General features: G+C 64.2%; 40 protein-coding genes and 1 pseudogene. 15 read left to right on the top strand and 26 right to left on the bottom strand.

Annotated features, from left to right (window positions below):
* Positions 1-359: 359 nt before the first annotated feature.
* Genes JHC57_RS06920 through alr form a run of 3 tightly spaced genes read right to left on the bottom strand, consistent with a single transcriptional unit; the run spans position 360 to position 3,124 of the window.
* Positions 360-704 carry a RidA family protein gene (locus tag JHC57_RS06920; RefSeq protein ID WP_294029274.1) on the bottom strand — a complete coding sequence of 115 codons (345 nt, stop codon included), beginning with the start codon at positions 702-704 and terminating at the stop codon, positions 360-362.
* A gap of 33 nt (positions 705-737) precedes the next feature.
* Positions 738-1,997: a D-amino acid dehydrogenase gene (locus JHC57_RS06915; RefSeq protein ID WP_294029273.1), complete on the bottom strand. Its 1,260-nt coding sequence runs from the start codon at positions 1,995-1,997 to the stop codon at positions 738-740.
* The gene (alr, locus tag JHC57_RS06910) at positions 1,994-3,124 is read right to left on the bottom strand and encodes an alanine racemase (protein WP_294029272.1); all 1,131 of its coding nucleotides are present in this window, start codon (positions 3,122-3,124) and stop codon (positions 1,994-1,996) included. The genes JHC57_RS06915 and alr overlap by 4 nt, the downstream gene beginning before the upstream one ends.
* A 141-nt stretch (positions 3,125-3,265) precedes the next feature.
* Here alr and JHC57_RS06905 point away from each other — a divergent pair, with 141 nt between their 5' ends.
* Positions 3,266-3,727: an Lrp/AsnC family transcriptional regulator gene (locus tag JHC57_RS06905; RefSeq protein ID WP_294029271.1), complete on the top strand. Its 462-nt coding sequence runs from the start codon at positions 3,266-3,268 to the stop codon at positions 3,725-3,727.
* A 57-nt stretch (positions 3,728-3,784) separates the two neighbouring features.
* Positions 3,785-4,072 (top strand): annotated as a pseudogene (locus JHC57_RS06900) (membrane dipeptidase); the annotation flags it as partial.
* 194 nt (positions 4,073-4,266) lie between these two features.
* On the opposite strand, the gene JHC57_RS06895 reads toward JHC57_RS06900, so the two are convergent.
* The 4 genes from JHC57_RS06895 to JHC57_RS06880 form a co-directional block, all read right to left on the bottom strand.
* Positions 4,267-5,781, bottom strand: coding sequence for a serine hydrolase (locus JHC57_RS06895; RefSeq protein ID WP_294029270.1), 1,515 nt, complete (start codon positions 5,779-5,781; stop codon positions 4,267-4,269).
* Positions 5,782-5,894: 113 nt separating this feature from the next.
* Positions 5,895-6,524 carry a hypothetical protein gene (locus tag JHC57_RS06890; RefSeq protein WP_294029269.1) on the bottom strand — a complete coding sequence of 210 codons (630 nt, stop codon included), beginning with the start codon at positions 6,522-6,524 and terminating at the stop codon, positions 5,895-5,897.
* On the bottom strand, positions 6,521-6,793 hold the full coding sequence (locus JHC57_RS06885; protein WP_294029268.1) for a helix-turn-helix transcriptional regulator: 273 nt from the start codon (positions 6,791-6,793) through the stop codon (positions 6,521-6,523). Before JHC57_RS06885 ends, JHC57_RS06890 begins: the two co-directional genes overlap by 4 nt.
* A gap of 188 nt (positions 6,794-6,981) precedes the next feature.
* Positions 6,982-7,638 carry an SRPBCC domain-containing protein gene (locus JHC57_RS06880; protein WP_294029267.1) on the bottom strand — a complete coding sequence of 219 codons (657 nt, stop codon included), beginning with the start codon at positions 7,636-7,638 and terminating at the stop codon, positions 6,982-6,984.
* A gap of 166 nt (positions 7,639-7,804) precedes the next feature.
* On the opposite strand from JHC57_RS06880, the gene JHC57_RS06875 reads away from it, so the two are divergent.
* On the top strand, positions 7,805-8,908 hold the full coding sequence (locus JHC57_RS06875) for a histidine kinase (RefSeq protein WP_294029266.1): 1,104 nt from the start codon (positions 7,805-7,807) through the stop codon (positions 8,906-8,908).
* Positions 8,909-8,913: 5 nt separating this feature from the next.
* Positions 8,914-9,708, top strand: coding sequence for a LytTR family DNA-binding domain-containing protein (locus JHC57_RS06870; RefSeq protein WP_294029265.1), 795 nt, complete (start codon positions 8,914-8,916; stop codon positions 9,706-9,708).
* Between the two features lie 935 nt (positions 9,709-10,643).
* Here the strand turns inward: JHC57_RS06870 and rtcA are convergent.
* The 4 genes from rtcA to JHC57_RS06855 all read right to left on the bottom strand — a co-directional run bounded on the left by rtcA (position 10,644) and on the right by JHC57_RS06855 (position 15,187).
* Positions 10,644-11,663: an RNA 3'-terminal phosphate cyclase gene (gene rtcA / locus JHC57_RS06865; protein WP_294029264.1), complete on the bottom strand. Its 1,020-nt coding sequence runs from the start codon at positions 11,661-11,663 to the stop codon at positions 10,644-10,646.
* 75 nt (positions 11,664-11,738) lie between these two features.
* Entirely contained in the window at positions 11,739-11,924 is a 186-nt protein-coding gene (locus JHC57_RS22495; RefSeq protein ID WP_366928531.1) for a CPCC family cysteine-rich protein, read from the bottom strand.
* A gap of 21 nt (positions 11,925-11,945) precedes the next feature.
* On the bottom strand, positions 11,946-13,172 hold the full coding sequence (locus JHC57_RS06860; RefSeq protein WP_294029263.1) for an RtcB family protein: 1,227 nt from the start codon (positions 13,170-13,172) through the stop codon (positions 11,946-11,948).
* Positions 13,173-13,639: 467 nt separating this feature from the next.
* Positions 13,640-15,187 carry an RNA-binding protein gene (locus tag JHC57_RS06855; protein ID WP_294029262.1) on the bottom strand — a complete coding sequence of 516 codons (1,548 nt, stop codon included), beginning with the start codon at positions 15,185-15,187 and terminating at the stop codon, positions 13,640-13,642.
* Between the two features lie 260 nt (positions 15,188-15,447).
* Here JHC57_RS06855 and rtcR point away from each other — a divergent pair, with 260 nt between their 5' ends.
* Complete coding sequence (gene rtcR, locus JHC57_RS06850) at positions 15,448-17,040, top strand: RNA repair transcriptional activator RtcR (RefSeq protein ID WP_294029261.1); 1,593 nt, start codon at positions 15,448-15,450, stop codon at positions 17,038-17,040.
* A gap of 122 nt (positions 17,041-17,162) precedes the next feature.
* Here the strand turns inward: rtcR and JHC57_RS06845 are convergent, their stop codons facing one another.
* From JHC57_RS06845 to JHC57_RS06825, 5 genes are all read right to left on the bottom strand, one after another.
* Positions 17,163-18,104, bottom strand: coding sequence for a cation diffusion facilitator family transporter (locus JHC57_RS06845; protein ID WP_294029260.1), 942 nt, complete (start codon positions 18,102-18,104; stop codon positions 17,163-17,165).
* Between the two features lie 27 nt (positions 18,105-18,131).
* Positions 18,132-20,531, bottom strand: a complete 2,400-nt coding sequence (locus JHC57_RS06840) for a membrane-bound PQQ-dependent dehydrogenase, glucose/quinate/shikimate family (RefSeq protein ID WP_294029259.1) — start codon at positions 20,529-20,531, stop codon at positions 18,132-18,134.
* 26 nt (positions 20,532-20,557) lie between these two features.
* Complete coding sequence (locus JHC57_RS06835) at positions 20,558-21,163, bottom strand: cytochrome b/b6 domain-containing protein (protein WP_294029258.1); 606 nt, start codon at positions 21,161-21,163, stop codon at positions 20,558-20,560.
* A gap of 276 nt (positions 21,164-21,439) precedes the next feature.
* Positions 21,440-21,748 (bottom strand): hypothetical protein, encoded by a 309-nt coding sequence (locus JHC57_RS06830; RefSeq protein WP_294029257.1) that lies wholly within the window; start codon positions 21,746-21,748, stop codon positions 21,440-21,442.
* 84 nt (positions 21,749-21,832) lie between these two features.
* Positions 21,833-23,554, bottom strand: coding sequence for a chloride channel protein (locus JHC57_RS06825; RefSeq protein WP_294029275.1), 1,722 nt, complete (start codon positions 23,552-23,554; stop codon positions 21,833-21,835).
* A 138-nt stretch (positions 23,555-23,692) separates the two neighbouring features.
* Between JHC57_RS06825 and JHC57_RS06820 the strand changes: the two genes are divergently transcribed.
* Positions 23,693-24,097 (top strand): MarR family transcriptional regulator, encoded by a 405-nt coding sequence (locus JHC57_RS06820; protein WP_294029256.1) that lies wholly within the window; start codon positions 23,693-23,695, stop codon positions 24,095-24,097.
* A gap of 112 nt (positions 24,098-24,209) precedes the next feature.
* On the opposite strand, the gene guaA is transcribed toward JHC57_RS06820, so the two are convergent.
* Positions 24,210-25,796, bottom strand: a complete 1,587-nt coding sequence (guaA, locus tag JHC57_RS06815; protein WP_294029255.1) for a glutamine-hydrolyzing GMP synthase — start codon at positions 25,794-25,796, stop codon at positions 24,210-24,212.
* A 192-nt stretch (positions 25,797-25,988) separates the two neighbouring features.
* Between guaA and JHC57_RS06810 the strand changes: the two genes are divergently transcribed.
* Positions 25,989-28,499 (top strand): ABC transporter ATP-binding protein, encoded by a 2,511-nt coding sequence (locus tag JHC57_RS06810; RefSeq protein ID WP_294029254.1) that lies wholly within the window; start codon positions 25,989-25,991, stop codon positions 28,497-28,499.
* Between the two features lie 52 nt (positions 28,500-28,551).
* Here JHC57_RS06810 and JHC57_RS06805 read toward each other — a convergent pair whose 3' ends face one another.
* From JHC57_RS06805 to cobT, 5 genes are all read right to left on the bottom strand, one after another.
* Positions 28,552-29,598 (bottom strand): glycosyltransferase family 1 protein, encoded by a 1,047-nt coding sequence (locus tag JHC57_RS06805; protein WP_294029253.1) that lies wholly within the window; start codon positions 29,596-29,598, stop codon positions 28,552-28,554.
* A complete protein-coding gene (locus tag JHC57_RS06800) occupies positions 29,595-30,467 on the bottom strand; it encodes a UDP-2,3-diacylglucosamine diphosphatase (RefSeq protein ID WP_294029252.1) in 873 nt (290 codons plus the stop codon). The genes JHC57_RS06805 and JHC57_RS06800 overlap by 4 nt, the downstream gene beginning before the upstream one ends.
* A gap of 151 nt (positions 30,468-30,618) precedes the next feature.
* Complete coding sequence (locus JHC57_RS06795) at positions 30,619-32,052, bottom strand: aldehyde dehydrogenase family protein (protein WP_294029251.1); 1,434 nt, start codon at positions 32,050-32,052, stop codon at positions 30,619-30,621.
* A 134-nt stretch (positions 32,053-32,186) separates the two neighbouring features.
* Entirely contained in the window at positions 32,187-33,833 is a 1,647-nt protein-coding gene (locus JHC57_RS06790; protein ID WP_294029250.1) for an acetolactate synthase large subunit, read from the bottom strand.
* Between the two features lie 172 nt (positions 33,834-34,005).
* Positions 34,006-35,829, bottom strand: coding sequence for a cobaltochelatase subunit CobT (cobT, locus tag JHC57_RS06785; RefSeq protein WP_294029249.1), 1,824 nt, complete (start codon positions 35,827-35,829; stop codon positions 34,006-34,008).
* 227 nt (positions 35,830-36,056) lie between these two features.
* Between cobT and JHC57_RS06780 the strand changes: the two genes are divergently transcribed.
* Entirely contained in the window at positions 36,057-37,250 is a 1,194-nt protein-coding gene (locus JHC57_RS06780; protein WP_294029248.1) for an MFS transporter, read from the top strand.
* On the top strand, positions 37,247-37,378 hold the full coding sequence (locus JHC57_RS06775) for a hypothetical protein (protein WP_294029247.1): 132 nt from the start codon (positions 37,247-37,249) through the stop codon (positions 37,376-37,378). The genes JHC57_RS06780 and JHC57_RS06775 overlap by 4 nt, the downstream gene beginning before the upstream one ends.
* Positions 37,379-37,382: 4 nt before the next feature.
* Here JHC57_RS06775 and JHC57_RS06770 read toward each other — a convergent pair whose 3' ends face one another.
* Positions 37,383-38,573 (bottom strand): alpha/beta hydrolase, encoded by a 1,191-nt coding sequence (locus tag JHC57_RS06770; RefSeq protein ID WP_294029246.1) that lies wholly within the window; start codon positions 38,571-38,573, stop codon positions 37,383-37,385.
* A gap of 166 nt (positions 38,574-38,739) precedes the next feature.
* On the opposite strand from JHC57_RS06770, the gene JHC57_RS06765 reads away from it, so the two are divergent.
* The gene (locus JHC57_RS06765) at positions 38,740-39,807 is read left to right on the top strand and encodes a DUF5694 domain-containing protein (protein ID WP_294029245.1); all 1,068 of its coding nucleotides are present in this window, start codon (positions 38,740-38,742) and stop codon (positions 39,805-39,807) included.
* 4 nt (positions 39,808-39,811) lie between these two features.
* Here the strand turns inward: JHC57_RS06765 and cobS are convergent, their stop codons facing one another.
* From cobS to JHC57_RS06750, 3 genes are all read right to left on the bottom strand, one after another.
* Positions 39,812-40,801: a cobaltochelatase subunit CobS gene (cobS, locus tag JHC57_RS06760; RefSeq protein WP_294029244.1), complete on the bottom strand. Its 990-nt coding sequence runs from the start codon at positions 40,799-40,801 to the stop codon at positions 39,812-39,814.
* 93 nt (positions 40,802-40,894) lie between these two features.
* Positions 40,895-41,332 (bottom strand): ester cyclase, encoded by a 438-nt coding sequence (locus JHC57_RS06755; RefSeq protein WP_294029243.1) that lies wholly within the window; start codon positions 41,330-41,332, stop codon positions 40,895-40,897.
* A 10-nt stretch (positions 41,333-41,342) separates the two neighbouring features.
* Positions 41,343-41,936: a DnaJ domain-containing protein gene (locus tag JHC57_RS06750; protein ID WP_294029242.1), complete on the bottom strand. Its 594-nt coding sequence runs from the start codon at positions 41,934-41,936 to the stop codon at positions 41,343-41,345.
* Between the two features lie 81 nt (positions 41,937-42,017).
* Here JHC57_RS06750 and JHC57_RS06745 point away from each other — a divergent pair, with 81 nt between their 5' ends.
* The 5 genes from JHC57_RS06745 to JHC57_RS06725 form a co-directional block, all read left to right on the top strand.
* A complete protein-coding gene (locus JHC57_RS06745) occupies positions 42,018-42,296 on the top strand; it encodes a BolA family transcriptional regulator (protein WP_294029241.1) in 279 nt (92 codons plus the stop codon).
* 2 nt (positions 42,297-42,298) lie between these two features.
* Positions 42,299-42,667, top strand: a complete 369-nt coding sequence (locus JHC57_RS06740; RefSeq protein WP_294029240.1) for a cupin domain-containing protein — start codon at positions 42,299-42,301, stop codon at positions 42,665-42,667.
* A complete protein-coding gene (locus JHC57_RS06735; RefSeq protein ID WP_294029239.1) occupies positions 42,667-43,551 on the top strand; it encodes a pirin family protein in 885 nt (294 codons plus the stop codon). The genes JHC57_RS06740 and JHC57_RS06735 overlap by 1 nt, the downstream gene beginning before the upstream one ends.
* 89 nt (positions 43,552-43,640) lie before the next feature.
* On the top strand, positions 43,641-44,564 hold the full coding sequence (locus JHC57_RS06730; protein ID WP_294029238.1) for an alpha/beta hydrolase: 924 nt from the start codon (positions 43,641-43,643) through the stop codon (positions 44,562-44,564).
* A gap of 231 nt (positions 44,565-44,795) precedes the next feature.
* A partial coding sequence (locus JHC57_RS06725; RefSeq protein WP_294029237.1) for an AraC family transcriptional regulator occupies positions 44,796-45,454 on the top strand: 659 nt, incomplete at its 3' end.

The following is a 45,454-nucleotide window of genomic DNA, read 5'->3' as shown; positions in this document are numbered from 1 at the left end:
GGCCGCTTTACGTCGAGGCTAGCACCAATCCGCGGAGCGGTTCGTGCACCGGCCAATAGGGAAGCCGGGCGCGAGTTGCCCAGCTTCCCCTCCCGTATTGGGAGTCCATCGCCGGCACCGGCACGCTATTCTCGGCCTCTGGCAGTTCGGCCGCAAGCGCCTCGGTGATGATCAGGAGCTAGGCGACCGACGCTGCGTCCTGAAGAGCGGTACGCACGATCTCCGCGGGGGTCGATCACACCGGCCTTGACGAAGTCCCGATATTCGCAGGTGGCGGCGTGAAGCCCCGGCTGTAATCGTCGCTCGATGAATATCATTCGCGGAGACCGGCTTCTGCCTGTCTCCGCTACCTGTTCCGATCAACGCGCTGCGATGACGATGATTTCGACCTTGTAGTCGGGCGTCGCGAGCCTGGCTTCGCCGGTCGCGCGGGCGGGGGCATCCTTTCCGTCGACCCATTTGTCCCAGACCGCGTTCATTTCGGCGAAGTCCGCCATGTCCGCGAGCCAGATCGTCGCCGACAGGATCTTCGCCTTTTCCGAGCCGGCTTCGGCCAGCAGCGTCTCGATCTGGCCGAGGATCGCCTGCGTCTGGTTCGTGACGCTTTCGCCGGGGGCGCCGACCTGGCCCGCGAGATAGACGGTGTCGCCGTGGACGACGGCCTGGCTCATGCGCGCGCCGGCCTGGATACGGGTGATGGTCATGTCTTTTCCTTTCGTCTGGGTGGAATGAGGGAACTAGGGGGCGCTGTAACGTGCGATCGACAGATCCGCAGCTTCGATATCGGTCGGGCGCCCGCTGACGAGATCGGCGATCAGCCGCCCCGACCCGCACGCCATGGTCCAGCCGAGCGTTCCATGCCCGGTATTGAGGAAGAGATTGTCATAGGGAGTCGCCCCGATGACGGGCGTACCGTCGGGTGTCATCGGCCGCAGTCCCGACCAATAGCTGGCGACTTCGATGTCGCCGGCGCCCGGAAACAGGTCGGTGAGCGAATGGACGAGCGTAGCCCTGCGGCGTTCGGGGAGCGCATTGTTGTAACCCGAGATCTCCGCCATCCCGCCGACGCGGATGCGATCGCCGAGCCGTGTGATCGCGATCTTGTAGCTTTCGTCCATCAGCGTCGATTCGGGCGCGCGCGCCGCGTCGACGATCGGCACGGTGATCGAATAGCCCTTCACCGGATAGACGGGGAGCCTGAGGCCCAGCGGCCCCAGCATCGCCGCCGAATGGCTGCCGAGCGCCAGGACATAGCGGTCGGCGGTGATCCGGCCGCTGTCGGTCTGGATCCCCGCGACACGTCCGCCCTCGACGACCAGCGACCGGATCGCCTCGCCATAATGGAACCGGACACCGCGCTCTGCCGCCATCGTTGCCAGCGCGCCGGTGAATTTGAAGCAGTCGCCCGTCTCGTCGCCGGGAAGACGGAGGCCGCCGACGATCTTCTCGCGCGCCGCAGCGAGGCCGGGCTCGGCCGCGATACACCCTTCGCGATCGAGCAGTTCGAACGGGACGCCGCCGGCCCGGAGAACGGTGATGTCCTTGGCGGTCCCGTCGAGCTGCTTCTGCGTCCGGAACAGTTGCAGCGTTCCCTGCATCCGTTCGTCATAGGCGATGCCGGTGTCGGCACGCAGCGCGATGAGCCGGTTGCGGCTATATTCGGCGAGACGCACCATCCGCGCCTTGTTCACCGCATAGCGGGCGCTCGTGCAGTTGCGCAGCATGGCGAACAGCCAGCCGAGCATTTCGCGATCGATCGCAGGCTGGAGGATCAGCGGCGCGTGCTGCATCATCAGCCACCGGATCGCCTTTTGCGGGATGCCGGGGGCAGCCCATGGCGAGGCATAGCCCGGCGAGATTTCGCCGGCATTGGCGAAGCTCGTCTCGAGCGCCGGGCCGGGCTGCCGGTCGATCACGACGACGTCGTGCCCCGCCTCGGCGAGATACCAGGCCGACGTCACGCCGATAACGCCGCTGCCAAGGACCGCGACTTTCATGCTGCTTTCTCCCTGTGGTATGCCGTGGCTGGCCCATAAGTGCGATCATATCGCGCGCCGAGGCTGGTCAGCATCTCATAGGAAATAGTGCCTGCATCGTCGGCGATGGCGTCGATGGACTGATGCGGGCCGATCAGTTCGACCCAGTCCCCGGCCTCGATGCGTCCGGGAGCGAGGGCGGTGACGTCGATGGTGATGCTGTCCATCGATACGCGTCCGACGATTGGCAACCGCTCACCGGCGTGCCATGCCGCCCCGCGATTCCCGAGCGAACGCGGCAATCCGTCGGCATAGCCGACTCCGATCGTGGCGATGCGGCTTTCGCGTTCGCAATAATGACTGTGTCCATAGCCGACCGCGCCACCTGCCGCGATCGTCCGGATCTGGATGACGCGGGCTTCAAGTTCGACGACTGGCTGCATCGGATTGGGGCTGGTCCGGTTCGGGGCGCCGCCGTAGAGCGCGACGCCGGCCCGGACGATATCGGCGTGAAAATCGGCGGGCAGGAAGGCTCCCCCCGAATTGGCGAGCGCGCGCCGTACGCCGGGAAACAGCGCGGCTGCGGTTTGGAAGCAGGCGAGCTGCGCGGCATTGGCGGAGTGCCCGGGCGTGTCCGCGCAGGCGAGATGGCTCATGATCATCACAAGATCGACCGCCGACCGGAACCGGGCGTCGGCGGCGAGCGACGCCAGATCCCCGGTCGCTATCCCGAGCCGTCCCATACCGCTGTCGAGCTGGAGCGCGGCGGGTAACCGCTTGCCGCTCTCCTGCGCGGCTTCCGCCCAGCGAGAGGCCTGCTCGGAGGAATTGAGGACAGGAGTGATACCGGCCTCGGCGCACAGCGCCTCGGCGCCGGGTGGCAGGCCGTTGAGCACGACCAGGCTGATATCGGCGGGCAGGGCGGGACGCAGCGCCAGCGCTTCGCCCAGATGGGCTACGAAGAAGAGCCGGCACCCCGCGCGGCGCAGTGCCTGTGCGACCTCGGCCGCGCCGAGCCCGTAAGCGTCGGCCTTGACGACCGCGCCGACCTCGGCGGGAGCGACACGCGCGGCGATCAGCCGATAGTTCGCCGCGATCGCGCCCAGGTCGATGTTCAGCCGGCCCCCGTTTATGCCCCCGACAACCATATCCTCGATCCCTGCCGGTGAATCCGGTTCCCGTCGCTTTTAGGTGAACATCATTCGAATGTTCAGGCGAGCTGTGGTTTATTTGGGCGAATGTCGATGATATATGCAATAATCAGCGAACGAACAGAATGATATTGCGCAATGGACTCGATCGACCGGAATATTGTGAGGCTGTTGCGCCTCAACGCCCGCATGCCGAATAGCCAACTGGCGGCCGAGGTGGGCTTGTCTCCCTCTGCATGCCTGCGGCGCGTGGGCAATCTCGAGGCAAGCGGGATTATCCGCGGTTATACGGCCATCGTCGCCGCGCCGGAGGAGGGGGGTGTTATCGCGATCGTTCGCATCACACTTGAGCGACAGACCGAGGCCTATCTCAACCGGTTCGAGGAGGCCGTGCGCCAGCATCCCGAGATCGAGGAATGTTTCCTGATGACCGGCGACGCCGATTATCTGCTCCGGGCATCAGCGGCCAGTGCTGCTGCTTATGAAGGGATTCACAAGAATATCCTCTCGCGCCTGCCCGGCGTGGCCCGCATCCACTCCAGTCTCGCAATGCGGAGCGTACTCAGCCACCTGCCGGGGCGCGGCAGGCGCGGGGCATAGCCGGGCCGTCCGGCCGCAGGGAGGTCGGCGGCGAAAGCGGCGAACCCCGACCCCAGGGCACAGGTGGGCAAGGTTGCCGATCATATCGATCATATCCGCAAGGCAATCGGCATCGACCATATCGGGCTTGGCGGCGATTATGACGGCATGCCTTCGGGTCCGGTCGGGATTGAGGATGTGTCGGGCTATCCGGCGCTGTTCGCCGAAATTGCGCGGCGTGGTTACACTCAGCCCGAACTGGAGAAGATCGTCAGCGGCAACATCTTGCGGGTGCTGAAAGCGGTCGAGACGGTTGCCGCGAGCCGGAAGGGATGGTCGCCGATCGAGACGCCAGTTGTGAAATAAGGGGATATCTTTTTCGGCATTGCATAGCGGAGGGGAGGGGCGAGTGTCTTATCCTCGATATCCACGCGCTCTCGTCGAAGCCCCTACCTGATAAACGTCCGCTTTCCGTCGTCTGCGCTTCGAAGCTGACGGGCCGCAGGCGACCGGTTGTGAAGGATTAGGGTGAACATTGGAGGTGAAGGGGGCCGAGCATTTCAGTTGCCTTCGTTCACCGGCGGCGCTGGCTTCGTGCGCACCACCTTCATTGGCGGGCCGCCATCGACGAAGGTGAAGCTCGAAAAGTCCGGTGCGAACCCGATCGTGATGCCCAATGATTCGGATCGAAAGCGCGTGGGCGAAAATGCGGTCAGGCGTTCGGCTGCGGCGGCTGGGGCACCAACGAACCTTGCGAACAGTCCCTCCGGGCGCGCTTCGATGTCGATGTTAAGCCCGCTCCCCTCGAAGCGTCCGGCGGCTCTGGAAAGCTCTGCGACCGACAAGCTCTTTTCCTCCGTCGCCGGTGCCGCGATGTCCGGCCAGCCATAATCGGCCGCAACGGCGCGAACGACTTCATTGATCAGTCGCCGGCCGTCGCCGCCATTGGTCAGGACGACGATACCGTCGCCCTTGTCGAGATAGGCGGCCATGAAGGATTCGAAACCCGGGTTCACGCCATCGTGGCCGAAGCGCGGGACGCCGTCCCTGTAAAGGGCAAGTCCGAGCCCCCAATTGTCCCTGACGGGCGTCATCATTGCGCGCGCCATGGCGGGCGACAGCCGGTGACCCTTCTCGCCCGCGCCCGACGCCTGAAGGTCGATCAGCAGGCGCGCGAGGTCGCCCGCACTGGCCCACAGCCCTCCCGCCGCGAGTTGGGGGACGACGACATAATTGCCCGGAATCGGTGCGCCATAAGCGGAGCCGAACGCCATGTCGGCGCGGATCGCCGCTGATGGCGGCATGGCAAAGGCGCTGCGCGTCATGCCGAGCGGGCCCAGCACCTCACGCTCGGCAAGGTCGGCAAAGGCCATTCTGCTGACGTCGGAAAGCGCGAGTTGCGTCACCATGTAACCGCCGCCCGAATATTGGAACTGCGCGCCTGCGGGCAATATGCTGCGAACCGGCTGGCTGTCGGCGGGCGGCAGACCATCGAGTATCTGGACGGTCGTGGGAAGCGGCGCATCGGGCGGGTAGCCGCGATCGAAACCATGAACGCCGAGCCCCGCCGTATGGCTCAGCAACTGGCGAAGCGTGACACCGCCCGGCGCCAGCTTCGGATCCTTCGGCAACTGCCACGAACGAAGTGCTTCGTTGATGTCCCGGTCGAGCCCGATCCTGCCCTGCTCGACCAGTCGCAGCGCGACCATCGCTGTTACGACCTTGCTGATCGATGCGGCCTGGAAGGCGGTGTCCGGTGTGACCGGTGCGCAGCTCGCAATGTCGCGAAAGCCCCACCCGCGCGCCCAGTCGAGCCTGCCATTGTGAATGACGGCGACGCTGAGCCCGGGGACATCATATTGGCGCATGCGCTCGGCCAGGCTGAACGGCCTTGCGCCCGGTTCGATGACGGCGGGCTGCAGATTGGCCTCGGCATAACGGGTATGCGCGTTGCTCGGCCCACCCACAGCCTCGGACGGGGCGGGGCAGCTGCCCGGCTGAGCCGCGGCGGTAATGGCCGACAGCGCGGCTATGACCGAGCCAAGCAACCCGAGCCGGTGGTTCTTTTCTCTCATCGGTTCGTTCCCTCGTCTCGACCGGCGACGGTCATCATTGTCTCGGGTTACAGGCGCGTCTCTCTATTCGCCGGCATGGGTCTGCGGCGGTCCGGTTCGTCGGTCATGCCCATCTATCCGGCCGCGAGGTCCGCCTCGCGGGGTTGCAGCAAATCCGCGTGCCACGATGCCAGCCCTCCAAGCACCGCAAGTTCAACCATGAGGATGGCGCATTGCAGGAGGGCTAGGCCGACCTCGAGGTTCAGCACCGACATGAATGTCACGATCGCTATCATGGTCGACAGCGTCAGCGCACCCGCTTTGACGACGCGCTGCCAGTCGCGATTCAGCAGCAACCACGCCATTCCCAGATGCCCGATCGCGAGCACCAGCATAAGCGCCACCAGCAACGGGATTGTGGCATGATACATGCCGCCCAGAAGGGCGTTCTGACCCGATGTCAGCGCGCTGCCGCGCGCCAGCGAGTGGGGAAAGCCGAATAACGCGAGGCCGGTCTGGAGCGCGGCGACGGGGATCAGCAATCCGAGCGCGAAGGCGTGCGCCGTCAAGCTGAAGCGCCCTTCATTATGCACCGGCATCCGGCGCAACGACGCGGCAAGGCAACCGACTGCGAAGCGCAGCGGTTTGCCGGCCGCGATCGCCTCTTCAAGCTCGGCCTGCATAGCGAGCCCCCATTCGCTGTGCTTTTCCTCCATGCATGCGCTTGCCAGCGTAACCATGGCTCGGGCGATCGACGTTTTCATGCGCGTGCAAACTCCTGGGCAATCCCGCCTGCCCGCTGGGCAACTTCCCCGGCGAGAGCCACGCCGGCCGCCGTCAGGCGATAGGCGTGGCGCGGTGGACGACCCGGCCGCTCCGGCTCACGCCATTCGGCCTCGACCAACGCTTGCTCGGACATGCGCATCAGCAGCGGATAGAGCGTCCCCGATTGAAGGCCGGTCTCCTTCATTAACTCATAGCCGTGCCGCCACTGCGGGGTGCGCACCGACAGGGCGTTCAGAAGGAGAAGCATCTGCTTCGACGGGCGTCGGGATCGGGTCATATGCAGAAAGTCACATATGTAGAATTATGAGTCAAGCCATATATGTAGAGTTATGAGGCGCTGGATGAGTTCACCGCGCGTCAAGCGTCGATCCGTGCTTCCGATCACCGTGTCGAGGACATGGACGAAAAGATGGTCGGCCGCCCGCCCCTGCGAGTTCAGGGCTTGTTCCAGTCGACCGGGCCGGTCAGGAAACGGCGCTGCAGGTTCTCCAAGGTCTTGGCATTGCCATTCCCGAAGAAGCCAACAAGCGCGTTTCCGGCGTCGGTATCGGGATAACCGAGCGACGTCAGCCGCACGCGCGTCTGGCGTCCTGCCGGCTCCAGCTCGAATACGCTCGTCACTCGGCGGTAGGTTTCCCAGTGCGGAAACCCTTCGGGAGCCTTGATCGTGCGAAATACCAGCAATCGACTAGGTATCCGCGCGATAAATCGCTGCTGGATCGTGCCTGGATCGCCCGGTCGCTCTGTACTGTCGTAGCTTGTCTCCAGCACATCGGCATCGACGGGGGATATCCACGCCCGCGGCACCGCCCAGGACATCCAGCCTTCGGGTGTCGAAATCGCCGTCCAGACATCGGCGATCGCGCCATCCACGATGGCTTCGTGGACCATCGTTTGCGATCTGTCGGCTTCGACGTGAGTGGTAACACGAACAGGCTCGGCGGTGCCGGGCGAAGCGAGCGCGGCGGCCAGAGTGGCGAAAGCGGCGGTGTAGTGGTTCACAAAATGCAGTCTATCACGACGACCGGCTTGCGCAATCGCGAGCGATAATGGCGGTCCGTCGCAGTATCGATCGGATGTCCGGTTTTGCATTCTCCCGTCGAAAAGCGGTCTGGCCGAAAGCTGCCATTCCGCTTTCGGCTGCGGGCTGAATCGTCGCCAGACATCGCGTCGGTGCGGCGAACGTCACGCAGCATGCGCCGGCTGCTCTTACGGCCCCGTTGGCTTGGGCGATAGACTGCTTTAGCTAGCGACCGCTTTGAAGCTCTCAAATGATCTCGACGTTCCGACCGCTCTTTGGGCCGGTCAGGAGGTGAAACGCTCCCGACGCCGTTCGGCCCTCATCCTGATTGGCGCATTCTGGTTCTTCGCTTTTTTCATGTTGGCTATCAGGGCTTCGTTCATGACCCCATGGTCATTCGACGTTCTCGCCCCGCGCCGGCTCGCCGCCGCGTTGTTCGGAACCGCGCTTTGTCTGATCATGGCCTACATCCTGGACAGGCTGCGGACCCTGTCCTTTTCGATGCGCGTAATCTGCGGACTGCTCGGTGCGTTCGCGATGTCGATCCTGATAGCCCTTTTCAGCCTGACGCTGAACAGGGTGATCGCGCCGCTTCCCAATATCGCGGGGATCACGGCATCGGAAGCGGTACACTGGATTGTGATCTGGTTCGGCTATACGCTGGCGTGGACGGGTACCCATCTGGCACTTGTCTATCATTGGGAAGCCGAGGATCAGCTGAGGTGCTCGCACGTCCTGCAGGAACTGGCCCAGAAGTCGAAGGCCGCGGCGCTTCAATATCAGATCAATCCCCACTTCCTGTTCAACACCCTGAATTCCATCTCCGCGCTGGTTCTGGAACGCCGCACCCGGCAGGCCGAGGCCATGCTGCTCAATCTGTCGACATTCATCCGCGCCGCGCCGGCGGACGAAGCGGGTGGCATGATCCGCCTGGGCGAAGAGATAAAGATGCTGCGGCTCTATCTGACGATCGAAGAGGCACGCTTCAGTAACCGGATGCGTGTGGTGATTGAGGTTCCCGACGCGCTTTGCCCGGCGATGGTGCCCTCGCTGATATTGCAGCCCTTGGTCGAAAATGCCGTGCGCTATGGCGTCGGCCAATCCGAGGCGATGACCACGATCAGGATCGTGGCCGAGCAACAGGGCCGGCAATTGCGCCTGACGGTGGAGGATGACGGTGTACTGACAGAGGCGCCGGAAGGGGGAAGCGGGCTCGGCCTCGCCAACGTCAGGAGCCGGCTTGAAGCTCATTTCGGTAATAGTGGCAGCTTGGCGGCGGGGCCCCGCACCGAAGGCGGCTATCGCGCGACCATCAGCCTCCCGCTTTCGACACCGCTATGAGAGCCTTGCGCACCCTAATCGTCGACGACGAACCCTTGGCGCTGCGCCGCCTGGCCACTTCGCTGCGGGGCATCGAGGACATTCAGGTTATCGGGTCGACCACCAGCGCCCGTCGGGCGCTGGCATTGATCGGCGAATTGAAGCCCGATCTTGTGTTGCTCGATGTCACCATGCCCGGTCTCGACGGCTTCAATCTTCTCGAACAGCTTCCGGATGCGGACCGACCTGCGATCGTCTTTGTGACGGCTCACGCCGGATACGCCGCCAAGGCGTTTGAGGTCGAGGCGGTCGACTATTTGCTGAAACCCGTCTCGCACGATCGGCTGCGCGGCGCGATCCGCCGAGCGCTGTACTGGCTTGGCCGTGAGGAGGAGAGCTTCGCCCGGCGTAGCGATATGCAAGCGATGCCGGCATTGGATGCCGCTGGTGAGGACAGCCTCTGGGTGCATCGCCATCAGGCGTTCGATCGCGTGGCGATCGACGACATCGTCTGGATCGAAGCACAGGGGGACTATGTCCGGATTCACACGAGAAACGGCGGCGGCATGGCGCGGGCGACGCTGTACGAATTGGAAGGCCTCCTGAATTCCCAACATTTCATCCGCATTCATCGTTCGGCTATCTGCCGGAGGAGTGCGATCGTCCGGGTCCAGCGAAAGGCGACCGGCGCGGTCACCGCGACGCTCGTCAATGGCGACGAAGCACCCGTCGGGCGGACCTACAGCGGCGGTCTGCGGACCTTCCTCGATCGCATCCGGACCGATGAGAAGGATCGGTCGCGTCGGTCGCGCTCCGACTGAACTTGCCGGATTCCGCTCGTAGATGTGACGTTCGTCGTCCGGTGATGATGCTGGACGCAGGGCGGATTGGCGCTGTTCCAAAGCAAACATAGCTCCCGCCGGGCGGGAAGCGTCCGTTCGCGTCCGGATGACGACGACGCTTTTCGCACCCCGACCTACCGCCGGAGACACGCTTCCCGTCTCTGAAATTCAGGAGTAAACCATATGCGTCGCAATCTTGGACTAACCCTTGTCGGCTTGGCCGCGATCGGCCTGATCTCCCCGGCACAGGCTCAGGACGCGCCGGCTCAAGCGCCCCAGACCCAGCAAGAGGCTCCGGCCCAAGAGCAGACCGCCACTCCCGAAACTCCGGCCGAGGCGCCCGCTGCTTCCGACACGGGTTCGCAGCCGCCGGCTCCAGCGACCACCTCTGCTCCGACCGCTGCAGACCAGAGCCCGGCCGCCGATGATCAAGCAGCACAGCAGCCGGCACCGACCGATGCTGCCGCGCCGGCTGGCGAAGCGCCGCAGCAGTAAGTTTCGATACTCGATGGCTGCGCGGCAGGGGCCGCCGCGGCCATCGATCCTTTACAGAAAACTCTTGCAGAGTCCGCGAAACACTCAGGAAACGGCCACTGAATGCGGGGATGATAACCTGCCGACGCCTCCTTTGTTGGCCAAGCCTTCGCTCAACAGCTTGGCGACGGCGCCGGCTGATCTCGAATCCAGCTCCTCATGCTGAATTTCCGAGCTGAATAGGATGAGCGTAAGGGGATTGGCGCCCCGGATATCCACGACCGGTCGCGAAGCTCGGCGTCCATTCTTTGCCAAAGCAGACTGACGGTTAGCGACCAAAAGGCGCGATTCTATTTCCCATGAAGCGGCTCACTGAACGCAAACCGATTCAGACCTGAACCCGCTTGGCTAGCGAGCGGCCTCACGGAATGGAGATCTCTCTAGCGGGCGATCTCCACCAGGTTGGCGCCTCCCTCGCGTTCGGTTATCCTGAGACCGGCGTCAAGGAAGCGTTCGATCAGGCGGGCAGCAGTTCGCGTGTGCTCACTGATCTTCACCGCCGTGAATGCGCCGCCACGGGCCAAGGCCATCGGCAACAAGAGCTGGTCCTGAAGATATGGGCCAGCGAAGGCGCCTGACGCGAGATAGCCAGCCATGCGTTTCGCCGCCGTCTTCGCAAGACGTTCGGCGGGAACACCGAGCTTGCCAAATCCAGACATCAGCTCAGTCACATGTTCAAAGCTGGCCTCGAGCAGGAGCGCGTTACCCGGCCCCTGATCGGCAGGGAGTTGTCGCGTCACAAAGGCCTCCCCGGGCCATTCTACGAGTATCTTCTGCGCTGCCTTGAGCTCACGATCCGCGACGTCAAAGGGGATGCCGGCGATAATCGCCGTGGCTTGCACCGGTCCGGTTCCTCCGCGCTCGGTGCATTCGATCGCGCGCAGCGGTGCGGGCTCGATATCTATTTCGATGCAGCCGCCTCCACGCGGAAAGAAGCCGTGCCGAACCAGCTTGGCCGTGATGGTCGGACCCATGCGGTTGATAACAGGGAGGAGTGTCCGCTCGATAAAATCGAACGGAGGCGCCGCCAAGGCATGGGTGCCGCCCTCGATCGCGAGACGCGAGGGCGCATTGGCGAGCATCAGCGGCACCATCACCGTCTGCAGAACGAGGCCCGTGCTGCCCGCCGTGCCGACGGCAAAATGATAGTCACCGGGCATGACGGCGCCCGGCCGAAAGCTGATGCTGGTCGAACCCACGGCAAGCCCGGAGCATTCCGCATTACCGATTACGCATGCGGCTTCGATTGCGGTCACATGCTGACGCATGAGTCCCGGCTTTTCGCGCCCGCCGCGAATATTCTCGATCGTGAAGGGTTCGCCGGTGAGGAGCGAGAGCGCGCATGCATAGCGCAGCACCTGTCCGCCGCCTTCGCCTTCAGAACCGTCGATGATGATCATTTTCTCAATCCGGTATTTCATCCGGCAGTGGCGGCCGGACATTTTCGGCATTTCAGGACAGCAGACGCCGAGCGCCTAGAGGTTTCGGCGGGCTTGTGCCAAACCAATTCCGTGGTTTGGCCCGCAACGCGCCTCGTCTGCGTCAGATTCGTTCCGCCCGTCATCTTCCCGGAAGCAGACTGGGCAAATCTCCCGTTCGGCTTCCCCGGATATCGTGAGACACCGGCGACAAGTGCAAGGAAGTTTCACAGCGCACTCCATTGAGGGATAGCGTGAAGGGGATCACCCCTTCACGCACACCACCTGCTTCAGCGTATGGACGATCTCGACGAGGTCGGCCTGCGCCGCCATCACCGCCTCGATCGGCTTGTAGGCCTTGGGCGTCTCGTCGATGACGCCTTCGTCCTTGCGGCATTCGACGCCCGCCGTGTCGGCGATATGCTCGTCGAGCGTGACGAGCTTCTTCGCTGCGGTACGGCTCATGACACGACCCGCGCCATGGCTGCAGCTATCGAAGGATTCGGCGTTGCCGAGGCCGCGCACGATGAACGATTTCGCGCCCATCGAACCCGGGATGATCCCCATCGTGCCTTTCGCCGCGCGCACCGCACCCTTCCGGGTGACGAGCACATTCTCGCCGAAATGGTTCTCGCGCGTCACATAATTGTGATGGCAGTTCACCGCTTCGGCTTCGGCCTCGAAGGGCTTGGCGATCCGGAGTCGGAGCGCGGCGACGACGTTCGCCATCATCATGCGCCGGTTCAGCGCGGCAAAGTCCTGCGCCCAGCCGACCGCCTCGACATAATCGTCGAAATGGTCGGTTCCTTCCGGGAAGTAGGCGAGGTCTTCGTCGGGCAGGTTGATGAACCACTTGCGCATGTCCTTCTTCGCCAGTTCGATGAAGTAGGTGCCGATCGCATTGCCGACGCCGCGCGACCCCGAATGCAGCATCACCCACACCCGCGCATCCTGATCGAGGCACAGCTCGATGAAATGGTTGCCCGTTCCGAGCGTCCCCAGATGTGTAAGGTTGTTGGTGTTCTTCAGCCGCGGATGCTTGGCGACGATGCGTCCGAAGCGCTCGGCCAGCGTCGCCCAGGCGTCGACGATCGCGGCCGGCGGGTCTCCCCACGAGCCGCGGTCGCGCTTGTCGCGTCCGACCGACCGACCGTGCGGAACCGCCGCCTCGATCGCGGTGCGGATGCCCTCCAGATTGTCGGGCAGATCGTGCGCCATCAATGTCGTGCGCGCGGCCATCATGCCGCAGCCGATGTCGACGCCGACAGCCGCCGGAATCACCGCGCCCTTCGTCGGAATTACCGATCCGACCGTGGCGCCGATCCCGACATGGACGTCGGGCATCGCGGCGACATGCCTGAACACGAACGGCATTTGTGCCGCCTTGGCCAGCTGCGCGCGCGCCATGTCCTCGACCGGCACGCCGCGGGTCCACATCTTGACCGGGCGTCCGTCCTCGACATTCAGCACTTCGTAAGTCGTCTGGGTCAACGCTGACCTCCTTCTCAATATCTTCATGGTGCCGGCGACGAGTTTTGGCGAGACATTCCGGATTTCTCCGGCGCGGAGTCGAACCGCGGGCCTTTCGGCCTGACCGATGTAGTCCCGCCGGCATTCGCCAGCTTGTTGTCGTTCGGGGTCGCGGCGACGAGAAAGGACGAGACGCGGCCCTTAAGCTACACTCCTATGACGGGATTCGAACCCGCATCTCCCCGTCCCTTGCAGGCCGGGGCGCTTTACTCGTCGGGCCTCTTTGGTTGGAGGATGTAGTCCCGCCGGCATTCGCCGCGATCCTTTATCGAATTTTGTAAAAACGTCACGGCGACAAGGGGTTGGAAAGACGTTCCTGCTCTACCACTGAGCTACGGGTCCATAGGGGAACCCGGCGGGATTCGAACCCGCGACCTGGCGATTAACAGTCGATGTAGTCCTTCCGGCATTCGCCGTGACGCTTTCTTTCATACCTCCGTTTCGTTGACGATCTGGACCCAGTCGCGCGTTTCGCCGGCGACGAAACGTGCCATTGCGTCGAAGACCGCGTCGGTGAAGCCACCGACATTCATGATGTCCGTCCGGTCCTTCGCCTGCGTGGAGCCATAGGGCTGGATGTCGATGCAGATCAGCTTCGCGCCCGGGTTGCGGGCCCTCAGCTTGTTCCACTCGTTCATCGTCGCCGTGGCGCCGTGGCGCGTCGGATCGATCCAGCTTTCGTTGTCGGACACGATTACCACCGTATCGACCTCTGCCCGTTCGGCATTCAGCCGGGCGAGCGGAGCCGAGACGTTCGTGCCGCCGCCGCCGATCGCCGCCAGCCGCGCCGCGTTGACCGCGACCCGCGCCTTGGGATCGAGCGTCATCTCGACCACATCGACATCGAAGGGCATCACCCGCGTCGACCGATTGGTGCGCAGCACCGCCGCCGCGACGAGTGCCGCGATGTCGATGCAGCGGACCGTCGAGGTCGCGCCCTTGCGATATCCCGTCGCCGCCCAGCTCATTGAGCCCGAGACGTCCGGACAGACCACGACGTTGCCCGCCAGCACCGGAACCGTCGCGAGCGACAGCTCCAGCGCCTCTTCGAGCGCCGCCTGGACGCGAAGCGGAACCGCCTCTCCAACTTGGCCCATCGCGACCATCAGCTGATACGGTGCCGGGCGGACCCGGGCGATCGTATCGGCATCGGCCAGCCGCGCCGCAACCTTGTCGGTCACCCCCTTCACGTCGAACGCGCCATTGCGTGCCAACGTGTTGAGGTTCATGCGCAGCGCCTGCCAGCCCATACGGCCGGAAAGCTCCGCCCACTGCTCCGCGGTCAGCGGAAAAGCGGTCAGCCATTCAAACGACACCGGAGGCAGCGCGCCCTTGGGATCGCGTTTCCAGGTTTCGAACGCCGCGATTTCCGCCGGCAGCGCCGCGACATCATAGGGCTTGCCGATCAGCCAGCCATAAAAGGCGCGCCGCTCGGCCGAAGCCGGCGCCGGGTGGACCATGCGGACGATGTCGGCGAGGCTGGGGTCGTTGCCCGTTGCCGCGGCCATCAACTGCGGTATCGAGGCCTTTTCCAGCCACTCCCGGACAAGCCGCTTCGGACGCGAACCGAGCGAGCGACGGCCGACCTGGCCCGAGCGCATGATCTGCACGAAGCTGCGCAGCATGCGGCCATTGTCGATCACGCGGCCGAAGACACGCACCGCCAGATCGGGATCGGCGACGGTCAGATAGGCAGCGAGCAGCGCCGGCATATCCTTCATCGCACCCGACTTGCGAGCATGGACCGCCGCCTTGGCGACGAAATCGGGCGAGACTGCCTGTGCGGCCGCCAGAACGTCGGCAAGCTGGGCGCTAGCCCCCGAATAGAAGCCGTCCGACAACGTGCCCGTTGCGGCAAGCTGCGCGAGCTTCGCTTCGCCGCCATAGGCATAGGCCGCACCGCCGGCGTCGTTCACCGTGTCGGTCTGCGGCAGGAAGCGCGCGAGGGCGCTTGAGAAAAGCGACTTGTTGGCCATCGTCCAACTCCAAAATCTTCAGAACCTTTGGGGCAGCCGGCCCATTCCGGCCGCCCCTCTGTTCCGCGCTGCCGGGTGACGTGATCCCGACGCAGATAGCTTTGCAGAAGGCGTGCCAAATGGGCGTGACGGATCGGATGGATCATCATCATATTGATATAAGATGATAATTACTTTTTCCGCAGCGCACGTGTTATCGCTGCATGTTGGAAGTTCGAGATAATGGTATCGCTGATTATATTTCTGTATAAAACGATTCCATGAAACCGCTCACCGTCATCGGCTTTCTCGGCTCGACGCTCGACGCCGCCAAGTTCGGACCTTCCCGCTGGAACAAGTGGCGGCCCACGGTCAGCATCTGCATGCAGGAAGATCTGCGGGTCGATCGCTTCGTGCTGCTGCACGGTACCTACCACAGCCGCCTCGCCGAATATGTCGCTGATGATATCCGCGACGTGTCGCCCGAGACCGAAGTGGTTCCGCATCTCCTCGACTTCGATGATCCATGGGATTTCGAAGAGGTTTATGGAAAGCTGCTCGACTTCGCGCGAAGCTTCCCGTTCGATCCCGACAATCAGGATTATCTGATTCACATCACGACCGGCACGCACGTCGCGCAGATCTGCCTCTTCCTGCTGACCGAGGCGCGCTACCTGCCCGGCAAGCTGCTCCAGACCCAGCCGCAACGCGGCACACCGCAGCCTGTCGGCACATGGAGTGCCATCGATCTCGACCTGTCGCGATACGACAGCATCGCGACGCGCTTCGCCGAAGCGAGCGCGGAAAGCGCAAGCTTCCTCAAGAATGGCATCGAGACGCGGAACGCCGCCTTCAACCGCATGATCGACGAGATCGAACAAGTCGCGGTGCGGAGCCGCGCCCCGATCCTTCTGATGGGCCCCACCGGCGCGGGGAAGAGCCAGCTTGCTCGCAAGATCTACGAGCTCAAGAAGCTGCGCCACCAGATCAGCGGCGCCTTCGTCGAGGTCAACTGCGCGACCCTCAAGGGTGACAGCGCGATGTCGGCGCTGTTCGGGCACCGCAAAGGAGCTTTTACCGGCGCGGTTCAGGATCGGCCGGGTCTGCTCAAGACGGCTGACAAGGGCGTCCTCTTCCTTGACGAGATCGGCGAGCTCGGCCTCGACGAACAGGCGATGATCCTGCGGGCGATCGAAGACGGACTCTTCCTGCCGGTAGGCGCCGACAAGGAAACGGCGAGCGATTTCCAGCTCATCGCGGGCACCAATCGCGATCTCGTGGACGAAGTCGCGTCGGGGCGGTTTCGCGAGGACCTGTTTGCCCGTCTTAACCTCTGGACATTCAGCCTTCCGGGGCTTGCCGAGCGCCGGGAAGATATCGCCCCCAATCTGGATTACGAGCTTGAGCGGTTTGCCGGGCGCGAAGGCCTGCGCGTGACGTTCAACAAGGAAGCGCGCGATCGCTATCTGCGCTTCGCCGAAGATCCCGCTTCCCGCTGGCGCGGTAATTTCCGTGATCTCGCCGCCAGCATCACGCGCATGGCGACGCTCAGTCCCGCAGGGCGCATCGATGTCGATACCGTCGTTTTTGAAGCATCGCGGCTGCGTTCGCTCTGGTCAGGCGACAAGAATGCGGGCGATGCGCTCGAAGGCCTGTTGTCGGCGGATCAACTCTCTCGAATCGATCCCTTCGACCGCGTCCAACTCGCTTATGTTGTCGGGATCTGCCAGGGCTGCAGCAGCTTGTCCGCTGCGGGGCGGCAACTATTCGCAGCCTCGCGGGAACAGCGCAAATCTACGAACGACGCGGACCGGCTGCGCAAATATCTTGCGCGATTCGAGCTCGATTGGAGCGATGTGACAGCCAAGATGTAGCGCCATGGTGTGCCAGGCGAAGCCGTGATTGAAGGGCCGCGGCCCGACGCGAGCGAGGAATGCTCCTTTCTGCATATTCAGCCGCAAAGCCGACAGCCTGCAACTTCCGCTGTCCGCCCGATCTAGAACGGAATCCCTTGGGTCTGTACCACAGCGTCTTCGCGCTTCTCAGGCCGGATATAGATTGAGCTGATCGCGGGAAGGGCTGCCTTCAGTTCGTTCTCGATCGCCTCGATCAGCGCCTCTGCCTGCCCCATCCGGAGTTCGTCTTCGAAATCGGCGCTCACCGCGACGAAGATGGAATCGGGCGCGGTGTGGATCGTGCGGACGTGATTGACTGCGCTGATTTCCGGGTGGGCTTCGACGATACGCCAGATCGATGCGACCAGAGCAAGGTCGGCTGCCTCGCCGATCAGCAGTTCCTTCGCCTCGCGCGCCAGCAGCATCGCGACCGCCGTGAGGATCAGGCCGATCGCGATCGATGCCAACCCGTCGATCCGCGCATCGCCCGTCCAATGGCTGAACCAGATCCCGGTCGCCGCGATCAGCAGTCCGGCGAGCGCGGCGCTGTCTTCGAGCAGCACGATGAAGCCCGCCGGATCTTTCGATTGCAGGATCGCGTGCCACCAGCTCTGTCCATTTCGGCCGGCATCGAATTTGCGCACGGCGATTGTCCACGACGCGCCCTCGAGCAGGAAGGCGATGGCAAGGACGACATAGTTTATCGTGGGATCGCGGAGTGGCTCGGGCTGGGCGATATGCGTCCAGCCTTCATAGATCGATATGCCCGCACCGACCGCGAAGATCAGGATCGCGACGACGAAGGCCCAGAAATACAGTTCGCGCCCATAGCCGAACGGATGGCGATTGTCGGGCGGACGCTTGGCGCGCGCCTGCCCATGAAGCAGCAGCAACTGATTGCCGCTATCGACGAGCGAATGAACGCCCTCGGACAGCATCGACGACGAGCCGCTGATCGCGGCGGCGACAAATTTGGCGACCGCGATCCCCAGGTTCGCGAACAGCGCACCATAGAGGACGATGTTCGCCCGGATATGACCCAAGGGCTTCCCGTCCGTCACGTCGAGGCGTCAGGGCAGGGCATAGGCGACAACCTCGTCGCCGATCGGCGTCTCCATGAAGTGATGGCCGCCGGCGTAGATGACAACATATTGCTTGCCGTTCATCTGATAGGTCATCGGCGTTGCCTGACCGCCCGCGGGGAGGACATCCGACCAGACCGTCTTTCCGGTCCCGAGGTCGATGGCGCGGATCAGATTGTCGGTCGCGGCGGCGATGAAGATCAGCCCGCCGGCAGTGACGACCGACCCGCCGTTGTTCGGCGTACCGATCGTGATCGGCAGCATCGACGGGATGCCGAACGGTCCGTTCGTACGGGCTGTTCCCAACGGGCGATCCCAGATCGTCTTGCCTGTCGCGATGTCGATCGCGCGGATACCGCCGTAAGGGGGCTGCTTGCACAGCATGCCGGTGAAGGGCAGGCGCCACCCCGCGTTCACGTCGATCGCATAGGGGGTATGTGCCTGCGGATCGCCCGCGCCTTCGGCTCCGCCGATATTGCCGCGCGCCTGATCGCGCGGTGCCCAACCCCTTCTGTTCGCCTCGGCGCGCGGGACGAGGCGAACATAGTTGGGCATGTCGTTATAGTTGGCGACGATCACGCCGCGTACCGGGTCGACCGCAACGCCGCCCCAGTCGGTCCCGCCATTATAGCCCGGATATTCGATCGAACGGCGGTCGCTCGTCGGCGGGGTGAAGAAGCCCTTGTAGCTCGCCTTCCTGAACTGGATTCGGCAGATCATCTGGTCGATCGGCGACATGCCCCACATGTCGCGTTCGGTCAGGTCGGGTTCGCGGAGCGTGTGCCAGAGCGAGACGAGCTGTGTCGGCGCACGCTCGGCGGGTTCGACGCCGCCGCCGGGCACCTTGATCGTGCCGGTCGGGGTCAGCGGCGTACCGGTACGGCGGTCGAGGATATAGATGTCGCCTTGCTTGCTCGGCAGGACCAGCGCCGGAACTGCGCCATTGGGTCCCGGATAATCGATCAGCGTCGCCTGCGCGCCGAAATCATAGTCCCAGACATCCTTCTTTACCGCCTGGAAGCGCCAGCGCGGCTTGCCCGTGGTGACGTCGAGCGCAACGAGTGAGGTCGCATAATCATTCTCGGGCGGGCGGCGCAGGCCCGAATAATAGTCGGCTGCGGCATTGCCCATCGGCAGATAGACGAGGCCGAGCGCTTCGTCGCCCGACGCGATCGTCCACATGTTCGGCGTTCCGCGCGCCCAAATTTTTCCGGCTGGCGGGTACCCGTTCCAGTCGGGGTTCATCATGTCCCACGCCCATACAAGCTTGCCGGTGACCGCGTCGAAGCCGCGGATCACGCCCGACGGAGCCCAGCGGTCCTGCCCGTCGAGAACCTGATGGCCAGTGACGACGATCCCGCGCACGATCGTCGGCGGCGAGTTGATCGACACATATCCCGGCGGGGTATTGCCCATGCCGATCTTGGTATCGACCTGACCATTGCTGCCGAAATCCTGGCACGGGCGGCCGGTTTCGGCGTCGAGCGCGAACAGCCGTGCGTCGAGCGTGCCGAAGATGATCCGCCGCGCGCAGGCTTGGCCGGTCGCGGCCCCGGGCACAGCATAATAGCTCACCCCGCGACAAGCGGCGGTGTAGGGGATCGCGTCGTCGGGAACCTGGGGGTCGAAGCGCCAGCGCTGCCGTCCGGTAGCCGGATCGAGCGCGAGGACGATATTCTTCGGCGTGCAGACATAAAGGCTGTTGCCGACCTTGAGCGGCGTGTTCTCCGCACCATAGGTGCCGCGCACCCTTGCCGACGATGGAAGGTCGCCGGTGTGGATCATCCACGCACGCTTCAGCTCGCCGGCATTGGCCGGGGTGATCTGGGCGAGCGGCGAATAGCGCCGCGCGCTGTAGCTGCCGCCATAGGCGGGCCAGTCGGCACCTGCCTGCATCAACGCCGGATCGGCCATTGCCCAACGTTGGCCGGGCAGGGGCCGCTCCGGCGCTGCCTTGTTCAACCATCCGAGCATCGCGCCGCCGGCGGCAAAGAGGGCGACGACAACAATGCTGCTCGCCAGGGCCATTCGCCAGCGGCGCGGCCTGACCGACAGCGAAGCCATCGCGAAAAGAACGAGGATGAGCAGTACCACTGGCGCAACGATGCGCGGGACCAGCGCCCAGCCATTACCGCCCACTTCCCAGAAAGCCCAGATCAGGGTGAAGAAGATGACCGCGGCATAGATCCAGCCGCCGAGCCTTCGCCCGCGCATCAACAATACGCCCGATGCGAGCATGGCGACACCGGCGATCGCATAATAAGCCGACCCGCCAAGTGCGGCGAGCCAGACTCCGCCCACGAGCAGGACGAGTGCGATGATCGCGACGATCGATCCGGCGATCAGCGCGATAAACGGGGCGGGAAAGGCCTGGCGCAGTCGATTCATCGCCAATTCCTTCTATGGAAAGCGGGTCAGGGTGAGGGCGTGGGATGCTCGTGCGGAGCTTTGAACGGCGGCATCCGGCCGGCGGCGCGGTTGTGTTGGATCTGGTGTTTGGTGGCGGCCGCGACATGAAGTGCCAGGATCGCCAGCGTGACGAATACCAGCAACTCGTGGAGGCCGCCCATTGTCTCGCCCGCGTCCTCCGAAATACCCGGAATCAGGGGCAGGGGGATGCCGCCGAGCAGCGGTGTGGTCGCTTTGCCTTCGGCGCTTGCGCCGCCCGACACCGCGATTAGCCCCGTCAGCGGAAGAATGATGAGCAGGACATAGAAGGCGCGGTGCGTCCAGACGCTCGCGATGCGCTCCCACTTCGGAAGTTCTGTCGGGAACGGGGGCGGCGGGTGCGAAAGGCGCCAGCCGAGACGGATCAGCGCGAGAAGGAGGATCGTCGCGCCGAGCGTCTTGTGGACGGTGAAGAGGTCGCCGCGCGCAGGTCCCCGCTCCATATTGGCAAAGGTGAAACCGACGACGACTTGCGCGATCACGACAAGCGCGGTCAGCCAATGCAGCCAGACCGCGCCGTTATTGTAGCGCAAGAGCCGTTGCTGCGGCGTGGCTTCAGGGACGCTCGCCATGGATGCCTAACGCATCACCTTCGTGAACGATGCACGGTGCGATAGCGTTTGCCCGGCAAACCGGACCGCCGCGGCTGCAATCCCAGCGCGGCGCGTGCGACCAGAAGCGACCACCGAAGACGGCGCATCCGATTTGAACCATCGCCATGGATTTCATGGAATATCCGGAGCGCCACCTGCCGCGTCTCGGCCCTGCCGGGGCGGCGCGGGCTGTTGATGCTCGAAACGATGACGGGATAGCGAGGTTCTGAAGGTCGAGGCGGCATGTCTTGTCTTTCAATTGATCCGGCCGTCTCGGATGTCGGGACCCGGTGATGTCCTGGACGTGCGATTGCGTTTTCGTCCTTCCACCCAGAGCAAGGGTACGGCAATCGCCAGCAATATGGCGGCCATCGACAGGAGCTCGCCGCGGACGAGGCGCATGGCAATCGCCAGACCGAGAGCGATCAGGATCGACGGCGCGCCCCAATCGGGATGGTGCGCCCGGCCAAAGCCGACCCAGACGGCGACCACCAATCCGGTCGCAACCGCGAAGCTCCCGAATACCAGTCCGAGCGCTTCCATCAGGTCGTTGAGCGTTTCCACGGCCATTCGCCTACAGGCGCCGATCGCGTGACTGTCGCAACGATCGGCGACGAGGGATTTTTATATCGTATTACGATATAAAAATCAACCTTGCGTTCCCCCTCGCGGGTTCAGCCGGCCAAATCTCGTTCTCTCCGTTTCCGCACTTTGCTGGGCCCGGCGCGCTTTGAGCAAATCTTGTCGCGAGAGAATCCCGACCACCTTGCCGGTTTCCCGGTCGACGATCGGCACGCGAGCAACGCCTGTCTCGACGATAAGGTCTGCGATGATGCCGCAAGGCGTTTCGGGGTGAGCCACGGTTTGCGATGCGTCCGAAAGCGTGTCGCCAAGCGTCGCCGCTTCATCGAATGCGCCGACTTTCCATCGCAGCGCGTCCGATCTCGACGCGAGCCCGACCAGGCGACCCTCGGCGTCGACGACGGGATAGCTGCGATGCGCTGCCTCGTCGGTGAAAAATTGCAGAGCCGAACCGATGGTCATCTCTGCCGGGAGCGTGGCTGGGTCCGGGGTCATCAACTGGCCGGCTTGTCGCAGGTCGAGATTATCGACGGTATATTCCTGCAGGATGTGCCGTCCGCGGCGCGCGATTTTCTCGGTGAGGATCGAGCGCCGCATGCAAAGCACGCTGATCGCGTAGGCAAAACCCGATCCCGCGATAAGAGCGGGAAGAGCATCGAAGCGTCCCGTCAATTCGGCTGCGAACAACACGCCGGTAAGCGGCGCCCGCATCGCGCCGCTCATTATGCCAGCCATGCCGATCATCGCCCAGAAACCCGCCGGGCCGGGTAACCAAAGGCCGGCGATATAGCCGGTTGCTCCACCGAGAATGAGCAGCGGGGCCAGGACCCCGCCCGACGTTCCCGAACCGAGCGCCACGAGCCAGACGACGGCCTTTGCGATCAGAAGGACGACCGCTGCCTGCAAGATCATGGAGCCATCGATCAGCGCCTGGATATTGGAATAGCCGGCGCCGAGGACGCGGGCATCGATCAACCCGCCAACACCCACGACGATCGCGCCGATCGCCGGCCACCACATCCAGTGGACCGGAAGACGATGGAACATATCCTCGATCCGATAGAGGAAAGTGGAAAGAAGCGCGGCCTGCAGGCCTGCGACGATTCCGATCCCGGCTGCGGCTGCCACGGTCCAGCCGACGTCGGGCAATGGCCAGGTTCCGGGAAACATCGCGCCATGACCGATCAGTTCGGGGCGCCAGGCAGCGGCGACCAGGACGCTGATGACGACGGGGACAAAGCTTCTCGGCTTCCATTCGAACAGAAGAAGCTCGACGGCGAGCAGGATCGCGGCCATCGGTGTGCCGAATATGGCTGTCATCCCCGCTGCGGCGCCTGCCACCAGCAAGGTCTTTCGTTCCGCCGCGCTCAGGTGAAAACATTGCGCAAAGAGCGAGCCGACGGCGCCCCCCGTCATGATGATCGGTCCTTCGGCGCCGAACGGTCCCCCGCTTCCGATCGATATGGCGGCGGATATGGGCTTCAGAATTGCGACTTTCAGCGAGAGGCGGCTTTCGCCGAACAGGATCGTCTCGATCGCTTCGGGGATCCCGTGTCCACGTATCTTTTCCGAACCGAATCGCGCCATCACACCAATGATCAGGCTGCCGATCACGGGGATGGCCACAACAGCCAGACCGACGGCGGCATCGGAGATTTCCGCGGCCTCTGCCGAAATGCGTCCGAACCAGAAGGCGTTGGTGGCGATCGCGATCGATCTGATCAGGATCCACGCGCCGAACGCGCCGCCGGTACCGACGATCGGCGCCAACAGGGACAGAAATACCATCCTGCCGTCGACGCTGTGGTCGGCGAGTTGCTGGCTGGGGGTCGTTCGTGCAGAAGGAAAACTCACCGAATGCCTCTTTCGAATGTCGGAGGCGGCGCAATTATATCGTAATGCGATATAATTCAATCAGGGACGGCCATGACTTCGAATTCGACCGATATCGACTATGCTGCGCTCGCGGAATTCCGCTTTGCGCTGCGGCGCTTTCAGGTTTTCAGTGAAAACAAGGCTGCGGAAGCGGGGGTGACGGCGCAGCAGCATCAGGCGCTGTTGGCGATCCGCGCGGCGGCACCCGACCATGCGAGCGTCGGATATGTCGCGCAGCGCCTGATCGTGAAGCCCCACTCCGCATCTGAACTGGTAGATCGGCTCGAGGCGCAGGGTCTCGTCCGGCGCGAGCCGATGCAATCGGATCGGCGGCGGGCGCTGCTCAGGCTTACACCCCAAGCCCTGGAGATTCTGTCCGGTCTTTCGGCGGCGCATCGCGAAGAGATACGCCGGCTGCAACCGCTGCTAGTCGAACATCTGACGAGGTTGACTTAGCTATCGGGCGATGGACGATCGGCAGATTCGCCGTCGTTCACTCCGGGAAAAAGACGGAGGGAAACGCGCGGCTTCGGGTTTCGCTGTTTCGGTAGCCGCTGGCGCGCTCCGGCTACTCCCACTCGATCGTACCCGGCGGTTTCGACGTATAGTCATAGACCACGCGGTTGATGCCCTGCACCTCGTTGATGATGCGCGTTGCGCAGCGGCTGAGGAAGCTTGCATCGAACGGATAGATGTCGGCGGTCATGCCATCGGTCGAGGTGACGGCGCGGAGCGCGCAGACATGGTCGTAGGTGCGGCCGTCGCCCATCACGCCGACGGTCTTGACGGGAAGCAGCACCGCGAATGCCTGCCAGATCGCATCGTAAAGGCCGGCGTTGCGGATTTCCTCGAGATAAACGGCGTCGGCCTTGCGCAATATGTCGCAGCGCTCCTTGCTGACTTCCCCCGGAATGCGGATCGCGAGGCCGGGCCCCGGGAAGGGATGGCGGCCGACGAAGATATCGGGGAGGCCGAGTTCCCTGCCGAGGAGGCGGACCTCGTCCTTGAAGAGTTCGCGCAGCGGTTCGACCAGCTTCATGTTCATCCGCTCGGGCAGGCCGCCGACATTGTGGTGGCTCTTGATCGTCACGCTCGGGCCGCCGGTGAAGGAGACCGACTCAATGACGTCGGGATAGAGCGTGCCCTGCGCGAGGAAGTCGGCGCCGCCGATCTTCTTCGCCTCTTCTTCGAACACATTGATGAATTCGGCGCCGATGAACTTGCGCTTCTTTTCGGGATCGGTGACGCCGGCGAGGCCGCTCATGAAGCGTTCCTCGGCGTCGACGACAACGAGCGGGATATTGTAATGGTCGCGGAACAGGCGCTCGACCTGTTCGCGCTCGTTCATGCGCAGCAGGCCGTGGTCGACGAAGACGCAGGTGAGCTGTTCGCCGATCGCTTCGTGGATCAGCACCGCGGCGACCGCGCTGTCGACGCCGCCCGACAGGCCGCACAGCACCCGCTGGTCGCCGACCTGCGCGCGGATCTCGGCGATCTTGGTGGCGCGGAACTCGGCCATGGTCCAGTCGCCCGAACAGCCGCAGACATGGCGAACGAAATTGGCGATCAGCTTCGCGCCGTCGGGCGTGTGGACGACCTCGGGGTGGAATTGCGTGCCGTAATAGCGGCGTTCGTCGTCGGCGATCAGCGCGAACGGCGCGCCGTCGCTGATCGCGACGATGCGGAAGCCCGGCGCGAATTGCGTCACCCGGTCGCCGTGGCTCATCCACACCTGATGCCGCTCGCCGACCTCCCACAGACCATCGAACAGCACACAGGGTTCGGTCACGGTCAGGAAGGCGCGGCCGAATTCGCCGTCGCGTTCGCCGTCGGCGCCGCCGGGCTCGACCTGTCCGCCGAGCTGCTGGCTCATCACTTGCTGGCCGTAGCAGATGCCGAGGATGGGAAGTCCGCTGTCGAACACCGACTGCGGCGCGCGCGGGCTGCCGGTCGCGGGAACCGAGGCGGGTGAACCCGAGAGGATCACGCCCTTCGGCTGCATCCGTTCGAGCGCGGCCTCGGCAGCGCTGAAGGGGACGATTTCGCTGTAGACGCCGGCTTCGCGGACGCGGCGGGCGATCAGCTGGGTGACCTGTGATCCGAAGTCGATGATCAGGATCGATTCGGGGGCGGCGGAAGAGTCTGGAGTCGGCATGGCTGGCCGATAAGGAAGCCGGGCCATGCTGTCCAGCGGTCGATATGGACCGTTCGTGGAACAGGCATGGTCCCGACACATTGTTGCGACAATTGCGCGACATAAGTGAACGCCGGACAAATTACGGTGTCAGGCGGCATTAAGCCCCGCCATGCCAAGAAAAAACGAAGACAAAACAAAGGTTCTCCCCCGATGAACAATATCCGCCTGCCCGTTTCCGCTCGCGCCGCCCTTCTCGCTGCCGGCGCCTCACTCGCGCTGCCGGCGATGGCGGAGGCGCCGATCGGGCCCGCGGCCGCGTCCGCGGTTGCCGAGCAGCCCGCCGAGGCCGCTCCCCCGGCGTCGACCGCTACGGAAGAGGAGTATGACGAATATAGCGAGGACGAGATCATCGTCACGGCGCCGCGCCTCGCGGGCCAGCTCGCGACCGACATCAGGGCCGAAGCCGAGCTCGATGAGGCTGCGATCGCCAGCTATGGCGCCTCGTCGATCGAGGAACTGCTCGACGCGCTCGAGCCGCAGACGCGCTCGGGTCGCGGACGCGGCGGCCGGCCGGTCATCCTCGTCAACGGACGGCGCATTTCGGGTTTTGGCGCTGTGCGCAACATCCCGCCCGAAGCGATCGCCAAGGTCGAGATTTTCCCCGAGGAAGTCGCGCTCGAATATGGCTATGCCGCGACCGAGCGCGTCGTCAATTTTGTCCTCAAGCCCGATTTTCGTCAGATTTCGGTCGAGGCCGAGGCGGGCATCCCGACGCAGGGCGGACAGTTCAAGAACCAGCTCGAACCCGCCTTCATCGCGATCGGCGACAACGGCCGGCTCAACCTCAACGCGAGCTGGGAGCATCAGACAATGCTGCTCGAAAGCGAGCGCGATCTCGTTTACGACGATCCGGTTCTGGCGGCCGGCGCGCCGGCGCGGAGCCTTGCCCCGGCGAGCGACCAATATGTCATCGACGGCACGCTGGTGCGCAACATCGACAAGGTGACCGAGGCGTCGGTCAGCCTGCGTTTCGACCAGACCGACAGCCTGTCGCTGCTCGGCCCGCGGAACGGCAACCCCGACGATCCGCGCCGCCGCGACAGCCGCTCGCAAAACTGGACCAGTTCAGCCAGCGTCAACGGCATGCTCGGCGACTGGCGCTGGTCGGTGACCGGCAATTATGCCGACGCCGACCAACGCACCTTTACCGAACAGGAAAGCGGCGCGCGCGACCGGTTCGACAGCAGCCAGCAGAGCTTCGGCACCAACGCCAATATCTCGGGCAGCGTCGTCGACGGCTGGGCGGGGCCGATCCGCGCCTCGATCACCGGCGGCTATAGCGGGCTGCGCTTCGACAGCCGCACCGAACGCGGCGTGAACATCACGATGACCGAACTGGCGCGCGACACGCCGAGCGTCTTCGGTTCGCTCACCGTTCCGTTGCTCGATCCCGAATATGATGTCGGCAATATCGGCCGCCTGTCGCTGACGCTCAACGCACAGGCCGAGCGGCCGAGCGACTTTTCGGCGCTGACGAGCTGGGGCGCGACGCTGAACTGGGGCATCACCGACAATCTGTCGCTGCTCGGGAGCTTCTCCAGCGACGAAGCAGCGCCCAGCATGACCCAGCTAGGGGCCGCGCCGCTCGAGACCGAGGGCGTGACCTATTATGATTTCCAGACCGGCCAGACGGTGCTGATCAACACGACCACCGGCGGCAACCCCTTCCTGCTCGCCGAGCAGCGGCGCGACCTCAAGGTCGGGCTCAACTGGGAGGTTCCGATGGTCGAGGGGCTGCGCTTTTCGATCAATTACAATCGCAACCAGAGCAACGACACGGCGAACAGTTTCCCGCTGCTGACCCCGGAGATCGAGGCGGCCTTTCCCGACCGGGTGACCCGCGACAACGACGGGACCCTGCTCGCGATCGACCAGCGTCCGGTCAATTTCGAGCGCGCCACCAATTCGCAGATTCGCTGGGGCTTCAATTTCGGCAAGAGCTTCGGCCAGAGCGAAGCGGGTGCAGGCGGTCGTGGGCGCTTCGGTGGCGGGCGGCCCGGCGCCGGGGGCCCGCCCTCCGGCGAAGCGCCGCCGCCGCCGCCGCGCGAGGGCGGCGAAGCCGCGCCGCCGTCCGCCGAAGGGCAGCGTCCCCCTGCCGAGGCGGGCGAGCGCCGCCGTGGCGGAGGCGGCGGGTTCCGTGGCCGCGGCGGGCGCGGTGGCATGTTCGGCGGGCAGCAGCAGCAGGGCGGGCGCTGGCAGGTGTCGCTTTATCACACGATCAAGCTGACGGACAAAGTGCTGATCGGTCCTGGCGTCCCCGAACTCGACCTGCTGAACGGATCGGCGACGGGCGACGGTGGTGGCGCCAAGCGCCACCTGGTCGAACTTGACGGCGGCCTGTTCTACAAGGGTTTCGGAACGCGGGTGAGCGCGAAATACGACAGCGGCAGCAGGATCGTGGGCGGTGCCAACGGCGACCTGAAGTTCCACGATCTTGCGACGTTCAACCTGCGCTTCTTCGCCGATTTCAACCAGATGCCGAAGCTGACCGAGGATATTCCCTTTCTGAAAGGATCGCGCCTGCGCCTGTCGGTCAACAATCTGTTCGACGCGCAGCGCAAGGTGACCGACGCGAGCGGCATCGTGCCGCTGAATTATCAGCCGGGCTATACCGATCCGCTCGGCCGCTACGTCGAGCTGGAGTGGCGCAAGGCCTTTTAGGCGGACGCGCTGCCTCTTGGTCGTCGGCTCCCCGCGAAGGCGGGACGACGATCTATGCCAGCCGCGGCATCGCGGCGGCGTCCGCCGCCGGCCGTGTCGGCAGGAAGGTCAGTGCCTTCACGAATTGCGCGGTGCAGTTGGACCAGTTGTAGCGCGCGCCGAGGGCGGCGGCGTCGCCCCGGTCGCACCTCAGCGCGGCGTCGATCGCGCGGCCGATATCCTCGTCGAGCGCGCCGGCCCCCTCGCGCACGATGTCGGCGGGGCCGGGCACCGGATAGGCGGCGACGGGCGTGCCGCAGCTCAGCGCCTCGATGACCACCAGCCCGAAGGTGTCGGTGCGGCTGGGAAAGACGAAAACATCCGCGCCCGAATAGGCCGAGGCGAGCTTTTCGCCGCCGAGTTTGCCGAGGAAGAGCACGTCGGGATACCGCGCCTTCAGTTCGGCGAGCGCCGGACCGTCGCCGACGACGACCTTGGCGCCCGGCCGGTCGCAGTCGAGGAAGGCGCCGATATTCTTCTCGACCGCGACGCGGCCGACATAGAGCTGGATCGGCCGCGCCAGTCCGTCATATGCGGGGTGCGCGGGGCGATCGGGGCGAAACAGCGCATGATCGACGCCGCGTTCCCACATCATCGTCTGCGTCAGTCCCTGTTCGGCGAGTTCGCGCGCTAGGCTGCGCGTCGCGACCATGATGTGCCGCGCCGGGCGATGGAACCAGCGAATGAAGCGCCAGACGAATTGGGGCGATACCGGCAGCCGCGCCGCGACATATTCGGGAAAGCGCGTGTGATAGGCGGTGGTGAAGGGAAAGCCGTTGTCGAGGCACCAGCGCCGCGCTGCGAGACCGAGCGGGCCTTCGGTCGAGATATGAATCGCCTGCGGGGCAAAGGCGCGGATGTGGCGCCCGACCGCGCGCCGGCCGGCGAAGGCGAGGCGGATCTCGGCATAGGAGGGGCAGGGCACCGAACGGAAGAGGTCGGGCGAGATGACCCCGACCTCATGCCCGGCCCTGCGCAGTTCGCCGATCGTCGCCTGCAGCGTGCGGACGACGCCGTTGACCTGCGGCTCCCACGCGTCGGTAACGATCAATATTCTCATGCGGCGGCCGGTAGCGCGAGCTGGGTCGGCGCATTGCGTGCCGCGACTTCCTTTGCCCAATGGAGGATTTCCATGCGTCCATCGTGATGCTCGACCAGCGCGGTGCAGCCCTCGACCCAGTCGCCGTCGTTGTAATATTCGGTGCCCTCGATCTCGCGCATCTCGGCGCTGTGGATGTGACCGCACACGACGCCGTCGACCCCGCGCGAGCGCGCGGCATGGGCGACGACCTCCTCGTAGCGGCCGATGAACTGGACCGCGTTCTTGACCTTGTGCTTCGCCACCATCGACAGCGACCAATAGGGCAGGCCCAGCTTGCCGCGGACCCAGTTGACCACGACATTGCATTTCATCAGCGCGGTGTAGGCGGCGTCACCGACGAAGGCGAGCCAGCGGTGCGCGAGCATTACCGCGTCGAATTCGTCGCCATGGACGATCAGCAGCTTGCGGCCGTCGGCGGTTTCGTGGATCGCCTCGCGGCGGATTTCGACGCCGCCGAAATCGAAGCCGTCGAAGGGTCGGACCATTTCGTCATGGTTGCCGGGAACGTAGACGACGCGCGTGCCGCGCTTCGCGCGCTTGAGCACGCGCCACACGACATCATTGTGCTCGGGCGGCCAGAAGTGGCGCTTCTTGAGCCGCCAGCCATCGATGATGTCGCCGACAAGGTAGAGCGTCTCGCAATCGACATGATCGAAGAAGTCGATCAGCAGCGGGGCGTTGCAGCCGCGCGTGCCGAGGTGGATGTCGCTGACCCACACGGTGCGATAGCTGCGGCGTTCGCCGATCACGCGTTCGGGAATATGCGGGTCGGTGGTAAAAGGGTCGGGAAAACGGGCGGGGATCGGCAGGGTGGAAATCGATGCCATGTCGCACTCCGAAAGCAGCCTCTAGCTGCCCCCGGCGTAGACACGCAAAATGTTACAGCGCGCGACTCAAACTCGCGACAATTTGAAGAAAGTTTGAAGGCGCTTTGGTGACGTTGCCTATTTGACACATATGTGATTAACCATGATCCAATCAGGTTCGCCGGATCACCAAATTCCTGATTTCGCTCATATCTTCCATCGCAAAGCGCACGCCTTCGCGCCCGAGACCGCTGTCCTTGACCCCGCCATAGGGCATGTTGTCGACGCGGTAGGAGGAGACGTCGTTGACGACGATGCCGCCGACGTCGAGATGATCCCACGCCTCCAGCACCTTGTGGATGTCGCGCGTGAAGATGCCCGCCTGCAGTCCGAACTTGCTGTCGTTGACCTCCGCGAGCGCCTTCTCCCATTCGGTGAACTTCGACAGGATGACGACGGGCCCGAAGGCTTCCTCGCGCACGACGTCGGTGTCGCCCGGGACATTCTCGAGCAAGGTCGCTTCGAGCATATTGCCTTCGCAGCCACCGCCGGCGAGCAGCGTCGCGCCCGCGGCGACGGCATCGTCGATCCAGCCCTTCAGCCGCTGCGCCTCCTTCTCCGAGATCATCGGGCCGATGAAGGTGTCGCGCCGCTTGGGGTCGCCCGATTTCAGTGTCTTGACCTTCGCGGTGAGCATGTCGCGGAACCGGTCGTAGATATCCTCGTGGATGATCGTGCGCTGCACATGGATGCAGCTCTGCCCCGACTGATAATAACCGCCGAAGATGATCCGTGCGAGCGCATGGTCGAGGTCGGCATCCCTGTCGACGATCACGGCGGCGTTGCCGCCGAGTTCGAGCACGACCTTCTTCTTGCCTGCCTTGCCCTTCAAGTCCCAGCCCACGCCCGGCGAGCCGGTGAAAGACAGGAGCTTGAGCCGTTCGTCGGTGGTGAAGAGGTCGGCGCCGTCGCGGCTCGCCGGCAATATGCTGAACGCGCCTTCGGGCAATATGTCGCATTCGGCGAGCACCTCGCCCATGATGATCGCCCCGAGCGGAGTCATCGACGCGGGTTTCATCACGAAGGGACAGCCCATCGCGATCGCCGGCGCGATCTTGTGTGCGGCGAGATTGAGCGGGAAGTTGAACGGCGAGATAAAGCTGCACGGCCCGATCGGCACCCGCTTCCACATTCCCATATAGCCCTTGGCGCGCGCCGAAATGTCGAGCGGCTGCACTTCGCCGTAATTGCGCACCGCTTCCTCGGCTGCGATGCGGAAGGTGTCGATCAGTCTGCTGACCTCGCCCTCGCTGTCGGCGATCGGCTTGCCCGCCTCGACGCATAGCGCATAGGCGAGCTCGTCGAAGCGTTCCTGGAACCGCGTCACGCAATGCGTCAGCACGTCGCGCTTTTCGAAGCTCGCCTGTCGCGCCATCGGCTCGGCTGCACGGACAGCGCCTGCGATCGCCGCGTCGATGACGTCGGGCGTCGCGAGCGCGGTACGGAACGCGACCTCGCCGGTGAACTTGTCGGTCACGACGAGATCGGTGTTCGGCTGCGCCGCCTTGTTGTTGAGGTAGAGCGGATAGACGTCCTTGAGTTTCATCAAATCTCTCCCCCCTTCCGCAAACGGGAGGGGTCGGTGGTGGGTCAGCAGCGGTTCGGATGTCCACCCCGCTGCGACTGGCGAGCAGGCTCGCAAGTCTCGCTATCCCTCCCGATTGCGGGAGGGATGGAAGCTTACAACTCCTTCGACAATTTCTTTATGTCGATGTTCAAAATCTGGTCATTCTCCGAATAATCGACCGGGCAGTCGATCAGGTGCACCCCCGGAGTATCGCGCGTGTGCACGAGAAGTTCCTTCAAATGCGCCGCGCTTTCGACGCGGTGTCCGTGCGCGCCATAGCTTTCGGCATATTTGACGAAATCGGGATTGCCATAGGTCAGCCCCCAATCCTTGAAGCCCATGTTCGCCTGCTTCCAGCGGATCATGCCATAGCTGTTGTCGTTGAGGATCAGCACCGTGATGTTGAGGCCCAGGCGTACCGCGGTCTCCATCTCCTGGCTGTTCATCATGAATCCGCCGTCGCCGCAAATCGCCATGACCTTGCGGTTAGGGTAAAGCATCGACGACATCATCGCCGATGGCAGGCCGGCGCCCATAGTCGCGAGCGCATTGTCGAGCAGCACGGTGTTCGGCTTGCACGCGGTATAGCCGCGCGCGAACCAGATCTTGTAGACGCCGTTGTCGAGGCAGATGATCCCGTCGTCCGGCATCGCATCGCGGATCGACTGGACGAGGTGCGGCGGGAAGATCGGGAAACGCTCATCCTTGGCGAGCGGCGCTGTATGTTCGACCTCGGCCTTGCGATAGGCGAGCAGATGATCGAATTTCCAGCCGCCGTTGGGAACGATATCTTCCTTCATCTGCCACACGGCGTTGGCGATGTCGCCGATCACCTCGATATCGGGGAAATAGACCGGGTCGACCTCGGCGGTCTTGGTCGACACATGGATGACCGTCGGGCCGCCGCGCTGCATGAAGAAGGGCGGCTTCTCGATCACATCATGGCCGAGATTGACGATGCAGTCCGACGCCTCGACCGCGCGGTGGACGAAATCGCCCGCGCTGAGCGCCGCGCAGCCGAGGAATTTCGGATGCCGCTCGTCTATCACACCCTTGCCGAGCTGTGTCGTCAGGAAGGGGATGCCGGTCTTTTCGATGAATTGCAGCAGCATGCGGCTGGTCATCGTGCGGTTCGCGCCGGCGCCGATGACGAGCACCGGCGAGGTCGCATTTTCAAGCGCTTTCACCGCCTCGCGGATCGACTTCACATCGGCGGTCGGGCGGCGGCTGTGGCTGCGCTTGAGGGGAAGGCTTTCGGTATGCTCGTCGGCGATATCCTCGGGCAGCTCGATATGCACCGCGCCGGGCTTTTCCTCTTCGGCAAGGCGAAAGGCCTCGCGCACCCGGCTCGGGATATTGTCGGACGACGCCATCTGGTGCGTATATTTGGTGATCGGCCCCATCATCGCGACGACGTCGAGTATCTGGAAACGGCCCTGTTTCGACTTCTTGATCGGCTTTTGCCCGGTGATCATCATCATCGGCATGCCGCCGAGCTGGGCATAGGCGGCGGCGGTGACGAAGTTCGTCGCGCCCGGCCCCAATGTCGCAAGGCAGACGCCGGTCTTGCCGGTGTGCCGGCCATAGGTCGCCGCCATGAAGCCCGCGCCCTGCTCGTGCCGCGTCAGGACCAGCTTGATCTTCGTTGACCGCGACAGACTGTCGAGGAAATCGAGATTCTCTTCGCCCGGAACGCCGAAAATATACTCGACGCCCTCTTCCTCCAGGCACTCGATGAACAGGTCGGATGCTTTTTTCATGCGTCAGTCGCCCCCTCAGCCACGCATCGTCATGATGCGGCCCCAAGTCATGCCGGCGACCCCTCAGCACTATGTCGTTGCAGCGGCTCTCGTCATAGGCCGCGAGTCCCTGCTGTAACGGGAAGGGTTTGTAACGAGGGGGATAGGGGTTGTCACCCCGACCCATCAACGATCAATCGATGTCGAAGAGGCCCGCGAGCTGCTCGACCATCGTGCCGCCCAGTTGCTCGGCATCCATGATCGTGACGGCGCGGCTGTAATAGCGCGTGACGTCGTGCCCGATGCCGATCGCGCAAAGCTCGACGGGAGAGCGGTTCTCGATCCATTCGATCACCTGCCGCAGATGCTGGTCGAGATAGGCGCCGTGATTCACCGACAGCGTGCTGTCGTCGACCGGCGCGCCGTCGGATATCACCATCAGGATGCGGCGTTCCTCGGGGCGGTTGATGATCCGCTGGTGCGCCCACATCAGCGCTTCGCCGTCGATATTCTCTTTCAGCAGCCCCTCGCGCATCATCAGCCCGAGCGACTTGCGCGCGCGCCGATAGGGCTCGTCGGCGGGCTTGTAGATGATGTGGCGAAGGTCGTTGAGGCGGCCGGGGTGCGCGGGACGCCCCGCGGCGAGCCAGTCCTCGCGGCTCTGCCCACCCTTCCACGTCCGCGTGGTGAATCCGAGGATCTCGGTCTTCACGCCGCAACGTTCGAGCGTGCGCGCGAGGATGTCGGCGCTGATCGCGGCGATGCTGATCGGCCGGCCGCGCATCGATCCCGAATTGTCGATCAGCAAGGTAACGACGGTATCGCGGAAATCGGTATCGCGCTCGATCTTGTAGGAGAGCGACTGCCCCGGCGAGACGATCACGCGCGCGAGGCGTGCGGCGTCGAGCTGGCCTTCCTCCTGATCGAAATCCCATGCGCGGTTCTGCTGCGCCATCAACCGGCGCTGGAGGCGGTTCGCGAGCTTGGTCACCGCGCCCTGCAGATGCGTCATCTGCTGGTCGAGATAGGCGCGCAGCCGGGTCAGCTCATCTGCATCGCACAGCTCGGTCGCGGCGACGATCTCGTCATGCTTCTCGGTGAAGCGCAGATAGTTGAAATCGGGAATGTCGCTCGGCAGGCGGTTGGGGCGCACGGGCAGCATGCCCTCGTCGCCTTCGCCGCCCATTTCGGGCTCGCCGTCGGCTTCCATCTCCTGCGCGTCGGGATCGCTGTCGCCGTCGTCGGCCTGATCGCCCGCCATCTCGGCGCGCGCATCGACCTGGCTTTCACCCGCCCCGCCGTCTTCGCTTTCCTGTTCTTCCTGGTTTTCTTCGGCTTCAGTCTCGTCCTGCTCGCCGCCGTCTTCGCTGCCTTCCTCAAGCGGCTCGTCGCTGTGGATGAGGTCGAGGTGGCGGAGCGCGAGCTTCGCGGTTTCGGCGAAGGCCGCCTGATCGTCGAGCAGCATCGACAGCGCGGTGAGGTCGCCGCCTGCCTCGTTGGTGATCCATTCGCGCACCAGCGACAGGCCCGTCTCGGTGCCCTGCGGCGCCCGGTCGCCCGTCAGAGCCTCGCGCAGCATCAGTTCGAGCGCGCTCGATACCGGTACATCCTCGCGGCTTTGCGCGCGGCTGATCGGGTCGCTGCGCATCCGCATCGCGAGGCTCGACGCAAGGTTGCTGCGCATCCCCGCCATGTGGCGCGCGCCGAGCGCTTCGATGCGTGCGCGCTCCATCGCATCGAATGCCGCCGCGGCGAGCGGTTCGGCGGGGCGCGCCGATGCGTGCAGTTTCTCGCTGTGATGCTTCATGCGCAGCGCATAGCTGTCCGCAAAGCCGCGCGCCTCGGCGACCTGATCGGCGGGCAGCGTGCGCGACGGGGTCGGCACCTTGATCGCCTTGCCGATCTGCGCGGGCGCGTCGGCGGTAAAGCCGACCTCGACCTCGGCATCGCGCGTCACCGCGCGCGCGACGCTCGACAGTGCGGCCTTGAAATCGTCGAGGGGAGATTGGGCGGTCATTTCGAGTCGGCTCTAACCAGCTTTTGCCGTTGAAGGAAGAGTATCGCGAGACGCTCTTTTCAATCGTCGCCTCGGACTTGGTCCGGCCATTCCGCCGGTGTGGCCGTGGACTCCGGACCAAGTTCGGGACGTGAAAGAGGGGATGCAAGCGGCCATAGCTATGCTCGCTTGACCTGAACGGAAGCCGGGCGCATCGGCGGCTTATGTCCTCCCCCAGACTCTCCCCGATGAAAAGCCCTTGGATCGTCATCGCCTGCGCGGCGTTCGTCGTTACGTTGGCGATGGGCGTGCGCCAGTCGTTCGGCCTGTTCCTGCCACAGATGAGCGTCGATATCGGCATCAGCCGCTCGGACTTCGGGCTCGCGATGGCGCTCCAGAACCTGCTCTTCGGTCTCGCCCAGCCGTTCGTCGGCGCGCTCGCCGACAAGCATGGCGCGGGACGCGTCGTCTTTTTCGGCGCGCTGCTCTATGCGCTCGGGCTGATCGGCGCGGCCTTCGCCACCGATGCGATCGGGCTGCACATCAGCTTCGGCCTGCTGATCGGCATGGCGCAGTCGGCGACGACCTTCGTCGTCGTACTCGGTGCGGTCGGGCGCGTCGTGAGCCCCGAAAAGCGTAGCAGCGCGTTTGGTATCGTCACCGCGGGCGGCTCGCTTGGCCAGTTTCTCGTCGTGCCGCTCGCCTCGATGCTGCTCGGCGACATCGGCTATCATCAGACTTTGTGGATCATGGCGGGGCTTGTCGCGCTATGCGGCCTGCTCGCGGTCGGCGTTTCGGGCCGCACCGATACGCCGGGCACGCTCGCCGCCGAGGAACAGACCGCGCACGAGGCACTGCGCGAGGCAGCGGTCCACCGCGGTTACTGGCTGCTCAACGCGGGCTTCTTCGTCTGCGGTTTTCACATCGCCTTCATCGCGACGCATCTACCGGCCTATCTCGACGACAAGGGGCTGGGAATCGAGATCGGCGCGCAGGTGCTCGCGCTCGTCGGCCTGTTCAACATCCTCGGTTCCTATGTCTTCGGCCGTGCGGGCGATCTGATGCGCCAGAAATATGTGCTCTCGGCGCTCTACACCGCCCGCTCGGCGGTGATTGCGCTTTTCCTCTTCCTGCCGCTTAGCCATGCGAGCGCGCTCGTCTTTGCGGGCGCAATGGGCTTCCTCTGGCTCGGGACCGTGCCGCTCACCAGCGGCATCGTCGGGCGCATCTTCGGCATCCGCTATCTCTCGATGCTCTATGGCATCGTCTTTCTGAGCCACCAGCTCGGCAGCTTTTTCGGCGCATGGATGGCGGGGCTCATCTTCGACGCCACGGGTAGCTACAACATCGCCTGGGGTTTCTCGATCGCGCTCGGACTGCTCGCGGGGCTCGTTCACCTGCCGATCGCCGACGCGCCTGTCAAACGGCTGCAATCCGCATGAAGCTGGCGCGGCAGGACTGGATCGCGCTCGCGTTATTTGTCCTGATCGCGCTCGGCGGCTTGTGGCTCTGGACCGGCGAAGGGCCGGTCGTCTGGCTCACCAATTTCGCGATCATGTGCGGCTTCTAGAGCCTCATTGCGGTTCCTCGACTTCGGGCGTCCGGTGGCAGATGACATCGTCGCCGTCCTTGGGCACCGCGGGATCGGGAAGCAGCCGGAAGACGTGCGCCCATGGCGTTGCGACGCGCTCGGGACGCGTGCGCCTGTTCGCGACGACATCGACGAAATCGCGACATACGACCGCACTGCGCAGGAAGTTGCTGTGCCCGGTCGACCCGCGCGAGACATCGGTCGTATCGATGACGGTAAAGCCGGTGCGCGCGGCCGGATAGCAGCGCTCGGGCAGGCCTTTTGCCTTGAGGTCGGCGGCCTCGAACGGATCGAAGCAATAGGGCGAGCCGAGGCGCGGATAACCATGGATCGCGCGCGATGCCGCGAGCGCCTTGTCAGCTCGCGAGACATAGGCGGTAATTCGCCGGTTATTGGCAACGCGCCGCGCCGACAGTACCTCCTCCTCGATATCGCGCTCGAACGTCTCGCGATCGATGTCGGGCGAAGCGAGGATGATGTTCGAGATATTGCTGCTGTCGGCGCTGCTCGACGTGCGGTCGACATAGGAGACCGCCGGGATCACCAGCCGCGCGCCGAGCGAGTGCGACACGATAACGATCTCCTTGACCCAGCCCTGCTCGGCGAGCGTCTTCAGGAAGTCGCGGAAATTGCGGACGTCGTGATACATGTTCGTCTCGTCGACGACATAGCTCAGGATCCTGCCCTGCGACGGCCAGCTATATTCGATGATCGGCCCGTCGAAGCCTGTCATGCGCGCGATCTGCGCCGCGTCCTTCGAGGTCGTCGAGAAATTTTCGCGGTAACCGTGAATATAGAGCAGCACGCGCCCCTGCTTGCGGTCGGTCTCGGCCTGCAGAGCGCGCCACCAGTCGGCCGATGTCTGGAAAGCGATCGGCGCGAGCAGCTTTTTCTTCTTGCCGACGACGACTTCGCGCGGCGCGTTGAAGCGGCCATAGCGCATCTGGTCACCCCGATGCCGGAGCAGTTCGATCTCGCTCGTGCGGCAGTCCGGCAGGCGGCTCGTCGCGAAGAAATAGGGCAAGGCTTCACCATCGACCGCCGCGCCCGGCTGCGCCGTGCAGCGCGGGTCGGCGACATAGTCGGCGTGGCGGACCTTGCCATAATCGACCGCCGCGATGCTGCATCCCGTCAGCGGAGCGATAAGCAGCAGGGTGAGCAGGCGTTTTCGCATGGCGGACTTCATCTTTGAAAAGCCTGATACATTCGTCGACGCTGGCAGAGGATGGCGGCCTTTGGAAGCGGGAAAAAATGTCAGCGAAGAGTGTTGATCGAATAATACACTTCGCCTATCCGATGTCCATGGTCATTCGGTCGGCCTGTCCCGGGGGAGGATTTTTGTGACGGCTTTCACCGCGTTGCTGCTGACGATGAGCGCGGCCGCGCAGCCCGCTTATGTTCCGCCATTCGACCCGCGCGTGCTGAAAGATAATGTCGCGGGCGCGCCCGGCGAATTGCTCGTCCTCGGCACGCCGCATCTGTCGGGTCTGCCCGAGAGTTTCAGGCCCGAGAGCCTCGAACCGCTGCTCGCGCGCCTCGCCGAATGGAAGCCTGCGATCATCACGATCGAGGGGCTTTCGGGTCCCGACTGCGAACGGCTGATCCGCTACAAGCCGCTCTATCCGGGCGCAGCCGATTATTGTCCGGACCCAAGGGGCGCGCAGAAGATCGTCGGGCTCGATATGGTCGCCGCGACGATCGAGGCCGACAGGTTGCTCGGAGCCTGGCCTGCAAACCCGACCCCCGCCGATCGCCGCCGCCTCGCCGCGCTGTTCCTTGCCGGCGGCGAACCCGCATCCGCACTCGTCCAGTGGCTGCGTCTGCCCGCCGCCGAGCGCCGTGCCGGCGAGAGCCTCGACGGCACGCTCGTCGCGGAACTGAACAAGCTGACGACGGGCCGCAACGAGAATTTCCTGATCGGGTCGGTGCTCGCGGCGCGGTTGGGGCTCGAACGCGTCCATGCAACGGACGATCACAGCGCCGACGGGGTGACGGCCTCGCTCGACACCGATCCCGGTTACGGTGCGGCGCTGCAGCGCATCTGGGACAATCCGGTCGTGAAGAGGCGCGTCGCGGCCGACAAGGCGCTGGAAACAAAGCTCGATGGCGAGGGCGTGCTGGCGCTCTATCGAAACTACAATGACCCGGCGACGATGCGCATGGCGTTCGACAGCGATTTCGGCGCCGCGCTCGCTGACGCCAGCCCGCAGCAATATGGACGCCGCTACACCGGCTGGTGGGAAACCCGGAACCTCCGCATGGTCGCGAATATTCGCGCCGCGATGGCGGTGCAACCGGGCGCGCGAACGCTCGCGATCGTCGGCGCGTCGCACAAGGGCTATTTCGAAGCCTATCTCGCCCTGATGCACGACATCCGGCTGGTGGATGCCGAACGGATCCTGAAATAGCGGCTTATTTGCCGATCACGCTCTCGGGCAGGTCCTCGCCGAACACGCGCTGATAATATTCGGCTACGATCATCCGTTCGGCCTCGTCGCACTTGTTGAGGAACGACAGGCGGAAGGCGAAGCCGATATTATTGAAAATTGCGGTGTTCTGCGCCCAGCTGATCACCGTGCGCGGCGACATCACGGTCGAGATGTCGCCGTTGATGAAGCCCTGACGCGTCAGGTCGGCGACCTTCACCATATTGGCGATCGTCGTCTCGTCGGTATCCGGCACCTTGGCAAGAATGATCGCGCTTTCGGTCGCGGCGGGCAGATAGTTTAGCGTGACGACGATGTTCCAGCGGTCCATCTGGCCCTGATTGATCTGCTGCGTCCCGTGATAGAGGCCGCTCGTGTCGCCCAATCCGACGGTGTTCGCGGTCGAGAACAGCCGGAAATGCGGATTTGGGCGGATCACGCGGTTCTGGTCGAGCAGGGTCAGCTTGCCCTCGGTCTCGAGCACGCGCTGGATCACGAACATCACGTCGGGGCGGCCCGCGTCATATTCGTCGAAGACCAATGCTGTGGGCGTCTGGAGGGCCCAGGGGAGCAGGCCTTCGCGGAATTCGGTGACCTGCTGGCCGTCGCGCAGCACGATCGCGTCGCGGCCGACGAGGTCGATACGGCTGATATGCGCGTCGAGGTTGACGCGGATGCACGGCCATTTGAGTCGCGCCGCGACCTGTTCGATATGCGTCGACTTGCCGGTGCCGTGATAACCCTGCACCATCACGCGGCGGTTATATTTGAAGCCCGCGAGGATCGCGAGCGTGGTATCGCCGTCGAAGACATAGGCGGGGTCTAGATCGGGGACGCGTGCGTCGGCCTCGCTGAAGGCCGGGACCTTCATGTCGATATCGACACCGAACATCTCGCGCGCATCGACCTCGGTATCGGGCGCTGCAAGCAGCGTCGAGCCGTGGTGATCGGGAAGGCTGTTCGGGATATCGGTCATGGCAAAAGTCCAGCAAGCAAACGGGGAGAGTCGCCGCCGGGCGGCGCTTCGGCTGTCGCGGTATAGCGACGGGTTGCGCCTTGCAACGCCTTTTCAGAGCAGGCCGAGCGCCTTCATCACCGCCGACTGGTCATAATAGGGACGCTCGCAGACGATCTTGTCGCTGCCCGGCGCGAATTCGAAGCTCGCGGCCATGCGGATGCGGAACGCCTTGCCCGTGGGCTCGATGGTGCGAAGGCCAAGCTTCAGCGGGCCGAGATGCGTGCCGGTCAGCCAGAATTCGACGAGCACCGTGTCCGTGGTCTCGTCCGCCGCGATCGCGATGACCTCGTTCGCCTGATCGGGGAAGGGCTCGCGCGACGAAGCGAAATAGGATCGCACCGCCGCCTCGCCGTCGAAAATGGTGCCGGGTCCCATCAGTTCGTATCGTGGATGATCGAAGGTCGCGAGGACGCCGTCCCAGTCGTGCGTGATCTCGAGCGCCATGTGGCGGCGCACCACCTCGATCCGTGCTTCGTTCAGGTCGGTCATTACGCCTCTCCTATGCGAAGGCCTTGCTCTTCCTCAGCAACTGATACGCTTCGACTACCGCACCCAGCCGCGTTTCGAAACTGCGATCGCCGCCATTCCGGTCGGGATGATATTTGCGCACCAGCTCGCTGTAGCGGCGGCGGAGTGCCGCGCGGTCGGCGTCGGCCGCCAGGCCGAGCAACTGCATCGCGTCATGCTCCTCGCGCGACAGGCCGGGATTGGCGGCTTCGCGCCGCGCCTCGTCCATGCGCTGACGAAAGCGTGCGCCGAGCGCGTCCATCGGATCCTTGAAGTCGGCCCAGCGCGGCGGCAGGTCGGCGCTGCCCGCGGGCCGGAAGGCTCGGCTTTCGGTTTCCCAGCCGGCGGTCGGCGACTGCGCCGCCATGATCTGGTCGGCGCTCATCCCTTCGAAGAAATTATAACCCGCATTGAATTCGCGCACATGATCGAGGCACAGCCAGCGGTACGGCGGCGGGCCGTCGGGCGAGCGGTGCGACGAAACGGGCGCGCGAAACTCCCCTGGCTCGCGGCAACCGGGCGCGGCGCAGCGCTCCTCGCGCGGGACGCGGCCATGGAATCGGGTCGGGCGGGCAGAAGACGGCACAACGGGCTTTCGGAATCGGGGCGGGGGCCTGAACTTTGGGAGGCCTTATAATTTGGCGATGGAGCGGTTATGGTCAACCCCATGAGCAACAAAGGCCCCGTACAGCAAGAGATGGAAAGCCTGCTCGCCGCAGCCTTTCCCGACGCGAACTTCCTCCTCAGCAATGACAGTGCCAGCCATCACGGCCACATGGGCGACGACGGCAGCGGCGAGTCGCATTTCAGCCTCAGCATCGAATGGGCGGGCTTCGCCGGAATGAACCGTGTGATGCGGCAGCGCACCGTCAACAAGGCGCTCGGCGACCTGCCGGGACAGCGCGTCCACGCGCTCGCGATCAAGGCGACCGCACCGGGAGAATGACGATGCCCGACAAGGTCAGCCTCGCCGAAGCCTTCGCGAAAATCCCCGACGCGTGGAACCCGCGCGTCGCGGGCGATATCAATGATTTTCAGGTCAAGCTGGTCAAACTCGACGGCAGGTTCGACTGGCATCATCATGATGTCGAAGATGAATTGTTTCTCGTCGTCGCCGGCCGCATGAAGATGGCATTCCGTGACCGCGACGTGATCGTCGAACGCGGCGAGTTCATCATCGTGCCGCACGGCATCGAGCATTGTCCCGAGGCGCTGGATGGCGAATGCCATGTGATGCTGCTCGAACCGAACTCGACCCTCAACACGGGCAATGTCGAAACCGGAAAGACCCGAAAGACGCTGGAAAGGCTCGACTGATGTTCACAATCATCACTCCCTCGACTCACGACATCGGCGCGTTCGACGTGCGCCGCACCTTGCCGAACAAGGCGCGGACGATGGTCGGCCCGTTCATCTTCGTCGACCAGTTCGGTCCGGCGCATTTCGACATCGGGCAGGGCATGGACGTGCGCCCGCACCCGCATATCAACCTGTCGACGCTGACCTATCTTTTCGAGGGCGCGATCGATCATCGCGACAGCCTCGGAACCTATGCGACGATCCGGCCGGGTGCGTGCAATCTGATGACCGCGGGCCGCGGCATCGTCCATTCGGAGCGCACGCCGCCGGCGGAGCGCGCCACAGGCTCCGGGATTTCGGGCATGCAGACGTGGCTCGCGCTGCCCGACGGCAAGGAAGAGATCGACCCGGCGTTCGAGCATGTGCCCGCCGACAAGTTGCCGCTCGTCGAGGATGGGCATGTCTCGGCGCGCGTCATCATGGGCAGCCTGTGGGGCGCGACCGCGCCGACGACGCAGCACAGCGCGACCATCTATGCCGACATATTGATGAACGCCGGCGCCACGCTGCCGATCGATGCCGAAGCCGACGAACGCGCAGTCCTCGTCGCGATCGGCGACGCGAGCCTCGATGGCGAACCGCTCGAGCGCTACAGCCTCTATATCCTGAAACCCGGGCAGGCGATGACGCTGCGTGCCGAAACCGATGCGCGCGTGATGCTGCTCGGCGGCGAGGCGTTCAAGACGCCGCGTCACGTCTGGTGGAATTTCGTGAGTTCGTCGCGCGACCGCATCAACGAGGCGAAGGCGGAGTGGAAAGACCGGAAATTCCCGCTCGTTCCCGGTGACAGCGAGGAATTCATCCCGATCCCCGAGGTGCCGAAGACGGTGAGCTATCCCTGAGCGTCGATGGGCTGCCGCTTGTTGCAGCTTGTCAGCCGCGCCAATCCCCGCCAACTTGGTTTCGAAACGAAACCAAAGGAGCAGGGTGGATGATCGGCGATTTCGAACAGCAGCGGGTAAAGCTTTCGACCGGGGTCGAGCTCGACGTCGTCGACATGGGGCCGCGCGATGCTCCGGTGCTGATCTTCCTGCACGGCTTTCCCGAATCGCACCGCACCTGGCGCCACCAGTTGCCGCATTTCGCCGACCGCTTTCGCTGCATCGCGCCCGACCAGCGCGGTTATCGCGGTTCGTCGAAACCGCAGGATGTCGAATCCTACACCCCTGACAAGCTGATCGCCGATATCTTCGCGCTCGCCGATGCGCTCGGCGTCGGTGAATTCACGATCGTCGGCCACGATTGGGGCGGGGCGATCGCGTGGGGTGTCGCGCTCGGCGGTCAGCCGGGCGGGCTGCACCCCGCGTGGGCGGGCCGCGTGACCCGCGCCGTCATCGCCAACGCCCCGCATCCCGGCATCTTCGGGCGCCTGCTCGCCACCGATCCCGCCCAGCGCGCCGCAAGCCAATATATCAGGACCTTCCGCGATCCCGCGAGCGATGCGATCATCGAGGAACATGGCATCGCCGGTATCCTCGCCCACGCCTTCGAAGGCCGCGTACCGAGCGGCGGGCTCCAGCCCGCCGACGAGATCGGCCGTTTGCTCAAGGATTGGGAGGATCGCGATGCCTGCCGTGCGATGATCAACTGGTATCGGGGGTCGCCGATCAACGTCCCCGCGATGGACGAACCCTATGCCGAACCGCCCGCCGTTCCGTTTCCGAAACTCGCCATTCCGACGCTCGTCATCTGGGCGCTCGACGATGTCGCGCTGCCGCCGTGCAATCTCGACGGGATGGAACAGCTTGTTCCCGACGTGACGATAGTACAGGTTTCCGACTGCGGGCATTTCGTGCCCTGGGATGCACCGGAAGCGGTTAACCGGGCGATGGATGACTTCCTTGCCAGAAGTTAAGTCAGTGATTTTTACTGATCCCGAAAAAGTGGCGGACGGCGATCGCGCCGTCCGCCGTTGGGGGGGTCTGTTTACTGCGTGTCTGGGGCACGCGTATTAGTCTCGCCCATACGTCATTTACCTCGGTTGCGACTATGGCCGAGGGCTTTGGATGGGGCGATTTAACCATATTATCGCCGAGTATGGCAGGCTTTCACATTCTCCCATTCTTGTCATACTCAAGACATGGAAGTGGGAGGACTCAGGGTCGCCTCGATCGTTGACCGGATCGATGGCCCGTCGAGCTGGACGATCGTGCGCGATGTCCATGTGCTGGTCCTGTATGAGGCGGGGAGCTATCACTGGCTCGAAACCTGGCAGGACGATCAGCGCACGTCGCTTGGCGATCCGCTTCCGGGCGAGATGTGGCTCCTGCCTGCGGCGCGGACCTGTCGCGCCACGGCCAAGGGCGGTGCCGTTCGTTTTACCGAGATCGAAATTCCGATCGCCCGGCTGGCGATCGCCCGCGATACGCGCGCGCTGGCGGCGCATCACGACATGGCGCTGGCGGCGCTCGTGCGGGCGCTGCTCTCGGGCGATGCGTCGGCCGCCGATCCGCTCGTCGCCATCCTCGCGAGGACGCTCGATGGGATGACGGGACGCGCCGAGTCCCCGGCGATTACCCAGCGCATCAACGAGTTGATGGCGTTTATCCAGACGCAGCTCGAATTGCCGCTAACCGTCGAGGATATGGCGGCCGAGGTCGGGATGTCGGTGAACAGCCTGATCGTCCATTTCGCGCGCGCCACCGGGCGCACCCCGGCGCAATATGTACTGCGCCAGCGGCTGCGCCACGCCTGCTGGTTCCTTATGAACCGCCCGCTGTCGATCGCCGAGATCGCCTTTGCGAC

The organism is Sphingopyxis sp. (assembly GCF_016463645.1).
Lineage (GTDB): Bacteria > Pseudomonadota > Alphaproteobacteria > Sphingomonadales > Sphingomonadaceae > Sphingopyxis.
The sequence above is the reverse complement of the archived record's forward strand: the minus strand, read 5'-3'. Positions and strand labels throughout refer to the sequence as shown.

Excerpts from the sequence above, each read along its gene's own strand:
- JHC57_RS06920 (WP_294029274.1), bottom strand. The coding sequence starts at position 704 with ATGACCATCACCCGTATCCAGGCCGGCGCGCGCATGAGCCAGGCCGTC.
- JHC57_RS06915 (WP_294029273.1), bottom strand. The coding sequence starts at position 1,997 with ATGAAAGTCGCGGTCCTTGGCAGCGGCGTTATCGGCGTGACGTCGGCC.
- alr (WP_294029272.1), bottom strand. The coding sequence starts at position 3,124 with ATGGTTGTCGGGGGCATAAACGGGGGCCGGCTGAACATCGACCTGGGC.
- JHC57_RS06905 (WP_294029271.1), top strand. The coding sequence starts at position 3,266 with ATGGACTCGATCGACCGGAATATTGTGAGGCTGTTGCGCCTCAACGCC.
- JHC57_RS06895 (WP_294029270.1), bottom strand. The coding sequence starts at position 5,781 with ATGAGAGAAAAGAACCACCGGCTCGGGTTGCTTGGCTCGGTCATAGCC.
- JHC57_RS06890 (WP_294029269.1), bottom strand. The coding sequence starts at position 6,524 with ATGAAAACGTCGATCGCCCGAGCCATGGTTACGCTGGCAAGCGCATGC.
- JHC57_RS06885 (WP_294029268.1), bottom strand. The coding sequence starts at position 6,793 with ATGCTTCTCCTTCTGAACGCCCTGTCGGTGCGCACCCCGCAGTGGCGG.
- JHC57_RS06880 (WP_294029267.1), bottom strand. The coding sequence starts at position 7,638 with ATGCAAAACCGGACATCCGATCGATACTGCGACGGACCGCCATTATCG.
- rtcA (WP_294029264.1), bottom strand. The coding sequence starts at position 11,663 with ATGATCATCATCGACGGTTCTGAAGGCGAAGGCGGCGGACAGGTGCTG.
- JHC57_RS22495 (WP_366928531.1), bottom strand. The coding sequence starts at position 11,924 with ATGGAGTGCGCTGTGAAACTTCCTTGCACTTGTCGCCGGTGTCTCACG.
- JHC57_RS06855 (WP_294029262.1), bottom strand. The coding sequence starts at position 15,187 with ATGGCCAACAAGTCGCTTTTCTCAAGCGCCCTCGCGCGCTTCCTGCCG.
- rtcR (WP_294029261.1), top strand. The coding sequence starts at position 15,448 with ATGAAACCGCTCACCGTCATCGGCTTTCTCGGCTCGACGCTCGACGCC.
- JHC57_RS06840 (WP_294029259.1), bottom strand. The coding sequence starts at position 20,531 with ATGAATCGACTGCGCCAGGCCTTTCCCGCCCCGTTTATCGCGCTGATC.
- JHC57_RS06835 (WP_294029258.1), bottom strand. The coding sequence starts at position 21,163 with ATGGCGAGCGTCCCTGAAGCCACGCCGCAGCAACGGCTCTTGCGCTAC.
- JHC57_RS06825 (WP_294029275.1), bottom strand. The coding sequence starts at position 23,554 with ATGGTATTTCTGTCCCTGTTGGCGCCGATCGTCGGTACCGGCGGCGCG.
- JHC57_RS06820 (WP_294029256.1), top strand. The coding sequence starts at position 23,693 with ATGACTTCGAATTCGACCGATATCGACTATGCTGCGCTCGCGGAATTC.
- guaA (WP_294029255.1), bottom strand. The coding sequence starts at position 25,796 with ATGCCGACTCCAGACTCTTCCGCCGCCCCCGAATCGATCCTGATCATC.
- JHC57_RS06810 (WP_294029254.1), top strand. The coding sequence starts at position 25,989 with ATGAACAATATCCGCCTGCCCGTTTCCGCTCGCGCCGCCCTTCTCGCT.
- JHC57_RS06805 (WP_294029253.1), bottom strand. The coding sequence starts at position 29,598 with ATGAGAATATTGATCGTTACCGACGCGTGGGAGCCGCAGGTCAACGGC.
- JHC57_RS06800 (WP_294029252.1), bottom strand. The coding sequence starts at position 30,467 with ATGGCATCGATTTCCACCCTGCCGATCCCCGCCCGTTTTCCCGACCCT.
- JHC57_RS06795 (WP_294029251.1), bottom strand. The coding sequence starts at position 32,052 with ATGAAACTCAAGGACGTCTATCCGCTCTACCTCAACAACAAGGCGGCG.
- JHC57_RS06790 (WP_294029250.1), bottom strand. The coding sequence starts at position 33,833 with ATGAAAAAAGCATCCGACCTGTTCATCGAGTGCCTGGAGGAAGAGGGC.
- cobT (WP_294029249.1), bottom strand. The coding sequence starts at position 35,829 with ATGACCGCCCAATCTCCCCTCGACGATTTCAAGGCCGCACTGTCGAGC.
- JHC57_RS06780 (WP_294029248.1), top strand. The coding sequence starts at position 36,057 with ATGAAAAGCCCTTGGATCGTCATCGCCTGCGCGGCGTTCGTCGTTACG.
- JHC57_RS06775 (WP_294029247.1), top strand. The coding sequence starts at position 37,247 with ATGAAGCTGGCGCGGCAGGACTGGATCGCGCTCGCGTTATTTGTCCTG.
- JHC57_RS06770 (WP_294029246.1), bottom strand. The coding sequence starts at position 38,573 with ATGCGAAAACGCCTGCTCACCCTGCTGCTTATCGCTCCGCTGACGGGA.
- cobS (WP_294029244.1), bottom strand. The coding sequence starts at position 40,801 with ATGACCGATATCCCGAACAGCCTTCCCGATCACCACGGCTCGACGCTG.
- JHC57_RS06755 (WP_294029243.1), bottom strand. The coding sequence starts at position 41,332 with ATGACCGACCTGAACGAAGCACGGATCGAGGTGGTGCGCCGCCACATG.
- JHC57_RS06745 (WP_294029241.1), top strand. The coding sequence starts at position 42,018 with ATGAGCAACAAAGGCCCCGTACAGCAAGAGATGGAAAGCCTGCTCGCC.
- JHC57_RS06740 (WP_294029240.1), top strand. The coding sequence starts at position 42,299 with ATGCCCGACAAGGTCAGCCTCGCCGAAGCCTTCGCGAAAATCCCCGAC.
- JHC57_RS06735 (WP_294029239.1), top strand. The coding sequence starts at position 42,667 with ATGTTCACAATCATCACTCCCTCGACTCACGACATCGGCGCGTTCGAC.
- JHC57_RS06730 (WP_294029238.1), top strand. The coding sequence starts at position 43,641 with ATGATCGGCGATTTCGAACAGCAGCGGGTAAAGCTTTCGACCGGGGTC.